We start from the raw sequence: 54,514 nt of genomic DNA on the forward strand, positions 1-54,514 counted from the left end.
AGTCGATGTCCCCGCGCGCATCGGCTTGGGCCTGCATCGCCTGCAGCATCGCCGTGCATGTGCCGTCCAGCGCCCAGCGCCGGAACCGGGTGTACGGGCTCTGCCAGGACCCGTATCGGGGCGGGACATCACGCCAGGCCACCCCGGTACGGATCTTCCACACGATCCCGTTCAGCACCCGCCGGTCATCCTCGCGCGGACGTCCTAACCGCGCTGCGGGGAGATGCGGCCGCAGCCGCTCCCACTCTTCATCACTGAGCTCATGACGCCGGATCACCTCACGATGATCCACCATCTAGATCACCTTTGAAGACAGGCCCTAGGCCTCCTAGCCACCGCCGGCCCCCAGACCTCCTACGAACTCCAACGCAACGTCGAACTCTCCGTCGAGTTCTTCTGGCAGGTCCCCCGCTCACAGCTCTACGCCGAACCCCAGCGCCTGGCCACCCTCGGCCTGGTCACCGCAACGCAGGAGGAAACCGGCCGCCGCCGCCGCACCTTCGCGATCACCGACGAAGGCCGCACCGCCCTGGTCCACTGGCTGGGCCAACCACCCGAACCATCCCAACCACGCGACCCCGCCATGCTCAAGCTCTTCTTCATGGACGCCGCCCCCGAGCTGATCGAACCCCTAGCCCGCCGCCGCACCGCCGAACTCGCCGCCACCGCCCGCTTCCTCGACCACCCCGGCCTGGGCGGCGACCAGCCCAGCCACCGCCGCGTCCTCACCTGGGGCCGAGCCACCGTCCGCGCCAACCTCGCCTTCTGGCAATCCGTCCTGGACGACCTCTCCGCCCCCAACGACCCCTTGCCCTAGCAACGCCCGCGACGACCAGGCCACCGACGCCCACGACGTCCAAGAGCCCCGACGCCCGCCACGACCGGGAGTTGCGCGCCCCTGACGACCTCTCCTCCCACAACACCCGGGACGACCGCGCTCCCGACGCCCCTTTCGCCCGCACGCCCCCGACAACCTGGGCCCCGAGACACCCAAAGGCCCCGCCGACCGAGAAGGACACCCATGACCGCCTGGATTCGCCGCCACCCCTTAGTCGCCTTCTTATCCCTGGCCTACCTGGGCTCCTGGATCGGCTGGAGCCCCTGGTGGCTCTCGGCGAGCGGCCTGGCCGCCCTGCCGTACCAACTCCCCCTCCCAGCCATCGCAGCGATCAACCAACTAGGCCTGTTCGCCGGCCCCTTCGCCGCGGCCCTCCTCGTCACCCACCTGACCGCCGGCCCCGCCGGCCGCCGAGCCCTCCTCCGCCGACTGGTCCACTGGCGAGCCCACCCCGGCTGGTACGCCCTAGCCCTCCTCGCCATCCCAGTCGCAACCGCCCTCGGCTACCTCCTGACCACCCCCACTGCCCCCCACCGCAGCCGCCGCCCTCCTACCGATCACCTACGCCACCTACCTCATCGGCGGCCCCATCCAGGAAGAACCCGGCTGGCGCGGCGTCGCCCTCCCGCACCTCCAGCGCCGCCTCCACCCCCTCCCGGCCGCCCTCCTCCTCGGCGTCGTCCACTGCTTCTGGCACGCCCTCCTGTTCCTGATCCGCGAATGGGACACCGCTCGCAGCGACCCCGGCCAACTCCTCGCCTACCTGGTGCTCACCGTCTCCCTGTCCGTGGTGCTGTCGTGGCTCACCAACGGCTCCGGCGGCAGCCTGCTCCTCGCGATCCTCGGCCACAACAGCGTGAACTGGGCCCTCTTCGCAGTAGCCACCCTCACCGGCCACCCCGTCGCAACCACCTGGCCGGCCGCCCTGGGCCTCACCCTGCTAGCCGTGGTAGCCGCCCGTTTCCTTCCAGGTACGGCAAGCGCTACTTCCACAGATAGTCGTAGCGAGACGAAGCAGGCGTGACGAAGACCTCACCGTCCCGCACCTGCCACTCCTCCTGCCCGCCCGCCTCGTGAAACGCGAAGAACAGGCCACACACCCGATCCCCGTCCGCATCCACGGCCGGCAACGCCGCGATCTCCCGCAGCGGACCGAGGACCTCACCGGCATCCCGAACGCCGCGGGCATAACAAACTGCGTCCAGCCACCCACCTTCAGGAAAAGCCCACCCCTTGGTTTCCCCCCGCCGAATGATGCGCTCAGCCGCGGCCCGCTGCCCGTAGAACTCCAGCCACCCGCGCACATAGATCCAGGCACCCATGCCCCCGACCCTTTCAGCCCAGCAACGGCTCCCATGGCCACTTGATACCTTCGCTCGCTAGATCCGCAGACCGGGAGAACGGCAAGAAATGATCAGCTACACGGACGACATGAGCACCCTCGAAGCCAGCCAGTTGCGCGGCTTCTTCGTCGGCTGGCCCGCACCACCCTCGCCGGAGCAGCACCTCGCCGTATTGCGGGGAAGCTACTACGCCGTCGTAGCCATGGAGGGCGACGGCCGCGCCGTCGGCTTCATCAACATGATCAGCGACGGCGTGCTGACGGCCTTCATCCCCTGGCTCGAGGTCCTCCCGGAACACCAGGGCCAGGGCATTGGCCGCGAGCTGGTGAGCCGGGCACTGAAGGCCGCCGAGAGCTTCTATTCGGTCGACCTCCTGTGCGACCCGCAGCTCCAGCCGTACTACGAGAAGCTCGGCATGCGCCCCGTTCCAGGCATGGGCCTGCGTAACTGGTCGGCCCTTCGAGGCTGATCCGGTCCTTCGCCACGTCCAGCCGCCTGCCGTCCTGCTCTATGAGCCGGACGCAGGTCCGTGCCACACCCGGTTCAGGTGCCATATCCCGCTTCCCAGCAAGCGTGGGACTCCAGGCGCAGGATCCCTCGCTCGGCGATCAGAGCTCCACCAAATGAGGAGCTGGTCATGGCGACCAGACAGCAAGAACCGCAGACCGCCCCTTGAGGACTCGCCTTGGCGGAGCGTTTCGGGCCCGACGGCGTCCGGTTGGTGGTCTGGTTCGATTGATGGATCGAGAACGCCATGGGCGTGCGTCTGGGGTGGCTGACCTGCGTTGGGAAGACGTGAGGTCCCTGTTTGATCTCAAGACGACGGCGCCTTGCCGGACGTGGTCATCGAGAGAACGACTGTGGACGACTGGCAGACGCTGATTGACCTCGTTCGGACTCGAGGCTGGCGGCATGCATACTCGCTCAGCGGTAAACCGAAAAGGCTTCCCGCGGCTGCCGAAATGGTGGCGGCTGCGGCCGAGGGCAAAGCGTCGGAACTGAGAGTTTGGCCCGTTCCCGACGTGCTGGCAATCTTCAGGGTTTATCGAGCAGTCTCCATCGATTTCGACGTTGATCTGCGGGAGTTGCAGGGTCAGGAGCGTCTGGACATCCTGGTGGCGTTCCTCAAGGCAATCGGGCGCGCCCTTGGGAAGTCGGTGTTGATGACGCCGGAGGGCTGCGGGAGGCCTGATCTGGGTTTCGACGTCGCGGCGGATCGAGCGGTGCGTATGAGCGATCCAAGGGGCTAGATGGTCAGCGAGGACGACGCAAGGATGACGATGGCCTTCTTCCACGGCGGCCCTGACCCAAGCGTCCAACGATCCGAGCAAGTGCGAAGGACGGGAGTATGCACACCCCAAGCAGTGAGCGGGTGGGCCGTGGAAACAACCCGCGCCGCCAGCGCCGGGGATGAATGGATCTTGGCTCGTAGAGGCGTCGGCCTGCGACGGAGGCCGGTCGTGAGTGACGGCGGTTGACCTCTCATAACTCCGGCTGATGGCGCGACGATCTCAATGTGGAGCAAGGCTTCATTCTGTCGGTGGTCTGCTCTACGGTGTGCCGTTACGACGTTCTCCGTTGTGATCGGAGTGGTGAGCATGGGGTTGACGACTCCCTCGGAACCGTTCGACGTAGCGGCTTTCTTTCCTGAGCTGGCAGGGCAACGCAGGACTGCAGTTCGTCTGCATCCGCGTCGAGGAAAGCCTGCTATCACGGACAGCTCGATCGGAGGGCCGTTGTTGTGGCCTGCGGCTGAACCGTGGCCTGTCTGCCCCGTCCCCCAGACTCATGACCCTTCAGAAGGATGGGACCCGCTTCCGCTCGTTTCCGTCATGCAGCTCTTCGCTCGAGATGTTCCCGAGCTGCCCTTCCCGGGTGACGCCGACGCCCTTCAAGTTCTGTGGTGCCCGCTCGATCATGAGCCGTACTTCCAGCCGCACCCGATCGTGCGCTGGCGGAGGGCGGAAACGGTCGGTAATCCTCTCGTCGATGCCCCCGCGCCGGATTCAGACAGCGACGCCTCCTACCTCCCTACGGCTTGCGTGCTATCGCCGGAGCGTGTGCAGGAGTACCCCGCGGGCTGGGAACTCCCCGCTGACCTCGCAAAGCGGATCTGGGCCTGGGAGGACGAATCTCCCAACTCTGACGGCTGGAGCTACTTCTCGCACCTCTCGAGCGCTCCAGGCAGCAAGGTCGGGGGTTGGGTGTCCTGGATCCAAGATCCTGCGCACGTCGAATGCGGTGAAGGTCATGAGATGGCGCATCTGCTGACGATTGCTACTCAGGAGTTCGACATCGAAAGCGGGAAGCGCTGGGCTCCCCTCGAAGAGCGTGCTCTGCTCGCTCCACGCGCTCCGCTGGAGCTACAGGAGCCCACGGGTCTCATGATCCAGGACGCTGGATCGCTCTACCTGTTCGTCTGCCTGGAATGCCCGGAGCGCCCCGTGGACTCTCTCAGCCAAGGGTCATAAACGTGGCCCGGCGACGCGCATACTGCCGTCTGTCCGCGCCTGTCTGATCTGTGGTCAGCCACCCCTGAAGGGAAGCGGGCCACAGCCCGGGTCCCGCTTGGCTTTGCTCGAGGCGATGGAAGGCGGGGCGACCACGCTTCCACCTAAGCCACCGTGTACTCCCTGCCGGATGCGGTCATCAAACAACGACGGTTCGATGACCGGCCGGCGCTGATGATGTCGTTCCGGCTCAAGGCTGACACCCGGGGTCATGGGGATAAGGTGGAGTGCCCACCGGACGAAAGACCGTGGCGCCGTGGCCCCGTTCCGCTCGCCTTGTCTCGGGACGATGGCGGACGGGGTGATCAGGCTTCCACCTCAGCCGTTGACGGGCCCCTCGGTCAGGCTCGGCGAGCCTCTCGGAGCCGGAGTGCCCCCGCCGGAGGCGTCTCCTCCCACGTCTCTCTGAGCAGTTCGTACTCCACTACTTCCTGCTCTGAGCCGGGAATCTCGGGCTGGTCGATCTGGAACGTGCGCACGTACTGGAGCCCTGCCTTCTCCATCACCCGGCGCGATCCGATGTTGGCTGCCAGGGCCTCCGCGTATACACGACGGGCTTCCAGCTCGGTGAAAGCCTTCGTGATCAGCGCAACCGATCCTTCGGTGGCATAGCCCTTCCCCCAAGCGATCTTGCGCAACCGGTAACCCAGCTCCGGTTCATCCTCGGGCTCACCATGCTTGGCACGCAGGAGAAACCAGCCTAGGAAGTCCCCGGTTGATTTCTCGATCGCGGCGAAGAACCCTTGGTCGCCGGTGTAGCTCAAGATGCGGGGGAGGATCTCGCCGACGATCTTTTCTCGTGATGTCGGAACACCTCCGCTCAGATGGCGCATGACCTCGGGATCACTGTCCAGCTCCACCAGATTGTCAACGTCGTCTGCGGTGATGCGGCGCAGCAGCAACCGCTCGGTCTCAATGTGATTTAGCACTGCGTCACCCTATCCGTATGTCTGACGCCTCTTACCTGCGGATACTGGATGGAAGGGTGCCCCTTGTACGGACCTCACGGGCGAAGATCCGGGAGATGGAGGGGTGGGCCGGTGCGCGAAGCTCCTTACCCTTTCTGGGATCTCGGGACCAATGGTCGGGGACGACCCCAACGCCCTCGTCTTCCCAGCAGCCAAGGGCGGCCCCATGCGGCGAAGTGGATTCAACCGAGCGCCCGTCTGGCCGGAAGCCGTCCGGGCCATCGGCGTCCCGAATCTCCACTTCCATGATCTCCGTCACACCGGCAACATGTTCGCCGCCGCTTCGGGAGTGGGCCTCAAGGACCTGATGGCCAGGATGGGGCACGACAACATCCGCGCCGCGATGATCTACCAGCACGCCGTTCGCGGGGTAGACCAGGCGATCACGGACGCGATCGACCGCCACATCGCCGGCCCCGACCAGGAAGACCCGCCCACGATCCCGATTGCACGGAAGATCACCCGGCCCCAGGAACAACGAAAGCCCAGTCTCAGGATCATCGCCCTGAGCTGGGCTTTCAACATGAGAGCGGGTGACGGGAATCGAACCCGCGCTGTCAGCTTGGGAACCGGCTACTGATCTTGGTGCTCTGAGCTGGGAGACGGGGGTCCTCGTCAGAGCGTGACGAGTGACCGTGAGTGACCCTGAATGACCTCGACTTACCGTCCGTTCTGGCACGCATCTGGCACGACGATCAGCTCTCCGACTTGGGGCTTGAGCCCGCCGCACGCACCCCGCCCGCCTGATCATCCCGTCTGCCGTCGTCCCGCCCGAAGGGGAAGCGGGCCAGGGCCATGGGGTCAAGGTGGAGCGCCCCACCGGACGAACGACCTTGGCCCCATGTCCCTGGTCTGCTCGGCTTTGCCCGGGGCGACGGTGGGCGGGATGATCAGGCTTCCATCTCAGCCACGACGGACCTCACCCCCGACGCGGGACCATCCCGGAGCCGGAGTACCCCCGCCGGAGGCATCCGATTTGAAGACAGATCTGTCGTACCTGGCTGCTACTCTGCGACCCGTGATCGACCCACTTCGGGGGATGATTCCATGACATGGCAAAGGCTTTCGGTTCGGATCGGGAATGCTGCCGTCGATGCACCTCATGAGGGCGTCCCAGCGCACCTTGCATTCCCTCTCACACACTGGCTCCAGGGAGAGTTCGGCTATCGGGGCAGGGGCGGCATGCGGACTGCGCTCATGCTGGACGTCGCCATGGCCGCCCGGGTGTCGCTTCGGGCGGGGAATGGTGGCCATCTCGACGGCGTAAAGATCCAATCGCAGATTCTCGCTGCCTGCTCAGGCGACCAAGAGGTCTTCCTGGACGTAGTAGACGCCACGCTTCGTCTCTCCCCCTCCAATGGTTCTGCGCAAGATCTCCGCGATGCCTTGGAGTTGGCGGGTTCGGCATGGACCGTGGCCGATCACAACCGTGCATTGCAACGGCGGGTCAACGAGACCGCTCGGCTTGCTGCCCAGGCCGCAATGTCTCCTAACGATCTTGCTAGCGAGGAGCTCCGGGAAGCGTGGGCCGCCGCCTATGACCGTTCCCCCAACCCTTCTGACGCCTGGGATCACTCAATCAAGGCCGTGGAGGCAGTTCTCATTCCACTCGTAGTGCCAAATCAGAATCAACCACAATTCGGACACGCGCTTGGCCAGCTCAAGGGGCAAGGCGGCGCTTGGCGTTTCGAGATCCCTGGCCCCCAGCAGGGCCATGAGGTTGAGCCGCTGGTAGAGATTCTGAAGCTCCTGTGGCCCAACCCTGATCGTCACGCGAACGGTCAAGGACGACCCCCGCTCCTTGAAGAGGCTCAGGCCGTGGTGCACCTTGCAGTAACGGTCGTGCAGTGGATTCGAGCGGGTGCGCTAAGGAAGCGCTAACGCCGATTGCGGCCCGCCACTCGGGCCGCGAGGCGGCGCGCAGCGCCGCCCTTGATCCCTATGAGCTCAATTCGGCAATGCAACGCCTAGTCTGCGCGCGCCTTCATGACCGCCTTGACGAACTCGACACGGCCTCGAATCTGGACGGCGAAAGCCTCTGCCGTCGCGGTGGCGAGCGGCTCGTTGTACACGATGCCCTCGTCGGTGACCTTGGTAGTCACGAACCAACCGGCCTGATAGATGTTCTCGCCAATGAAACGCTTGACCATTTCCTGGTAGCGCTCATTGTAGGACATCCCTTTAAATTCCGGATCGGTAGGGAATAGGGCCTTCGTTGAACGGTTCTTCTGCTCCGTCTCGGCGGTCTCTTGCAGGACGAACACATAGCCCAACCACGGAGGAACCTCACCGTAGGGCTGGTTCTTGGTCTGCGCTGCGTGCGTGTCGGCCGCCGTCCCAAGCGCTTCCTCGAACCGGTTGTTGATGTTCTTTCCGACACTGCCCACTTGTGATTTGAACTCGATAGCTGCCACTAGGATGTCTCCCAGGACGACCGCCAGATCCCATTGCTTGCGAACTCTGAAGTATCCCGGCAAATACGGCTGACCCGTTTTGATGCATTCGGCTGGAATGTCTGCGTTGAGGAATTCCTGCACAACGATCCGCTCGATACCGCCCATGTGACCGTTGGCCCGTGCTGCTCCGCCTGACTTGCCCTCGTCCTCAAGCATCGCTCGCTGCGCTTCGCGTGTAGACCAGAACGATTCGATAGCTCGGCGAACTTCGTCCTTGTGCACCTCTGGTGCTCCCCTCGACCCTTCACATCAGGCCCCGAATCTGATCAAGGGTACGTCATGATCTCTGCCCGCGTGGGATGCAAAGTCCGAGCATGCGGGCCGTCCCCTACTCCCACTCCCCGTAAGGTGGCGCTTGTGGAAACGCTCGCCCTCGACTTCAACCTTGTCCCTCGCGGCTCGCTGGACGAGATCCCCGACGAGGCCGTGGAGCATGGTGAGGTCTTCACTCGCCGGTGGATCGTCGAGATGATCCTTGACCTCCTCGACTACCGTTCCGACCATGACCTGACCGCGGTCCAGCTCATGGAGCCTGCTTGTGGTGGCGGGGCGTTCCTGGAGGTCATCGCGCAGCGAGTGAGCGAGTCGTGCAGGAAGCACGACCGTAACATCGTCGAGGCCCTGCACTCCGTGTCAGCCTTCGACCTCCTCCCTCGTAACGTCATGGCCGCTCGGTCTCGTGTGGAGCGCGTTTTGACGGACACTGGCTGGACACCAGACGAAGCCGCCAAGGTGGCTGAAGCGTGGATTCGCCGCGGCGACTATCTCCTTGAGCAAGGACCTCGACCCGCCATAGATGTGGTGGTGGGCAACCCGCCCTACATTCGGTTGGAGGACGTACCCGACAACCGGACGAACCTGTATCGCTCCCTCTGGCCGACCATGGTCGGGAGGGCTGACATCTACATCGGGTTCTTCGAGGCGGGCCTCCGGTCTCTTCGGCCCGGCGGTCGACTCGGCTTCATCTGTGCCGACCGTTGGATGCGCAACCAGTACGGTCGGGAGCTCCGCAAGCTGGTCAGCGACGGCTACGCCCTCGATGCCTGCGTGACGATGCATGACGTGGACGCCTTCGAGGAACAAGTTGCCGCCTACCCCGCCGTAACCATTCTTCGGCGGGGCGAACAAGGTCCGGCTGTGGTCGCTGACACCAAGCGAGAGTTCGACGAGAGCGCCGCCCGGGAACTGGTTGGTTGGGCGTGCGGCGATGCCGAGGGCGCCAAGAGCTCCGCATCGTATGAGGCGGCGCGGATGCCTCATTGGTTCTCAGGTGACGATCTATGGCCAACTGGATCTCCTGCTCGGCTTGCCGCTCTGGAAGACCTGACGGAGCGTTTCACCGTCCTTGGAGACAAGCAATCAGGCGTTCGGGTGGGCATCGGGATCGCCACCGGGGCCGACAAGGTGTTCATCACCAATGAATCGGATCTGGTCGAGAGCGAGCGGCTCCTTCCGCTCGCAATGGTCCGAGACACAACGAGCGGCACCCTGACCTGGTCGGGAAACTTCCTAGTCAATCCCTGGGACGAGGCGGGACGGCTGGTAGATCTCGACCAGTATCCACGTCTGGCCTCTTGGTTCCGGCAGAACGAGGCGGCGCTGAGTGGCCGATACGTCGCCAAGAAGGCGCCTGACAAGTGGTACAAGACGATCGACAAGGTGGAGCATGGGCTGACGGCGCGGCCCAAACTGCTGTTCCCCGACATGAAGCTCAGCAGTCACCCCGTCCTGGACGAAGGCGGTTTCTACCCGCATCACAACTTGTACTTCATCACGTCTGACGTCTGGGATCTGGAGGTCCTCGGCGGCCTGCTCCTATCCAAGGTGGCCGAAGGATTCGTTGATGCCTACGCGGTGAAGATGCGAGGGAAGACATTGCGCTTCCAGGCCCAGTATCTCCGCCGCATCCCCGTACCACGGCCCGACGAAATCAGCGACGAACTCAAGGATGCTCTCGCGACAGCGTTCCGAGCGCGAGACGTTGAGGCCGCCACAGCGGCGGCGCTCAAGGTGTACGGCCTGCGCGAGTGGCCGAAGTGATGGAGCCCTGCTTAGAGGTCAGGGTGACCGCGTCGTCCCTGGACGAGGCCGAGCGAATCATTTCCGAGGTGATCGCGCGGCGGCTGGCTGCGGCCGTGCAGATCATCTCGCCCATGACGTCGGTCTACTGGTGGAGAAATGAAGTTCATCGGGCGGAAGAGTGGCTTCTTCTCATGAAGACGACGAGTCAGCACTTCGAGGCTCTAGCGGCGTGTGTCCGGGCGCTGCACTCGTACGAGGTGCCGGAGATCATCGGGGTGCCCATCACCGCGGGAACACCTGATTACCTGGAGTGGATCAGGCAGGAGACGTCCCCAGAGTCCGGCGAGTAGCGATCAGGTCGCCGAGTAGTTCGCGGGCGGCCTGGTCCTGCTGACTCGCAAGGGCCTTCTCGATGGTGCCCAGATGCTGGAGGCCCCAAGTCGATTCGGTGCGCTGGGCCGCTTCGAGGGCGCGACGCGCGTAGGAGACGCCTCCGGCACTGTCCCCTATCTGGAACTGCGCCTGTGCCACGTCGGCGTAGATGACGGCAGCCCGCTTGTGGTCGGTGCTCTGGCTGATGGAGTCGAGTGCGGCCTGTCCCGCCTCCGTGACGTGGCGTTCGTCGCCGAACCGTACGTAGGTCGAGAGTTGGAAGGCGGCCATACGACCCGAGTCAAGGAACCGGGTCCACACGCGCTCTCGGTGGGGCTTGGCCCGGTGGAATGCTTCCTCGGCCTGCCGTAGCTGCTCGACGGCCTGGCGGTCGCCGAGTGAGGCGAGTTCCTCGGCTTCGCGGGCAAGGAGCCATGCGCGGGTGGCGTCGTCTCCTTCGGCGGGGAGGAACGCTTGTGCCTGCCGTACAACCTGAATCGCCTCGACGCCCTCGACGGCGTACGACTTGTAGGCGTAGGTGCATGCCTGGATCACCGGATGACCGGCCTCACGGGCGGCCAGGGCGCTCACGCGGTCGAACGATGCCGACTGCGCCGGCTGCTTGAGGTCCCAGGCGATCCACGAGGCCAGGACGGATGCCTCTCCAGCGGTCGCGGCCAGACGGCGGCGAAAGCGCTCGGGCGGGGCGGACTGGAGAAGGTTGCTCAGCTCGTGGAGTGGCTGGTCAGGCCCTGGTAGATGGCGCGGGCGGGGAGGACGAATTCGAGGCGGTGGAATCCGATGGTGCGGGCTTCGAGGTGTTCAACGGTGTCCTCGTCGAGTGCCTGAGGACCGGACAGGGCGCGAGTAAGGCGCTCCCAGGGGTCGGCGATGGAGGCCGCGGCTTCGGCGGTCATGCCTGCGGCGAGCAACAGCATCGTTCGGCGGTCCACGTGTGCATCCAGCCTTCCCACTACCCAGGCCAGCGTGAGGACGTCGACGTCCTCGGGGCTGGGAACAAGTTGTCTGACTTGTTCCACGCTAGGTTCGGGGATCGCGGGGGTTCCATCCCGAGCCGGGATGGGTGTGCGTGGGAGTGGGACGCCTGTGATGACGCGCGGGGCCAAGCCGAGTGTCATGCGGGCGGGGTCGGGCATGCCTAGGCCCTCGGCGACGCGCTCGATGACCTCGAATGAGGTGACCTGGACGGCGCCGTTCATGATTTCGCTGACTTTGCCCTGGCTGAGACCGACCGCTACGCCCCATGCGGGTCTGGCTGATGCCTGCGAACTGCCGGACAAGCCGGAAGACGTGGCCGATATCGCGTTTTGTCAGGGCTGAGACCATCTCGGAGCGACGCCAGAGGGTTTCCGGTACTACGACCGGTTCTGTGGACATCTGCCGCATCACCTTGCGCCCTGAGACTGCCGGTTACTCCACGCTCACGCCTCGGAGTTATCCCGTCAAGGGATATTGCTGATCCGGTAGGGGGATTCCGTCTCGGGATGGGATACGTATGGCCAGGTGAGGACGCTTGTCCTCATGAGCGCCAACGACGAGATTGCCAACGAAGAGTGCCGGGCCTGCCGGGGGAAGGGCTGGCGCTGGATCCGGAAGAGCCGCGCCGATGCACAGCGACGTATTGACGGCGCGGTCATCGACCTGGTGCAGCTCGACTGCTTCGAGTGCGCCGGGGTTGGCATGGTGAGTGCGGCATGACGGCTCTGGCGGCGGGCTGCTTGAGTCCGCATGTTGGCGACGCCGTACCTGATCACATGGTGCTCGTCTGGCGGAAGCCGTACCACGCAGAGGAACGGGTGCGCGTGGTGGCGTGGACGTGCGATTGCCGGTCGCCGGTCTATGAGCTGTGCCACGCGGCGGGACAGATCTTCGTCCGGCGCACCGGTGGCGATGGGGTTCACGAGACTTACCGGTGGTCGTTCCGGGAGGCAGATGCCGTATGGAGGGCGCTTCTCGACGGTCAGGCCCGGTAGGCGGGCGCGGCGGCGTGGTCGACTCCGGGAAGTGTCCCGCGCCGTCGCGTCTCGGGGGTGACAAGCAAGTCTCTCCCGAAGGGGGTTACACAGGCATCATGCGCTGATAGCCTGCTTGGCTAGACAGGCATGTTGAATGTGGGGATCTGATGTCATTTGAATACACGCCCCCGAAGTACGCGCAACTGATCGCGGAACTAGAGCGGCGCATCGACTCCGGGGAGTATCCGCCCGGCTCTCCGCTGCCCAGTGAACACCAGCTCATGGCCGAATTCGGCATGGCACGGCCCACCGTCGTCAAGGCCCTCGGCGTCCTGCGCGATCAAGGCTGGATCGTCACCCACCAAGGCAAGGGCCGCTTCGTCCGGGGCCGTCCGGCCATCCCCACCGGCCAGCAGGTCAGAACGGGGCGCGAACTGCTCGACCGGCGTGAGGTTCAGGTCTCGAGTCGCCTGCTCCACGCGGGCGAGATCGAGGCGCCCAACCGGATCGCGGCCTATCTCGGGCTCGCTCCCAAGTCGCCGGTCGTGCTGCGGCGCTACCTGGTGGAGCACGACAACGAGCCGACCGAGATCTCTTCGACGTGGCTGCCGGTCCAAGTGGCAGAGGGTACGGCTCTCGTCGATGCCGACGAGCTGCGGCAAGGCGTGCGGCGCTATGTGGAGGCTGCGGCCGGCGCGGCCCTCGACCACATCATTGAGCACATCACCGCTCGCAACCCCACCAAGGAAGAGTCTGGCTTGCTCGGCGTCAAGGGCTCCGCCGCGCTGCTCACTGTCTACGCCGTGGCCTGTGATGCGACCGGAAAACCTTGGGTCGTCGTCGAGTCGGTACTTCCCGGCGATCGTCACGAACTGGAAGACGCCTACCCCATTCGATAAGGACAGTAGTCGCTATCAACGGGGTGGAACGGGGAGGACGGTCGGGTCAGGGTGACCATCCCAGACCACCTCGATTTCGTCCGGCACGGAGTGGGCCAAGGAGCCCACCATGTAGAAGCTCACCGATGCCCCAGGGCGGATAGCCGCGTTTTCCGGCCGGTGCATAACAACCTTATCGATGCCATCACCTTGCACAGCGACGCCCGTCGCAATGGCGGAGCCCCTGTTTCGGAGCACGAAACGGTCCTTGTGGCGCGCAAGATCCCACTCAACATGCCCTTGCTGTCGCGACGCTCCGTTCTCGGTCCGGAGCGTGTTTGCGAGTTCAGCAAGCGCTGTCGCCTTCTCGGTCGCGTTTGCAGCCTTCAGTGTGGCCTCGGCCGACACCTTCTGCCATTTCAAACCTCGCAGCGACACGACTAGCGCGGCCAGCGAGAACGCGAACGACAGCCCGATAGCCGCCCAGGCGGGAACATCGCCCCAATCAATGGTCACAGTCGGAAGATAGCGACCCCCTACGACAAGAGATGGCGCAACGCTGCTGACAGCGCAGATCGCATCTCCGACAGACCGTCACCCGCTCGCCCAATCCGAGGCGAAAAGGGGGCTGGGGCTCCAACTTCTCCACCTCTAACTACTTAGAGCACTTGACTGACCAAGTATGCGTGCTGCTTAATGAAGCTACTTGGCCAGTCAAGCTGGCTGGCCGCTCAAGAGAAGGGAGTCAGTAGACATGGCAATCCAGGGACCCATTCCGGTGACGTTCAACCAGGTCTTCCCGCACGGCTGCTACGCCGTCGGGGAGGTCGAGCCAGTCAAGGACTTCGAGGCTTCGAGCAACGGGCGGTTCGTCCAGGCAAGGGACAAGCACACGGGCGAACTCGTCTGGCAGATCCCCGTCATGGACGCCGACCCCTCGCTCAAGGCGGCGCAGAAGACCGTGGCGGTCAAGGTCCTCAGCCCTGTGCAGCCGGTGCCCCCGGCCCCCGTGGCTGGCCTGCCCATCACGCCCGTCGAGTTCGACGGCCTGACCATCACCCCGTACGTCAACGGGTCCGGACGCCTCGCCTACTCGATCAAGGCAACCCAGATGCATGCCCCGCGCACCAGCGCCAAGCCGAGCACCAAGGAGGTCGCAGCATGAGCACCGGATACAGCTACACAACGATCAGCGTCCGCCCCGGCGACGAACCCCGCATCGGAGTCTCGATCTACCCGGACGCCCGGGCGCGGGTCGAGTACTACACGGCCAACCCGGAGATGCACCCGTTCCTGTCGATCGAGTACGGCGCGGCGCACGTCTCCATCGGCGCCACCAAGACCGCCAAGGTCACCGACGAGCACGTCAAGTTCGCCCGCCAGCTCCTCGACGCCGCGACGGCTTTCCTCGCCGATTGCGAGCGACTGAGGGCTGCGGCCTGACACGTAAGCGGGGCCGCTCGGAACTGGTCCTTCCGGCGGCCCCCATCTCCCCTGACGCGAATCACGAGAGGTTTCCAGCCTAATGTTCAAGAAGATGCCCGGCGACGAGCCGCACCGCATCGTCTCCACCACTCCCGACACGGCAGTGGTCTTCAAACCGGCGGTCATCGAGACCCCCGCGATCCTCACCTTCCTCTTCTACGGCCTGCGCGGGCTGATCGCGCTGGTTCGCACCCTCTACCGACACCCGATCGCCTGCGCCGTCCCCGTCACCCTCGGCCTCACCTGGACCCGGTACGGCTGGCCGTACGCCGCAAGCCTGCTCGGCTTCATCGTCCTGGCCCTGGCTTCCTGGGCGTTCCTGCACCGCCCGAGCTTCAACCGATGGGCAGGCCTCCGGCTGCTGGCCTGGTGGCGGCTCATGTCCACCTATCGGCGTCACTGGCAATCCGTCATGGACGTCTCCGGACTGGCCAAGCGGGTCCACGGGCGCGGCTACCTGCCTCGGCTCGTCAAGGTCACCTGTGACGGCTGGGCCGACCGGGTCACGGTCAAGATGCTCAAGGGCCAGGCGGTCAAGGACTGGACCGACCGCACCGACAACCTCGCCCACGGCTTCGGGGTGACGAGCTGCCGCATCTCCATGATCAAGGGCGGTCGTCTGCTGCTCGTCTTCCCACGAACCGATCCCCTGGCCTCCCCGATCCCGGCGCTACCCATCCCCGGCATCCCGACCGTGGGGCCGGTCGAGATCGGCAAGCAGGAAGACGGCTCCCCGCTCAAGCTCAAGGTCCACGGGACCCATGTGCTCATCGCGGGCGCGACTGGGGCCGGCAAGGGCTCGTTCCTGTGGAGCACGATCCGCGGCTTGCTCCCGGCGATGATGGCGGGCCTGGTTGAGGTCTGGGCGCTCGATCCCAAGCTGATGGAGCTGTCGTTCGGCAGGGAGCTGTTCCAAGGCCGGTACGCCGCTGGCCCTGCCGACTGTGCCGAGCTGCTCGATGAGGCAGTGAGCGTCATGCAGAAGCGCGCGGCCCGCTTCTCCGGCCACCGGCGCAACCACGTCGCGACCGTGGAAGACCCGTTCGTCTTGGTCCTCGTCGACGAGGTGGCGTTCCTGACCGCCTACCAACAAGACAAGCAACTCCGGCAACGCATCTCCGCCGCTCTGGCGACCCTTGCCACTCAGGGCCGTTCGGTCGGGGTCGGCGTCATGGCCGCCCTTCAGGACCCCCGCAAGGAGGTCATGAACATCCGCAACCTGTTCCCCGACAAGATCGCCCTCCGACTCGACGAGTCCGAGCAAGTGGCCATGGTCCTCGGTGATGGCGCCCGTGATCGCGGCGCCCACGCGGACTACATCTCGCCCGTTCCGGAGCTGGGCGCGGGTGTGGCCTATATGCGGCTCGAAACCTCGCCGGACCCGATCCGCGTCCGTGCGGCCTACGTCTCCGACTCCGACATCCGCGACATGGTTGAACTCTTCGGGAGGGCCGCATGAGCCTCGCCCACTTCCTCGACGGCCTGCGCTGCTCTGACTGCCAGACCCTCAATGTCCTCTGGCTCGACCCGGTTCGCGCGCTGGTCGAGTGCACAGAATGCGGCTCCGCCGCGCTCGCCGTCCCCGACGAAAGGAGGTCCAACGAATGACCGACCGTAAGACTCCACGCGCCGTCCGCATGGCTCAGCCCCTCGCCCGAGAGGTCATGGAAGAGGTCGCCAAGCTTCACGGGGTGTGCATCCGCCCGGTGCCGCTCAAGCGCCTCGACACCGTGACTGGACAGAGCGAGATCATCGATGTGCCGTGCGGCTCGACGCTGGAGAGCAAGTGTCCGCCCTGCGCCAAGCGCAACAAGCAGCTCCGCATGGCCCAGTGCCGGGAAGGCTGGCACCTCGACGCCGAACCGATCATCACGCCAGACGAGGCCACCGACGAACAGCGCTGGCTGATCGAGTTCCGCGCCGACACGCAGGCCCAGCGCGACGAGGCGGAAAGCCGCGGTGACGACACCACCGACCTGGACGCCGTCCTGACCGGACTCGACCACGAGATCAACGAGGCCGGGATGCGCGGCCACGTCCTCGGCCGGAGGGCACCCAAGCGGGTCCGCTCCACCAAGCGCCGTCAGGACGCCCCGGACCTGCCCAAGCGCAAGATGACCAGCACCACCCTCGGCCGCACCTTCGCAGCCTCGGACGGCAAGGTCTACCGGCCCTCGCTGTTCGTCACGCTCACGCTGCCGTCCTACGGCAAGGTGCGCGACGGCTCCCCGGTCGACCCCGAGACGTACGACTACGCCCGCGCGGCCCGCGACGCCCTGCACTTCTCCAAGCTCGTCGACCGCTTCGTGCAGAACCTTCGCCGCGTGGCGGGCTATGACGTGCAGTACTTCGCCACCGTGGAGCCACAGAAGCGGCTCGCCCCGCACCTGCACATGGCCATCCGCGGAACGCTCCCACGCGCGGAGATCAAGCAGATAGCCGCCGCCACCTACCACCAGGTGTGGTGGCCCCAGGCAGATCAGGTGATCTACGAGGGTGACCACCTGCCCGTCTGGGCGGAAGACGGCTACCTCGACCCCGACACGGGCGAATATCTCCTCACCTGGGGCGAGGCCCTCGACGAGATCGACGCCGACGAGGAGGCCGAACCGCTGCACGTGGTGCGCTTCGGCGATCAGGTCGACGTCAAGGGCGTCCTGTCGGGCACCAAGGACGCCGACCAGTGCATCCGCTACCTGTCCAAGTACCTGACCAAGAGCATCGGCGACACCGCCGAAGGCCACGGCCAGCACGCGGCCCGCTTCGTCGACGCGCTCCGCTACGAACCCTGCTCGCCCACCTGCCCGAACTGGCTCCGCTACGGCATCCAGCCCAAGGGCGCCAAGGCTGGCATGATCCCTGGCTGCTGCCGCTCCAAGGCCCATAAGCCCGAACACCTCGGCTACGCCGGACGCCGCGTCCTGGTCTCCCGCAAGTGGAGCAACAAGACCCTCGCCGAACACAAGCAAGACCGCCGCACCTGGGTCATGGAAGCCCTCGGCCTGGCCGACGAGACACCCGACCCGCACCGCTACATCTGGCGACCCGTCCCCACCAACGACGCCAACATCCCACCGCTGGCCGTACGCCTCCTGAGATCCATCAAAGAGCGCCAACGCTGGCGAGCACACCTCGACCAACTTCTTTCGGCAACTGAGGCACCGCCAGAGGGGAGAGCGGCATGAGTAGAACCGAGAGAAGGCCGGCCACGCCCCTCCCCGACGTCGTCAAGGATCGCCTGCTCACCGTCAAACAGGCGGCTATCAGGCTTAACACCTCGACAAGGTTCCCCCGGCGGCTCATCGCAGAGCGCCGGATCACGTTCGTCCGCGTGGGGCGAAACGTGCGCATCCCTGAGTCGGCCCTCGAAGAGTTCATCCGGGCCGGTGTCGTCGAACCGATCACCACTCGCAAGAGGAGGGCTGCCTGATGGGCGGCAACAACAAGGGCAACCGCCGTCGTTTCGGGGCGGTGCGCAAGCTTCCGTCCGGACGCTTCCAGGCCCGCTACACCGGCCCCGATGACCAGGAACACACCGCGCCCAACACCTTCGCCACCAAGACCGACGCTGAGATCTGGCTCTCCAAGAAGGAAGCGGAGATCATCAACCAGGAATGGACCGACCCGGACGCGGGGAAGATCCCCTTCCGCGACTACGCGGCAACCTGGATGACCGAGAGAACCCTCCGTCCCAAGACGGTTCAGCTCTACGAGGGCCTTCTCCGACTCCACATCAACCCAACCCTCGGCGACAAGCTGCTCGTCGACATCACCGCGCGCCTCATCCGGCAGTGGCACACCCAGCTCACGAACGATGGACCGGGCTCCTCGACCGTCGCCAAGGCGTACCGGCTGCTGCGTGGAGTCCTCAACACCGCCGTTGAGGACGAGCTGATCAAGAAGAACCCGTGCAAGATCAAGAATGCCGGGGTCGAACGCCCCGAGGAACGGCCCGTGCTGACTGTGCCGCAGGTCTTCGAGCTGGCGTCAGCCGTACCACCTCGGTTCCGCGCCCTGGTCCTCCTCGCGACTTTCGGCAGTCTGAGGTGGGGCGAACTGGCGGCCCTGCGACAGCACAACCTCGATCTCGACGCGCGGACAGTCCGGATCGAGGAATCGGTCTCCGAGATGAAGTCCGGCGAGCTGATCACCGGACGCCCCAAGACCGATGCCGGGGTACGCGTCGTCACTCTGCCAGAGGTCATCATCAGCGACCTGACGTGGCACCTCCAGCGCTTCAGCGAGCAAGAGCCTGACGGCCTCGTCTTCATTGGCGAGCACGGCGCTCAGCTCCGCCGTAGCGCCTTCACCAAGATCTGGGCCAAGGCGATCAAGAAGGCCAAGCTTCCGGCAATTCACGTGCATGACCTTCGCCACACCGGCAACACCCTGGCCGCCATGACCGGAGCGTCGCTCAAGGAGCTCATGGCGCGGATGGGCCACACGAGCACCAAGGCCGCGATGATCTATCTACACGCCGCCAAGGACCGCGACCGAGCGATCGCGGATGCCCTCGGCGAGATCGTCAAGGAAGGCCTCAAGCCCAAGGACGACGGCGACAACGGCCCTCCGGAAGCCCTCGCGCCGGTCGGTTGAAGCGCCAAGATCAACTGTTCTGGCACGAATCTGGCACGACAGCGAAATCAAGCCCCAGCAAGATCAAAGCCCAGGCCCGGGAAGCCTATCCCGACCTGGGCTTCTACATGTGGAGCGGGTGACGGGAATCGAACCCGCGCTGTCAGCTTGGGAAGCTGATGTTCTGCCATTGAACTACACCCGCATGGCCGGAGCCGCGCCCCCACTCTAGCGGATTCCAGCGCCACGCCAAGCCAACAACTCCCACACGGTAAGTTGCTCACCGTGTTGCTATCCGATCGTGACATCCTCGCCGAGATCGATGCCGGACGTCTGGTGGTCGATCCGTTCGACAAGACGATGGTGCAGCCGTCCAGTGTGGACGTGCGCCTGGACAGGTTCTTCCGCGTCTTCGAGAACCACCGCTACCCGCACATCGATCCGGCGACGGAGCAGCCGGATCTGACCCGGCTGGTCGAGCCGGAGGGGGATGAGCCGTTCATCCTGCATCCGGGGGAGTTCGTGCTGGCGAGCACCTACGAGGTGGTGACGCTGCCGGACGATCTGGCGTCGCGGCTGGAGGGCAAGTCGAGCCTCGGCCGGCTGGGGCTGCTGACGCACAGCACGGCGGGGTTCATCGACCCGGGGTTCTCGGGGCACGTGACGCTGGAGTTGTCGAACGTGGCGACGCTGCCGATCAAGCTGTGGCCGGGGATGAAGATCGGGCAGCTCTGCTTGTTCAGGCTGAGCTCGCCGGCGGAGCATCCTTACGGATCGTCACTGTACGGCTCGCGGTACCAGGGCCAGCGGGGACCCACCCCGAGCCGGTCGTATCTGAACTTCCACCGGACCGTTATCTGAATTCTTGCCGTCCAGAAGATGAACAACAGGTGAACAACAGGCAAAGCGGCTGACGGGAGTGGGTGCCTTGGACGGGCCGAAACCCCTAAAGGCTCGGCTAAAGAGCGTGTTCAGAAACCACACAGAGGGTAGCCAGGGGTAGAAGAGTGGGTGAAGTTCGCGTTTGCGCGGGCTACCCGTACCCTTCTCTGCGGACCATCCCCGCACATCTGGAGATCGACGTGCGCCTGCGTCTCACGCCCCGTGAGGACAGCTACTACGACCTGTTCGCCGACTCGGCGAACAACCTGGTCACCGCATCGAGGTTGCTGGTGGAGATCATCAGCGACGGCTCGGACAGGGAAGCCCTGGCCGAGAAGATGCGCGCCTGCGAACACGCCGGTGATGAGCGCACTCACGCGATCATGAACCGGCTGAACGAGAGCTTCATCACGCCGTTCGACCGCGAGGACATCTACCGCCTCGCGAGCAACCTCGACGACGTCATGGACTTCATGGAAGAGGCCTCCGACCTCATCGTCCTGTACCAGATCGAGCACCTGCCGAAGGACGTCGTCCGCCAGGTCGAGGTGCTGGAGCGGGCAGCCGAGCTGACCGCCGAGGCCATGCCCCGGCTGCGCTCGATGAAGAACCTGAACGAGTACTGGATCGAGGTCAACCGCCTGGAGAACCAGGGCGACCAGGTCTACCGGCGGTTGCTGGCCAAGCTCTTCAGCGGTGAGTACGACGCGCTCACCGTCATGAAGATGAAGGAGGTCATCGACCGGCTGGAGGAGGCCGCCGACGCCTTCGAGCACGTGGCCAACACGATCGAGTCGATCGCGGTCAAGGAAAGCTAAGTGTCTCTCACGCTCGCCCTCGTCATCGGCGTGGTCATCGTGGCGTTGGTGTTCGACTACACCAACGGCTTCCACGATGCGGCCAACGCCATCGCGACCTCGGTCTCGACCCGGGCGCTGACTCCCAGGGCCGCGTTGTTCATGGCGGCGGCGATGAACTTCATCGGCGCCCACCTCGGCACGCAGGTCGCCCAGACCGTGGGCAAGGGCATCATCACCACGCCCTCGGGCAACCACGGACTGGTCATCGTGGCTGCCGGACTGATCGGCGCGATCACCTGGAACCTGATCACCTGGTACTTCGGCCTGCCGTCCTCCTCCAGCCACGCGCTGATCGGCGGCCTGGTGGGTTCGGCGCTGGCCTCGGCCCTGGTGCCGGCTCCGCCCGGTCAGGAGAGCACGGTGCTGTGGGTCGGCATCCTGGAGAAGGTCGTCATCCCGATGATCCTCTCCCCGCTGGTCGGCTTCACCCTCGCCGCGCTGATCATGATCGGCATCTACTGGGTGTTCCGCAACGCGCAGCCGGGCAAGGCCAACCGCGGTTTCCGCTACGCCCAGACGGTGAGCGCCGCCGCCATGGCGCTCGGGCACGGTCTCCAGGACGCCCAGAAGACGATGGGCGTGATCTTCCTCGCCCTCTTCGTCGGCGGGTACGTCGGGGAGAACGACGCCATCCCGCAGTGGGTCATCCTGGCCGCGGCCGGGGCGATCTCGCTGGGCACCTACGCCGGCGGCTGGCGCATCATGCGCACGCTGGGCCGCCGGATCATCGCCCTCGACCCGCCGCAGGGCTTCGCCGCCGAGTCGGCGGCGGCCACCGTCCTGTACGGCGCGGCCATCGGCTTCGGCGCTCCGATCTCCACCACGCACACGATCACGAGCGCGATCATGGGTGTGGGTGCGACGAAGCGCCTGTCGGCGGTGCGCTGGGGGGTGGCGGGCAACATCGTGACCGGCTGGGTCCTGACGATCCCGGCCGCCGCGTTCGTCGCCGCGCTGGTGTTCTTCCCGCTCTACTGGATGGTCGAATAGCAGCCGGTCGGCTGGGTGGTCGGGTAGCAGCCGGTCAGCGGGGCGTGGAGTACATGACGTCCACGTCCCACCGGCTGAACCCGAGCCCGGTGTAGAGCCGGATCGCCGAAGGGTTGGCCTCGTCCACGTAGAGCATCGCCTGGGCGAGGCCTCTCGACCGAAGGTGGCACAAGCCGGCCACGGTCAGGGCCTTGCCCAGCCCGGTGCCCTGCTGGGACGGGTCCACCCCCACCACGTACACCTCGCCGATCGGCTCGTGGCCGTGCTCGGTGGAGCCGTGGATCTTCGTCCAGTGGAAGCCGACCAGCCGGTCGCCGCGCAGGGCCAGGAAGAACCCGGCCGGGTCGAACCACGGCTCCTGCTCCCGCCGCGCAAGGTCCTCCAACGTCCAGGCGCCCTGCTCGGGGTGGTGCGCGAAGGCCGCGGCGTTCACCTTCAGCCACGCCTCCTCGTCCTGACCGGGCACGAAGGTGCGCAGCCGTACCCCGTCGGGCAACTCGACCGCGCCGAGCGGCGCGTAAAGGGAGCGGCGCATCTGCCACAACGAGCGGACCCGTTCCAGGCCCATCGAGGTGGCCAGCGCCTGCGCGCCGGGCAGCCCGCCGTGCGCCCACAACCGCAACTGCCCGCCGGTCTCCTCCAGCATGGCCCGCAGCAACCGCCTGCCGTACCCCTGGCCTCGGAAACGGGGCCGGATCACCAGTTCGCCGCTCGGGCCCTCGACCTCGTCGGTCGGGTCCACGTGGGCGTAACCGGCCAAGGCGTCCCCGTCGTAGAGCAAGAGCGAGCGCGCCCGGTCGTCGCCGCCGTAGCGCAGGTGCAACATCACGTGCTCGTTGAGCGGCCGGACCCCGTCGCGCTCGGTCGCCTCGTCCACGACACTCAGGACTGCGGCGATTTCCCGGTCATCAAGTCGTTCCCTGATCTTCACGTCTTCTGCCACAGCTCGCACTCTAGGCGGCGGACTGGCAAACATGGCCATAAGCAGCACCGATGAATCGTTACCTTTGCGACGCTTCATGCTTGTCTGGGGGCCGTAACGTCTCCCGCATGATGCCTCGTACCCTCCTCCGGCTCGCCGTGGCCGGAGCTGTGGCCGCTGGCGGGTTCGCGCTCGCGACGGTCCCCGCGACCGCCGGTCCCGCCGAGAAGGCCAAGCCGACCAGGACCGTCCCGGTCCGGCTGCTCACCATCAACGACCTCCACGGCAACCTGGAGGCCCCCACCGGCTCCAGCGGCCGCATCACCGACGAGAACGGCGTCGTCGTGGAAGGCGCCGGCGGCGTCGCCCGGCTCGCGACCAAGATCGAGGAGCTGCGCACCAGGAACACCGCGGTCGTCGCCGCGGGCGACCTGATCGGCGCCTCCCCGCTGATCTCGGCCGCCTACCACGACGAGCCCACGCTCGAGATCCTCGACCAGATCGGCCTGCGCGCCTCCGCGGCCGGCAACCACGAGTTCGACGAGGGCTACACCGAGCTGCAGCGCGTCATGGACGGCGGCTGCCACCCGGTCGACGGGTGCTCGCCGCGCGGCGAGTGGAAGGGCACGAGCTTCGACTTCCTCGCCGCGAACGTGCTGAAGGAAGCGACCGGCGACTACGCGCTGCCCCCGGTCTACATCAAGACGATCAACGGGGTGAAGGTCGGCTTCATCGGCCTGGTCACCGCGACCACCCCGACCATCGTGACCGCCGAGGGCATCAAGGGCCTGCAGTTCACCGAAGAGGTCGCCGCGGCCAACAAGGCCTCGAGGTGGCTGACCGCGCGCGGCGTGAAGGCCCAGGTCATCCTCATGCACGAGGGCGACCAGGTCACCCAGGGCCAGAGCCCGGACGCCTGCCCCGTCGTCGTCGGCGCCGGCTCGCGCATCGCCAGTGCCGCCGCGCCCGAGATCGACGTGGTCGTCAGCGGCCACTCGCACCAGGCCTACATCTGCAAGACGCCGGACCCGGCCGGCCAGCAGCGCCTGTACACGCAGGGCTCCTCCTTCGGCCGCGTGCTCACCCAGATCGACTTCCAGGTCGACAAGCGCACCCGCGACGTCATCCGCTCGACCGTCACCGCGGACAACCACGTGATCCGCCCGTCGATCACCCCCCACGACAAGATCGACACCGCCGTCTCCTACTGGAAGGAGAAGGTCGGCCCGGTCGCCAACAAGCCGATCGGCAAGATCACCGCGGACCTGTCCAACTCGGTCGACAACACCTCGCCCGCCAAGGCCAACCCGGAGACTCCGCTCGGCAGCGTCATCGCCGACTCGCAGCTCGCCGCGGTGCAGTCCACGGGCGCGCAGATCGCGCTCATGAACCCCGGCGGCATCCGCACGGCCCTGCGCTTCGAGCAGAGCGGCAGCGAGGGCCCCGGTGTGGTCACCTACGGCGAGGCCTTCGCCGTCCAGCCCTTCGGCAACATCGTGCAGGTCAAGACCTACACCGGCGACCAGCTCAAGCGGCTGCTGGAGCAGCAGGTCTGGAGTGTCGCGCCGAACGGCACCGTCACCCACCGCATCCTGCAGGTCTCCTCGTCGCTGACCTACACCTTCGACACCACCAAGCCGGTCGGCCAGCGGGTGTCGAACATCAAGATCAACGGCCAGGACGTCACCCCGACGCAGTCCATCAAGATCGCGGCGAACAACTTCCTGATGGGCGGCGGTGACGGCTTCTCGGTCTTCACCGAGTCCACCGACCTGTTCAGCGGCCCGGTCGACCTGGACGCCTTCTCGGCCTACCTGACCGCCAACTCCCCGGTCGCGCCGCCCGCCGGCGGCCGGATCACCATCATCAAGTAACTCTCGCCGTGAAGCGGCCCGTGCCCCTGTGGCACGGGCCGCTTTCTCATCGGCGGGTGAAGAACATGTGCCAGTTCGTCTCCCAGGTCGCCCCGCCGTCCGCGGAGAAGGCCTGCTGCCAGTGCGCCGAGTCGCCGGTGATCTCCGACCAGACGAACCGGCACACGATCGGCCGGCCGTCCAGCACGTCCTCGCCGACGAACTCGCCGCGGCCGTCCTCGAAGCGCCCGCGCACCGGCGGCTCCAGGCGCCCGGTCCGGTCGGAGGCCCAGTAGATGCTCCACAACCGGGTCTCCGGCTCGAACACCCGCACCGTCATCCCCTCGTACGGCAGGCCGTCCGCTCCGGCCGGCGTGGAGAAGGTGTCCACGTTCCCCAGCCCGCCCAGCGTCTGGTGCAGCTCACCCGTCGCCTCGAACTCCAGCCACTCGGTGCTGTCCTGGAGCCGCTTGGCCAGGTAGCGGTTGCGGATGTGCCAGCGCCCGCGCAGGAAGTCGAAGTCGTGCCGGCCGTCGTTCTCGATGCTCATGACCGGTATCCTCGCCGCCGGTCACTGCCATCTTCTGTCAGTGACCGGCCGCGGCGTCCAGGATCGGGATGAGCTGCTCCTCCTCGTAGTCCAGATGCCGCTCGACCTCCCGGGTCAGCCGGGTCACCTCGGCGAGCACCGTCTCCCGGTCCGCGTCGAGCGCCCGCTCCAGCTCGGCCAGGAGCTCGGCGATCCGCCGGTGCTCCTCGTCCAGGCGGTCCATCACCGGTTCCATGTGCGGTCCCTGCGCGCGCATCGCCGGGAACAGCCCCTCGTCCTCCTTGGTGTGGTGGACGTGCAGGCCCTGGCACATCGTCAGGCAGTTGATCCGGAGCTGCGCGCCCAGCGTCGCCCCGCCCGAGGCCGCCACCTCCGCGCGCACCAGCGCCAGCTCGCGCCGGAACCCGTCGTGGATCGTGCGCAGCGCCTCGCCGAACGAGCGGCCCGGCGGCGGGCCGTCGTAGGACACCGCGGTCAGCGCCACCACTGGGATCGGCCGGCCCGCCTTGGCCTGGTACTCCGCCCAGCCCGGGTCGACCTCGACCGCCCGAGCCCAGGCCTGCTCGTGCTCCTCGCCGGACAACACCGTCGCCGCGGCCTCATAGGTGAACAAGCCGGTCTCGACCGTCGCCGTCGGCTCGGCGAGCAGGTTGTGGTACCAGTCCGGGTTGGTCGGCGACCCGCCCGCCGAGGCGATCACCAGGATGCGCTCGGCGCCGTCCGGCAGGAAGCCCAGGGGAGTGGTGTGCGGTGCGCCCGACTTGGCGCCCTTCGTGGTGAGCAGGATCAGCCGGCCGCCCTCGAACGGGCCGCCCACCTGACCGCGGTTGGCGCGGAACTCGTCAATGATCTGTTGGTTGAACAACACTTCTCCATGTCAGAAAGGGGTTATCTCGCTGGAAAGGGAGAAGTGCGTGGGCGGTCCGCGCGCCCGCCGCCGCATCACGCAGCGGCCGGGAACCCGACTCGTGTATGGCCCAAGGCCGACCCGGCAGTCACGTCTTCCACAGTAGCCGCTGATTCACGATCTAGGCTAATGGGATGAGCGGCGATGAAACGCGGGACGGGGTCTCGCTCACCAACCTCGACGGGCCGCTGTTCGACGGGTCCGAGGCCACCAAGCGCGACCTGCTCGACTACCTCGACGCGGCCTCGTCCCGCCTGCTGCCCGTGCTCGCCGACCGGCCGCTCTCGGTCATCCGGGTCCGGCCGGGGCAGCCGCCCTTCATGCAGAAGAACCTGCCCAAGTACACCCCCGCCTGGGTCGAGCGGGTGCGGCACTGGGCCGAGACCTCCCACCGCGAGGTTTCCTACGCGCTCTGCAACGACCGGCGGACCCTGCTCTGGTTCGGCAACCAGCGGGCCGTTGAGTACCACCCCGCGCTCTTCCAGGGCGATCGGCTCACGCACCTCATCCTCGACCTCGACCCGCCCGAGGGTGGGGGCTTCTCGCTTGCCGTACGGGCTGCTCATCTGGTGCGGCGGGCGCTCGACGAGGCCGGGCTGGCCGGGGCGGTCAAGACCAGTGGGGCCAAGGGCGTGCACGTCTTCGTGCCGATCACCCCGGGGATCCCCGTCGACGACGTCGCTGCCGCCACCCGGGCCCTCGCCGCGCGGGCCGAGCGCTTCGACCCCGAGCTCGCCACCACCGCCTTCATCCGCGAGGACCGTGGCGGCCGGGTCTTCCTCGACTCCACCCGGGCCGGCGGCGCCACCGTCGTCGCCGCCTACAGCCCCCGGATCCGGCCCGGCTCGCCGGTCTCCTTCCCCGTCGCCTGGGACGAGCTCGACCGGGTCAAGCCGCTCGACTTCACCGTCCACACCGTGCGTGACCTGGCCGGCGACCCGTGGCAGGAGCTCATGCCCGCCCCGCAGGACCTGCCCGCCGACCTCGTCGCCGAGGGCCACACCATCCCCGTCGCCCGGGTGCAGGCCATGCACGAGGGCAAGCGCCGTAAGCGGGCGCGCGGCGAATAATCTCGTACGGCAAGCATGGGCAAGGCCCAGCCACCGACCGTGGCCGGGCCCTGTCCAGGGAGACGGCCGGCCGGTGTGCGTGGCCGGCCGCCGTTACGCCGGACCGGTTCAGGCGTCCGGCGCCACCAGCTCGGGCAGCTTGGCGTCGAACAGCCCCGCGAAGGTCAGCGACGGCATGATCTTGCCCTGCGGCCGGGCCGAGTTGGCCACGTCCGCCGCCCAGGTGGCCGAGCGGAGCCGCTGGTTCGGCGTCCCGTGGTGGCCGTTGGAGGTGAACTGGCAGTCGCCCACCTCGAAGAACGAGCGTGAGGCCGCCAGCAGCCGCTTGCTGTTGATCGCCTGCCCGCGGGCGTGCGTCAGGAAGTACGTGCTGAGCGCGTCGGCCATCAGCTCGGTCCGCCGCGTGGCCTCCGGGCCGGTCAGCGGGCTGTCGAACAGGCCCTTCTCGAACTGGACGTGGTGACCGTACTCGTGAGCCAGGATCGCCTTGGCCGCCATGTCGCCGAGCCCGAGCGCGGTCATCGCCTCCAGCACCCCGTCACCCATGACGATCTTGTCCGGGACGCCCTGGAAGAGCGGGTCGGTCTCGCCCTCGGCGGTGAAGGCGAAGGCGTTGAGGGTGAAGATCGGGTTGTCGCCGTTGCGCAACGTCGGCTGGCTCGCGATCAGCGCGATGATGCTCTGCGCGAGCTGCAGCGCCTGGGCGTCGCCCACGCCGAAGAAGATCTTGACCATCCGGGCCACCCGGTTGACGTCCCGCAGCATCGAGCCGTGCATGGCGACGAGCTGGATGTCGTCGTTGCGGATGTCCCAGAAGCGGCGCAGGTCGCGCATGTTGTGCGTGATCGGGATGTCGTACTCGCCCGAGCGGCCGAAGTGCTGCGGCGTCGCGCTGGTCTCGAAGAGCAGGGCGTCGTAGGTCGGGTAGTCGAGCACGCCGAGCATGAACAGCAGCAACAACGCGCTGGGGTCCACCCCGGCGAGCTGCTGGTCGACGTAGGCCACCAGGGCGGTGTCCTCGCACTCGTAGTCGTCGGGGTTGATCGCCTTGTCGCGCAGGCCGGTGGTCTGGGTGCGTCCGGCCTTGGCCGCGGCCGCCTTCGCCGACGCTTCCCAGCCCGCCGGGAGCTTGGCGAGGACCGCGTCGATGAGGGCCTGCGTGCCGGGATCGGCGGACTTGTACCGGCCCGGGTCGGCCACCGTGCCGGTGGAAACGGTGGTCGCCGCGCCGGCGGGGGCCGAGACGGCTAACAGGCTGGTGGCCGCCATCGTCAGGGCTACGACGGCGGCGGCCAGGGGGTGCCGCCTGCCGTACGGGGAGGGAGACTTCATGGACTGGACACTGCCAGCGCACGTGCGGGTTGACCAGAGTTGACTTGTGTCAGTTTCGTGCCACCGGGCGCCGGAAGGCGTTCACCACGATGGAGATCCCGGTGGTGACGATGACCAGGTCGAAGATCATCTGAACGCTCACGACCGCCCGCGCCGCCTGACCCATCGGGATGATGTCCCCGAACCCGACCGTGCAGAGTGTGACCACCGAGAAGTAGAGCGCGTCCAGCCGCGTCTCGATGCCGTCGAACTGGTCGGCCAGCGTGAAGTAGAGCGCGGCGAATCCCGCCGCGACCACCTGGACCAGTGTGAGCAGCATGGCGATCTGCTCGGCCAGCCCGCCCGCGCCCAGCGCCCTTCTGACCTGGAAGCCGACCAGGCTCACCAGTCCCGCCACGCTGGCCCCCAGGACCACCCAGCGCACCGGCCCCGTCGCGCTCTCCCCGCCGCCGGGCAGTGGCGTGAAGAAGTACAGGCCGAGCACGAGCACGGTCGCGGCGAGCGCCCGCCCCCAGATCCGGACCGCGCGCCTCACCGGTGACGCAGATAGGGGTCGGTGACCCCGTCGATGCTCGCCAGCCCCGCCGCGTCGCAGCCGGTCTGCCGCGCGCCCGCCTTGTACGCGCTCTCCAGGAAGCCCAGCACCGTCGCGATCGGATCATCCGCCGCGCGCACGTCGTCGTACTTCAGGACCGCCAGATGGCTGCCGCGCGACGGCATCCACACCGCCCAGTCCGGCCACAGCGGCTCCCGGTCCAGGCCGGCCGGCTCGGGCGCGGTGTAGGAGTAGAACGCCGGCCACGGCCGCTCCTCGTCGCCGAACCAGAAGCCCGCGGAGATCACCTCCTGGCTGTAGGCCTCCCGCGTCACCGGATCCGCCTCCGGCGACACCTCCACCGTCTTGCCGGTGAACCTGGTCACCGCCAGGTCGAAGGTGTGCCAGAAGTGGTGCACCGGGCTGGTCTTGCCGCAGAAGTCCGCCGCGTACCGCTCCAGCACGCTCGCCACCTGCGACAGGATCACCCAGTACCGGTTGACCAGCGCGGCGTCGTAGGCCGCGTGCTTGGTGTCCTCCGCGAACGGCGTGCGATCCGTCAGGTCGAACGGCACCGCCTGGATCTCCACGTCGATCCCGAAGTCGTCGAGGATCTCGAACAGGCTGGCGTGGAAGCTCGCCACCGACTGCCCCACCAGCGCGAACTCCGCACTCCTGCCGTCACCCCTGTCCACCACCAGCCGGTGCCGGACCAGGTCGAAGTCGATGCAGAACTGGTCCGTCGGCCCGCCCATCGGCCGGGTCGTCAGCCCCCGCCCGGTCAGGTGGAAGGGGACGTTCCACCAGTGGTTCCGCCTCGGACTCGCCGCCAGGCGCACCTTGCCCACGATCTGGGTGAAGCGGTGCATGGTGTCCTTGGTCTCCAGCCAGTCTTCGTACGGCATGGCGGGAAAGAGCTGCATGGCGGTCTCCTCGATCGTCCTTCCTGGCCATCGTGCCCAGGTCGCAGGCCTGCCATGCGGTCAGCACATCGACGGAGCCGTAAACTGCGGCACCATGTCGCGCTTATGGCGGCGGCCAAGGGGACGTGCCCGCGTCGCGGGCCGACCGTGGCGGGGGTGCGGCGGTCGTGGGCGGTGATGTGGGTGGACACCGGCGGCATCCAGGCGTGGGAGGCGGGGTACGGCGCGCTCGACCACTCCGGCCGGTTCCTGCGTGCCGGGACGGGGACCGTCCATCTGACCTGGGGCGGCGAGCAGGCGGGGCCGGTCTGCGTGACGGGCGAGGCGCACCGGAGCCGGCCACCGGCGCTCAAGGGGTGGACGCGCTCGGGGGAGCTCTCCTTCCGCAGCCGGACCGGCGTGGTGGAGTTCTTCGGCGACGGCGGGGAGCTGCTGGGCGATGTGACCGTGGGTGGGCCGGGGCGCTACCGGCTGCGCGCCTACGTGCGGAGCGGCGCGCAGCCGGAGGTGCTGATCATGGCGTGGCCGCTGAAGCGCTAGCCGACTCCTGGTAGCCCTTGGCGTGCAGGGCGTACAGGGTCGCGTAGAGGTCCCCGGCGGCCATCAGGTCGGCGTGGCTGCCGACCTCGCGGATCCGGCAGTCGTCCAGCACCACGATCAGGTCCGCGCTGCGGACGGTGGCGAAGCGGTGGGAGACGAAGACGGTGATCGTCCCGTCCCCCGACCGCGCGGCGGTCTCCTGGAAGCTGCGGAAGATCTCGTACTCGGCGGCCGGGTCCAGATTGGCCGCCGGCTCGTCCAGCACGCGGAGCAGCGGGGCCTCCCGCAGACCGGCCCTGGCCATGGCGAGCTTCTGCCACTGCCCGCCGGACAGGTCGGTGCCGCCGGGGAAGGTGGCGCCGAGCTGGGTCTGCAGGCCCTGCGGGAGCAGGCCGGGGATGGCGGCGGCGCCGGCCCGGTCGAGGGCGGCCTCGACCGCGGGCAGGTCGTCGATCCGGGGCAGGTCGCCGAGCCCGACCGACTCGTGCAGCAGGAACTCGGGGCGCAGGTAGTCCTGGAAACACGCGGTCGTACGGCGGCGCCAGGCCTGGAGGTCGTAGTCGGTGATGTCCCGCCCGGCGTAGGTGATCCGGCCCGAGGTGGGCTGGTACATCTGGCACAGCAGCTTGACCAGCGTGGTCTTGCCCGCGCCGTTCTCGCCCACGATGGCGACGGTGCTCCCGGCGGGCAGGCGCAGGGACAGGTCGTCCAGGATGGGCCGCGCGGCGCCGGGATAGCTGAAGGTGAGACGGTCGAGCACGAGGTCGTGCCCGGGCGGCGGCGGCACGGCCGAGCCGTTCCGCGCCTGGACCACGGCCTTGGCGTGGTCGTCGAGCCACAGGTAGTAGCCCACCGTGCGGACCGAGCGCTGCAGGAACGACAGCATGGTGATCATGCCGGAGACGTTCGAGGTGAGCTGCGAGCCGAGCGACAGGGTGAGCACGACGTCGCCCGGGGTGGCCTTGCCGGCGAGGGCGGCGGAGACGACCAGGTAGAGCGCGCCGGCGAAGCCGAGCCCGAACAGGGTCCAGCCGCCGCTCGTCCACAGCGCGCTCCGCCACTCCGCGCGGCGCTTGGGGCCGTCGACCTGCTCCTGGAGGTCGCGGTGGCGTTCGGCGAGCTCGCCCTGCAGGCCGTAGACGCGGATCTCCTTGGCCGACAGGGGCGAGGTGACGAGGGTGAACAGGGCCTTGCGCAGCCGGTTGGGCTCGGTGGTGTGCTCCTCGGCCCGGGCCGTGGCGCGCTCGCCGCGCCGTACCGCGAGGACGGTCGGGAAGGCGAGCAGCACCAGGAAGAGCAGTTCGGGGCGGACGCTCATCAGCAGGGACACGGTCAGGCCGAAGGTGATGAGGGTGCGCGCGTTCTCCACGATGATGCCGAACGCGCCGCCGAGGCCCTGCCGGTGGTTGCGCAGCAGGTCGAGCCGGTCCTGGTAGGCCGGGTTCTCGTGGTGGTCGAGCTGGGGCAGCGAGCCGCAGAGGGTCATGATGCGCTGGTCGAGGACGAGCCCGACGCGCAACTGCAACTGGATGCGCGCCTCGGCGACGAGCGTGCCGGCCAGGAACGCGACGACCAGCGCGCCGGCCAGCAACGCGGCGGCGCTCGTCATGCCGGCCAGGTCGGCGGCGGTCGCCGAGTCCACCATCAGGCGCAGCCCGATCGCGGTCACCGCGGCGATGGCCCCGCTCACCGGCGTCAGCGCCAGCACGAGCAGGGCCTTGCGCGGGTCGGCGCGGAAGGCGGCGCCGATCAGCAGGGCGGTGCTGCGCGCCAGCTTGCGCGGGGTCATGCGGTCGTCGACCAGCTCAGACACGGTGCGCCTCCCGGAACGGTGCGCTCTGCAGGGTGAACATGTGGGCGTACTGGCCGCCGAGCGCCATGAGCTCGTCGTGCGAGCCGTACTCGACCACCCGGCCGCCGTCGAGCACGCAGATCCGGTCGGCCAGCCGTACCGTCGCGAAGCGGTGGGAGACGAGGATCGTGGTGAGGCCGCGGGTGAGGTCGAGGAAGTGCTCGTAGATCTCGGCCTCGGCGCGGACGTCGAGGTTGGCGGTGGGCTCGTCGAGGACGAGCACCTTCGCGCCGTGCTCGACCGCCAGGAGCGCGCGGGCCAGCGCCACCCGCTGCCACTGCCCGCCGGACAGGTCCGTGCCGCCCTCGAACCGGCGGCTCAGCGGCGTGTCCCAGCCCGCGGCCAGCCGGGGGAGCACCTGGTCGAGCCCCGAGATCGCGGCCACCCGCTCCAGCGCGGCATCGGACCGGTCGGCGTCGAGCCGGCCGAAGCCCACGTTGTCGCGCAAAGGCAGCTCGTAGCGCAGGAACTCCTGGAAGACCACCGCGAGCTGCCTGCGCCACGCCTTGGCGTCCAGTTCGTGCAGGTCCGTGCCGTCGACGGTGATCCGGCCGCTGTCCGGCTCGTACAGGCGCGACAGCAGCTTGACGATCGTGCTCTTGCCCGCGCCGTTGACCCCGACGATGGCCAGCGACGTCCCGGCGGGGATGTCGAGATCGAGCCCCTGCAGCACGGGACGGTCGGGGTAGCCGAAACTGACGTTCTCCAGCCGGATGCCCTGCGTGGGCACCCCTTCCCCGGGCTGTACGGCAGGCCGCCGATGCGCGGCCTCGACGCCGAGCCGCCCGACGGCCACCGCGTGGGGGACGGCGGTGCTGGCATGCGTCAACATCCACTGCACGTCACCCAGGAAGCCCAGCAGCGAGAGCCCGGTGATCGCCTGGAGCGCGACCACGATCGACTCGACCCCGAGCCGGCCGCCGGCGACCGCGAAAGCCAGGTAGAGGAAGATTGCGACGTGCGCGGCCCCGACCAGCGCGAGGCTGGCCGTCTTCACCAGGGTGCTGCCCATGCTCCCCGCCGTGCCGGTGCCCTCGTGCCAGGCCCGGGTGAACCGGTCGAGCAGCCAGTCCTGCCAGCCGAAGACGCGGATCTCCTTCGCGGCGGCGTCGCCGATGGCCAGGTCCCTGGCGTAGGCGGCGTGCCGGAGCCGGGGCATCGTCCCGGAGCTCGCGGCGACCGTCTGCTTCAGGTCGCGCAGCCGCCAGCGGGACAGCAGGATCCACACCGCGGCCAGCGGGAACGGCAACCACCACTCGACCGTGGCCAGGGTGATCGCCGCGGCGAGCCCGCCCAGCCGGCTGGAGACCAGCCGCGCCAGCGAGGTCACCGCGTTGCCCGGCGGGTAGCCGGTGTTCAGGCCCTGCGCGAGCTGAATGCGGTCGGAGACGACCGGATCGGTGAGATGCTCGATCCCGATCGGCCGCAGCGTGCCCTCCAGGGTGGTCTGGTTGAGCATCGCGGTGAAACGGCGGGCCAGCGAGTTGCCGAGCGCGGTCTCGACCGGGTCGAGCGCCAGCCGGAGCACGTAGATCGTCCCCAGGGCGGCCAGGTACCAGCCCACCGCGCCCGAGCGCGTTGCCAGCTCCGCCACCAGAGCGCCGCTCGCCAGGATGAAACCCGCGCTGAGCAGCGCGTCCAGCACCACCAGGAACGACAGCGCCGCGGTCAGCCCCGGGGACACCTTGGGCAGCGCGCGGACCACGGCCAGCACGCTGGTGTGGTTCTTGGTCGTGTCGGCGCTCATCGCAGCCCCAGCGTGGCCAGCCATCGGCGGTCGCCCCCCTCCACGGTCAGCAGGGCGGCCAGCACGCCGCCGGCGCCGTTCATCAACGACCAGTCGGTGGCCGCCAGCTCGGCGACCTCCTCGTGCCGGTCGAGCAGGTAGCCGTGCAGGTGGGCGGCCAGCGCCTGGGCCCCGGCGAGCGGGGTGTGCCGGGCGAAGGCGTCGAAGACCAGCAGAACGCCGGCGGCGCCGTGGCAGATGGCCAGGTTCCGCAGGTCTCGCTCGTCGTCGTAGGCGGTGACGAAGGAGGCCGCCGCTTCGAGCGCGAAGGAGGCCAGTTCGGGATCGCCGAGGACCCGGGCGGTCTCCCACACCACCCACGCGTTGCTCGGACAGCCGTAGCACCAGGCCTGGAGCGGGCGGCTCGGGAACTCGACGCCGCTCGCGTGCGGCCAGGCGTAGACGCCGCGGCCGTCAGGGCGGCACTCGGCGATCAGGCGGCCGGCGAGGCGGGCCAGGGTGGTGGCCAGCTCGTCGCTCAGCCCGTCGGCCTCCGCCGCGGCGCACAGGGCGATCATGATGCCGGGGAGGCCGTGCGCCAGGCCGAGGTTGACGTGGCCGATGTTCCACCGGCGCAGGTGGTCGTCCTGCTGCGCGCCGATTCGCAGCCGCGCCAGGTCCGGTGCGGCGCAGAGCCCGAGCAGGTGGCCGGTCAGGGGCGCTCGTACCGAGGCGGGCACCTCCGGATCGGAGGCCAGCGCCACCAGGGTGCCCGACGGGCCCACGATCAGGTCGTAGTCCGCCCAGCCGACCTCGCTGTCGCGCCAGGTCGTGGTGGCCAACTGCGCGACCAGCGCCTCGCGTTGCGCGGCGGCGGGTACGGCCAGCTTGGGCAGGGCGGTCGCGGCGATCCGCAGGTTGAGCAGGCGTTCGGCGGACCCGCCGAAGAGGCCCAGCCCACGCGGGGCGTGCTTCAGCCCGCGCAGCCATGAGGTCAGGGCACGAGTGGCGTCCGGCCCGGACAGCGCCCCGCCGACGATCGCCATGGCCGCGTCGGGTGCGACCTGCGGGAGCTCGCCCAGCAGCCGTCCGAGGCGCGCCAGGCTGGGTGATCGTTCCGTCACGTGGGGCATGGGGGGCCTTTCGCAGAGGATGGCGGCGCAGAGGGGGTGCGCCGCCATCACTTCCTGGGTGGATCAGGGACGGGGCTCAGGGGGTGCCGTCCCTTGGGTGAGGCCGGCTGATCAGATCAGCGAGGTGCGGTGCGGAGGCTGTTGCTTCCGCACCACCACCAGCTCGGGTTCTACCGGCAGTGCGGCGTGGATCTCCAGATCGTCACCGGAGTCCTCGACCTCGGTGTGGTCCTCGGACGTGGTCTGCTCGGCCATCGAGAATCCCCTCATCAGCAGGGACAGGTGTGGGTGCAGTTGTTGGTGTCGTCGCTGCCGACCGGCAGGGCGTGGAGTTCGAGGTCCTCGATGAGCTCGTCGACCTGCTCCTGACCCGGCTCGGACGCGGTGTTCTCGGACACGGTGCGCCTTCCCTGCTCAGCAGTTGCAGGTGTTGGTGACCTGGCAGTCCTCCGTGACGGTGCCGCCCTCGCGGACAGCGTGCACTTCGAGGTCGTCGATGAGCTCCTCGACCTGGTCCTGGCCGGGCTCGGGTGCGGTGTTCTCAGACATGGTGGTTTCCCTTCGGTTTCAGCAGTTGCAGGTGCTGGTGAGGTTGCAGTCCTCGGTGACGGTGCCGCCCTCGCGGATGGCGTGGACCTCGAGGTCGTCGATGAGCTCCTCGACCTTGTCCTGGCCGGGCTCGGGTGCGGTGTTCTCGGACATGGGGTTTTCCTTTCGGTTGTGGGTGTGACGGGGGCTTGGGTGGGCTATCCGCAGTCCCAGGTGAGGGCGGTGCAGTCCCGGGTGAACTCGGACGCGACCGGTGCGGTGGAGTGGGTCTCGAGCTCGTCGATGAGCTCGTCGACCTGCTCCTCGTCGGGCGTGGGGCGGTCTGACATGAGGTCCGCCCTGCTCAGCCCGGCTCGCAGCCCAGGATGGTGACGCACCACTCGACGGACAGCGATCCGCCCTCGCGGACTGCGTGGACTTCCAGGTCGTCGATCAGTTCGTCGACCTGGTCCTCGGGCTCGGGTGCGGGGTTGTCTGACATGACGCGGGTCCTTTCGATTAGCCGAACGGGCAGATCCGGGTGCAGTTGACGGTGGCTTCCTCGATGGCCGGGGAGGAGTGGAGCTCCAGGTCGTCGATGAGGTCGTCGACGTCGTCGGGTTCGGGGGTGATGGGGTCGGGCATGGGGAGCCTCCTCTGCGGTTGGGCTGACACGGCTCGGGCGGCCAGGTCCTGGGGGGAGAGGTCGTACGGCAGGCGGATCATGAGTTCGGCGGCGACCGGGTCGGTGGCGGCGCGGACGGGGAGGGCGTCGGGGGAGGGGATCATCTCGGTGATGATCAGGCGCCGGGGTTCCGAGTCGGCCTTGGCCAGGGCCTTGAGCATCTGGTCGAGGACTCGAGGGGCGCGGACGCTTTCCAGGTCGCAGCCGACGGGCTGCGTGCCGTACTGGTGGTGGGAGAGGAAGACCCAGCGGGGCAGGCCGAGTTCGGTGCGCAGCCGGTCGAGGGCGCGCAGTTCGGACAGCGCGTCGCCGCCGAGGAAGGCGAGGCGGGCGGGGTCGAGGGACCACTGGGCGGGGGAGACGACGAGGGCGCCGGCCACGGTGATCCGGGGTACGAAGGTGCGGCCGGGGTGGGCGGCGAGGGAGAAGCCGAGCCGCCGGGTGTGCGAGGCCCGCGCCATGGAGTCGGCGTTGAGGATCTCGGTGAGCACGGTCCAGGGCGCGGTGGCGGTGCGCGTGACGTGCTGGACGATGCGCACGGGGCGGCCGGCGTGGGAGATGACGACCCGGCCGTCGGCCTGGTGGACGGTGAGTTCGCCCAGGGGGAGGAAGCCGTCGGGGTCCCAGGAGGGCCAGTACTGCCCGCAGTACGGGTCGCCGGTCCACAGCCTGGTGTAGCGGGGACGGCGGACGGCGTTGGCGGCCCGTTCGGACAGCGGCGGGTAGAGCACCTCCACCGAGGGCAGGCCGGTCAGCCGGTCCAGCTCGTCGAGGAAGGCCCGGTAGTGGTCGGCGGCGGGCACGGAGCCGTGCAGCCAGCGCAGGGCGTCGACGAAGCGGGCGTCGAGCACGCCGGCCGGGCCGGACCCGTCGAGCACCCACCCGCCCGAGGCCAGCGGCCTGAGCATGACGTCGGTCGGCCAGGTGAGCGGCGCCTGCGGGGCGCCCAGCTCGTCGAGGAGGCCGGCGCCGATGTCCACGGGCCCGTCGGCCGCGGCGATCAGCGCGAGGAGCCGGCCGTAGGCCGAGTCGGGGCTGGTCGCGGGCGGCCAGCCGCTCTTGCGTCCGTGCGAGGCCAGCGACTCCTGCTCGACCCGGCCGGCGGCCTCGGCCACGAAGACGTCCATGAGCGGCTGCGGCTGCTCGCCGAGGCGGTCGAGGAAGGCGGGCGGCGTCTGCGGATGCTCGGCCTTGATCAGCGCGTGGATCCGCCGGCACTGCTCGAAGGCGTGCTGCAGCGTCGCCAGGTCGGCCGACAGGGGCTCGTTCGCCCGCCGGTACACGTCCACGAAGCCGGTCTCGGGCGGCGTCTCCTGCTCGGTGATCGTCCGCCAGGGACGGCGCTGCCGGTGCGGGGGAGCCGACACGTCGAGGATGCCGCGCCGGGCGAGCTTGCCGAGGAAGGCGGGCGACACCTGGGGCAGTTCGCGGGTCAGGTCGCCGACGGTGCGGGCGCGCGGGCCGAGGGTCTCGACGATCCGGTCGAGGCCGGCGGCCAGGCGGACCTTGCAGGTCATCATGTCGCGCGAGCCCGGCTTGGTGGTGTCGCGGGTCCAGATGGCCAGGCGGCCGTCGTCGAGCCAGTGCAGCGGGGTGAGCGAGATCAGGTGCTCGGGGTCGAGCGGTTCGGCGCCGGCCAGGTCGACCCGGTGGGTGTGCACGTTCTGCGTCCACTCGACGGCGGCCTCGTCGGACACCGAGATCTGCCCGGCGACGCCGTGCGTCTCCACGTCGGCGAGGTGGAGCAGGGCGACGTGCCCGAGCCAGCCGCGCGGGGTGGTCTTGACCGTGCCGCGGGCGATCATGCGCCAGAGGTACTCGCTGCTGCGCCGGAGCCGCTTGGAGGTCCAGGGCTCGCCGGCGGCCAGGCGGCGGCGGATGTCGGCGGCGATGTCGAAGCTCTCGCGGTCGTGGGTGAGGCGGGCGCCGATCAGGTCCCAGGGCAGGGACAGCAGGCGCTCGTGCTCGGCGTCGAGGTGGCGGGCGGCCTGCCGGCCGAGGTCGTGAACCAGGCCGGAGAGGCGTTCGTGCTCGTCGAGGGCGGGCTGCAGCGCGTCGGGGACGATCGGGCGCAGGCCGGTGACGGCGGGGTGTCTGCCCTGGTGGAGGCTTCGCCGTACGGACAGGATCAGGCGGCGCTCGGCGACGGCCAGGGCCGGGACGAGCTCGGCCAGCCGGTCGGCGAGCGCGGCGGCGTGCTCGCGGTAGCGGGTCTCGGCCTGGTCCAGCGTGCGGAGCAGGTCGAAGAGGGCGGGGGCCGAGCCGGCCAGCCACGTGCTGATCGGCAGCCCGGCGATCCGGAGCAGGGCGCTCATCCGGCCGCCCCCGCCCGGCAGGTCAGGCGGCTCATACGCTGCCCTCCACGCCACGGATCAGCAGGGCCTCGGTGAGGAGGGACTGCCGGGCGCCGGGGAGCCGCGCGCGGTTCCAGTGGAAGATGATCACGAAGGCGGCGACCTCGCGCGGTCCGATGAGGGCGTGGCCGCTCTCGAAGTACTCCTCGAACCAGCGAGGTCCTTCCTCGCGCACCGCCGCGTCGTACTCCTCTGCCAGCGCGATCGCCTCGGGCGAGAGCTTGGCGGCCAGCTTCTCCCTGGACGGCCAGGCCGAGCGCAGGGCGGCGGCGAGGGTCTTGACCCGGGGGTCGTCCAGCGCGCCGGGGGCGGCACGGCCGTGGCGGCGCAGCCGGTCCCAGACGTCCAGGTCCTCCCAGCCGACCACCTTCAGCGTGGCCAGCAGCGACTGGATCATGAGCAGCGACATCGCCCACGCCGGGCCGGGCGCGTCCAGGCGGTGGAAGCCGAGCCAGGCCAGCGAGTCGGCGGTGAAGACCCGGTGCACGCTGCGCATCGAGGACTCGCCGCCGAACAGGTAGGTCTCCGGCTCGTAGACGCCGTGACGCCACTGCTCGATCAGGCCCTCCTGCTGCCAGCCGGCCAGCCGCTCGGTCACCAGGTCGCCGAAACCGGGAGCGGCCTGGAAGCGGATGCGGAGCCCGGGGGCCTTGTGCATGAAGAAGAACTCGGTCGCCGACCCCTCGGCGAGCGCGGGGCGCGCGAGGGACTCCAGCTCCGCGTACACGTCGCGGTGGGTCTTGAGTCCGTACTGGAGCCAGTGCTCCGGCGGGGCCTTCGGTTCGATCAGTCGCACATGAGTACTGTCGGCCGGGGTCTTTAGAGCCGGGTCATAGTCCGCTCATAGCAGCGACAGCGGGCGGACGCGGGTGCCGCCGGCGGCCTGGTGCAGGCGGGCGAGCATGGCGACCGCGGCCCGGGTGACCGCCCTCGTCCCGGCTCGGTGCTCGAACCAGCGCCAGTCGCCGGTGACGTTGGCTTCGAGGAAGACCGGCTCGCGCGAGCCGTCCAGCAGGAAGTCGAAGGCCGCGTAGGTCAGCCCCAGGGCCTCCGCCAGGCGGCGGGTGGCGGTGGCGACCGGCGGGGGAACCGGACAGGCCGTCACCTCGACCGTCTCCTCGGCGAGCCAGAGTGCTTCGGGGGAGTCCTTGACGACGCGGAAGGCGTGCAGCTCGCCGCGCAGGTGGTAGACGCGCAGCTCGGTGGAGTGGGGGACGTACTCCTGCAGCACCAGGGGCGCTTGCCGGGGCCAGGCACGCACCTCGTCGCGGGGCGCGATCCGGGCGAAGGCGGCGGCCAGCAGGCCGGGGGCGGCTTCGACGGCGTGGCTGTCGAGGGCCTTGGCGACGACCCGGGCGGAGCGCAGCCGGTCGACGTCGGTGGCGGGGTGGGTGGTGACGAGCGTCCGTGGCACCCGGATGCCGAGGTCGCGGGCGGTGGCGAGCTGGTGGAGCAGGCCGGGACCGGTGCCCAGGACGGGCGCTCCGGCGCAGAGGGCGAGCTGGCCGAGCAGGGCGCGCCAGGCGTCGCTGCGGTAGCGGCGCACCGCGGTGGCCGGGTGCTCGGGGGCGGCGCGGGGTGAGAGGTGCCTGAGCCACACGACGGTCGGCCGCATGCCGTCGCAGCGGAGGCCCTCGTCGTCCACCAGGACCGGCGTGTCCAGCCCCGCGCGCAGGGAGGGGATGCCGAGCCGCCACAGCCCGGCCCGCAGCGCGTCCACCTCCGGGTCCCGCTCCCGCGCCAGGAAGACCGGGCACGGTACGGCAGGCGTATCCGCCCCCACGTTGTCGAAGCGGGGCCGCAGGTCGATCACGCGGGACGGGTCGCCGAGTTGGCACTCCAGCGGCGGCCCGTTCACCGGTCCAGGCTCGCCAGCCAGGCGGCCACCCGGCCCGCCGGCAGCGTGGCCCCACGCCCGAGGTAGTGCTCCTCGGCCCGCCGGGCCAAGTCCCGGGCCTCGGCGGTGCGGCCCTGCTCGTGCCGGGCACGGGCGAGCTCGGCCAGGACGTCGCCGCGCAGGCACGGGTCGTCGGTGCCGTCCAGCAGACCGAGGACGGCCTCGGCCTGCTCCCGGCGGCCGGCGCGGGCGCGCAGGCAGCGGGCGACCAGTTCCGCCCGCAGCTCCAGCCCCTCGTCCGGCAGCTCGCCCAGGGGCCGGCCGGCGTGGAAGTGCTCGCGGGCGGCGTACACGCGGAGCGTCTGGGCGGGCACGGGCAGGTCCATCGACTCCAGGGCGCGCGCGGCCTCGCCGTACAGGGCGGCGGAGCGGGTGTGGTCGCCGGCCAGCGAGCAGACCAGGGCCCGCGCCTGGACGACGGCGGTGCCGGCCAGGCTGAGGTTGAGGTCACGGGCGTGCGACGCGGCCCGGTCGAGCAGCTCGTGCGCCGCCGCGATCTCCCCGCGCAGCGCCCGCAGCCGGGCCTCGGTGAAGCGCACCATGACCAGCAGCGCCCGGTCGCCGGCGAACCGCTCGGCCAGCACCGCGCAGAGCGCGAGCCCCTCCTCCAGCGGCGCGGGCGACCACTGCGCCAGCTCGCAGCGCGCGATCAGCAGCCGCTTCTCCTCGTACAGGTCGCCCAGCGCCCGCGCGTGCTCGGCCGCGGCCCGCATGGCCCGCTCGGCCTTGCCGACCTGCCCGGCGGCCAGCCAGGTAAGCGCCCGCACCTGCTGCATCCGGCACCACCCGAGATGGTCGCCGGGGTCGGGTTCGGGCCCGTCGTACGGCCCGGCCGAGCCGTACCGCAGGGCGAGCAGGTGCCGCTGGATGGCGAGCGTGCGCCGCCCGCGCGGGTCGGCGAAGGCGGCGGCGCCGCGCTCCAGCAGCGCGGCGGCCTCCTCCCGGCGGCCGAGCAGCAGGTAGGCGTCGCACAGCCGCAGCACCAGCACCCGGTGCTCGGGCTCCTCGACCGGCATCAGGACCAGCGCCCGTTCCAGCAGGTTGACCGCGGCCGACAGGTCCTTGCGGGCCAGCGCCTGGGTGCCCGCCTCGGCCAGGTGCGCACCGGCCCGGCGGGCGAGCGGCAGGTTGGCCGGGGCGCCGGGCGAGACCTCCCGGGCCAGCAGGCAGGCGGCCTCCAGGTGGTAGGCCACCTCGTGCCCGTCCGCGAGCTGGTCGGCGATGCGCAGGTGCCACTCGCGCCGCTCGGCCTTGGGGCTCATCGAGTAGACGACGTCCCGGGTGAGGGCCTGCGCGAAGCGGAGGTCACGCCCGGCCGGCTCCACCAGGCGGCGGCGTTGCACCTGGGCCAATGCCTCCGGCACCTCCTCCGGCGCGTCGTGCAGCGCGGCCACCCCGGCGCGGCTGAAGCGGCGGCCGAAGGCGGAGGCGCGGGCCAGCACCCGGCGCTCGCGGCCGGACAGCCGGTCGATCCGCGCGGTCAGCAGCGCCTGCACGGTTGGCGGGATGGCGTCCTCCTCGCCCTCGGCCAGCATGTCCATCATCAGCTCGGCGAACAGCGGGTTGCCGCCGCTGGCCTCGGCGACCCGCTCCAGCGCTTCGGCCGCCGAGTGCGCCACCAGGTCGGGTTCCAGGTGCGCCAGGAGCAGGTCGAGCTCTTCAGGCGAGAGCGGGCCCGGCTCGATCGTCACCGCCGACGCCCAGCCGGGACGGGCTTCGAGCAGCTCGGGCCTGGCCACGCAGATCAGCAGTACCGGCAGCCCGGACACCTCGGCGGCCAGCTCCTCCAGCAGGTCGAGCAGGGTCGGCTCGGCCCAGTGCAGGTCCTCGCAGACCACGATCAGCGGGCCTTCCGTGGCCAGCTCGGTCACCTGGCGGCGCACCACCCACGCGATCTCCTCCACGCCGCGGTCGGAGCCGAGGCAGGCGGCCAGGTCCGCGCCGCCGGGCAGCTCGTGGAAGAGCTCGGCGATCGGCTGGTAGGTGATGCCCTTGCCGTACGACTGGCAGTGGCCGGTCAGCACGCGCGCCGCCCCGGGCGGCAGCGCGGCCAGGAACTCGCGCACCAGCCGGGTCTTGCCCAGCCCGGGCACGCCCAGGACGGTGACGACCCGGCACTCGCGCTCGCGCACCACCCGGTCGAAGGCTCGGCGGAGCGCCGCCAGCTCGGCGGCCCGGCCGACGAAGGGCGCGCGGTCGCGCTCGACCGCCGCCTTGCGCCCGGTGACCAGCCACGCCGGCACCGGCTTGGCCTTGCCCTTCAGGGCGAGCGGCGGCATCGGCCGCAGCTCCATCAGGTCCCGTACGGCACGCGCCACGCTCTTGCCGATGAGGATCTCGCCGGCCCCGGCGGCCGACTGCAGCCGGGCGGCGGTGTTGACCGCGTCCCCGACCACCCGCAGGTCGCCGGTGGGCAACGAGGTGGCGATCACCTCGCCGGAGAAGATCCCCGAGTGCACGTCGAGCCCGCCGCCCAGCCCGCGCACGCCCTCGGTCACCTCCAGCGCGGCCCGTACGGCACGCGCCGCGTCGTCCTCGTGCGCCACCGGCATCCCGAAGACCGCCATGACCGCGTCGCCGATGAACTTCTCGATCACCCCGCCGTGCGCGCCGATGGCCTCCGTGCACACCCGGTAGTAGCGGTCCATGAGGACGCGCAGCGGCTCGGGATCGAGCCACTCGGCCAGGGTGGTCGAGCCGATCAGGTCGATGAAGAGCACCACGACGTTCTTGCGGCTGCTCAGCGCGGGGACCTCGGCCAAGCGGGCGCCGCAGTTGCGGCAGAAACGATCCTGCGCCGTGGTCTCCGCGCGGCAGCCGGGGCACATCAGAGCACCTTGACCTCGTGGCCTTCCACGTCGGCGTCGTCGGCCTCCTCCAGCTTGGCCTTGATCGAGTTGAGCACCTCGACCTCGGACTCCGACAACCCGGCGAACACGGCCCGCTGGCCGTCGGTGAGGAACTCCAGCGGGTGACCGGCCTCCAGCAGCGCGGTCAGGGCATCGAACGACATGGCGATCCTTTCCTACAGCCGGCCGGAACTGGTCAGCACGAACTTGCCGAGCGCCTCGAGCAGCTCGTCCACCGCGGAACTGGGCGCGTCGGCCCGGCTGAGCGCCGACTCCAGCCGGTGCAGCGGGGTGACCTCCCGCCCCCGGACCACGGTCACCAGCGCGAGCGTGATCGCGAGCTGGTTGGCCAGCTCGGTGAGCAGGTCGATGGCGGCCAGCTCGCCGAACCGGTCGAGCGCGGGGTCGAGCACCTGCAGCACACCGATGATGTGCTCGTCGAGCTCCAGCGGCGCGGCCATCAGCGTCTCCGGCACGTAGCCGGTGCGCGCGGCGAACTCGCGGTCGAAGCGGGGGTCCTGGCGCACGTCGCAGACCACGGTCTCGCCGGTCTGGAAGACCCACCCCGCCACGCCGTGCCCGGACGGGATGGCCAGGCCCACCAGGCGGTCCTCGCCCTCGCCCGAGGAGGCCTCGAAGATCAGCTGATCGGTCTGCTCGTCGTGCAGGAAGATCGAGGCCGCGGCGGCTGAGAAGGTCAGCCGGCCCAGCCGTACCGTCGAGCGCATGACTTCGGTGTGCGCGCCGGGCAGCAGCACCCGGCCGAGCGAGGCGGTCAGGGAGTCGGGCATCTCCAGGCCCATGTCGTTCTCCTCAGATCCTGTTGTCGGCGATCGCGGCCAGCACGTACTTGAGCTGGCCGGTGGGCAGGCCCGGGTGGTGACCCAGGATGCGGGCGCACATGCCGGTGACGTGCGGGGTGGCGAAGCTGTTGCCGGACAGCCGGGAGCGGCCGCCGCCCGGCTGCGGGACCTCGACGGCGACCCCGCGGGCGAAGAACTCCACCGGCGGCTCGGGGTTGGCCTCCAGGTACTCGCTGTCCAGGCGGCTGTGCGAGCCCACCGAGATGACGCTCGCGAAGTTCCAGGGGTAGGAGCGCACCGGCCGGTTGTGCGCGGAGGCGACGACGGTGACCCCGGCGAAACTGGCACGGTCCACCAGGTCGTGCAGGGCTTCCTTGTGCTCGGTGCGGCGCGTGGACAGGCTCAGGTTGACCAGGTGGAAGCCCTCCTCCACGGCCCACTCCAGCGCGGTCAGCAGCACCTCGCCGCTGCCGCGCAGGCCGCCGCCGAGCACGCGCACGCTGGTCAGCTCGCAGTCGGGGGCGACCGTGCGGATCACCCCCGCGCAGGCGGTGCCGTGCCCGGCCTGGTCGCCCTCGGCGTCCGGGACGACGCGCAGGCCGCCGGGCCCGTTCGTCACGGTGAGCGCGGTGACCGGGCCGCCGAGCTCGGGGTGGGTGGCGTCCACCCCGCTGTCGATCAGGCAGACCCGGACCCCGGAGCCCTTGGAGGAGCCCCAGGCCCACTCGCGGGTGATCTCGGCGGGCAGGGCGAGCCGCGCGGAGTCCATGGCCGCGCCACGCGAGGCGTGCGCGATCCGGAACCTCTGGGTGAGTGCGTCCTCGACGACTCGCGTACCCGTCATACGCGCATGGTCGGCACTGCCGTTCAGAGTTGTCTCATAGTCCGGTTACAGTGCCGGCCGGCCCGGCCGAGCTTGCGGCGCTCGGCCGGCTTGGGCGGGGGCGCGGCGTGCAGGACGAGCTCCTCCTGCTCGGCTTCGAGCTCGTTCACCAGCTCCGCCACGGTACGGCCGGCACAGGCGTCGGCGGCGGCCAGGCGCAGCGCCGCGGGCAGGTGGTCGCAGAGCTCCGCCAGCCGGTCGACCTCGGCGGCCTCCGCGCGCACCCGGTCCGGGCCGATCAGGCGGCCCAGCAGCTCGCGCGCCTCGGCGGGGGAGAGCGGCGGCAGACGCAGCGGCCTGGCCCCGTCCAGCGCGATCAGCCCGCTCAGGCTCGCGCGGCTGGTGACCAGGGTGAGGCTGCCGCCCGCGCCCGGCAGGAGCGGCCTGACCTGCTCGGAGGCGGCGACGTTGTCGAGCAGCACCAGCAGGCGGCGGCCGGCCGTCTGGGTGCGGTAGAGCGCGGCGGCCTCCTCGATGTCCAGGCCGCGGTCGTCCTCGCCGCCGCCCAGTGCGCGCAACAGCCGCGAGAGGGCGCGGCGGGAGCCGTACTCCTGGAGGTCGAGGTGGAGCTGCCCGTCGGGGAAGCGCTCGCGGGCCAGGTGCGCCCAGTGCACCGCGAGCGCGGTCTTGCCGGCGCCCGCCGGGCCCAGGAGCGCCGCGGTGAGCGGGGTCGTGAGCTCGCGGGTGGCCTCGTCCAGCCAGCGGAGCTGGGCGGCGCGGCCGGTGAAGGCGGAGACCGGCGGCGGGAGCTGGGCGGGCGGGCGCCTGGCGGGTGAAGGCGGTGGCGGGGCGGGCGGGCCGGCCAGCAGGTCCGGGTCGTTGCGCAGGATCGCCAGCTCCAGCCGCTGGAAGTCCGGCCCCGGGTCGAGGCCGATCTCGTCGGCGAGCCGCCGCCGCGCCGCCCGGGCCGCCTCCAGCGCCACGCCCGCCTGGCCGCTGCGGTAGAGCGCGGTCATGAGCTGGCAGGTCAGCCGCTCGCGGAAGGGGTGCGCGCGGGTCAGCTCGGTGAGCTCCTCCAGCAGGTCGAGGTGGCGGCCCAGGCGCAGCTCGGCGGTGAGCCTGTCCTCCAATGCGGTCAGCCGGGCCTCCTCCAGGCCGCCGCCGAGCCGTTCCTGCACCTCGGGAAGGGCCGCTCCGGCCAGCGCGGGCCCGCGCCACAGGCCGAGGGCCGCCTCCAGCAGGGTGACCCGGACGTGGTCGTCGGGCGCGAGCCGGGCCTGCTGGACCAGGTCGCGGAAGCGGTGCACGTCGACCGAGGCCGGGTCGGTGCGCAGCAGGTAGCCCGAGCCCTGGGAGACCAGGTCGACCTCGGGGATCTCCTTGAAGGCCGTGCGAAGCTGGGACACGGCCACCCGGACCGCGTGCTCGGCGGTGCGCGGCGGCGACTCCGGCCAGATCAGTTCGACCAGGCGGCGCACTGGAACCGGCCGGTTGGCCTCCAGCGCCAAAATGGCCAGGGTCAGGCGCTGTTTGCGCGGCCCCAGCCCGATGCGGCGCCCGTCGTGGTAAGCCTCGACGGTACCGAGTATTCGGAACTCCATCACCACCCCACTGTGGGACCGGCCTTCGGGGGAGACATCGGCGCTTCCACCCCATAAATCCCGATATTTCGGGGTTCATGAGGGCGGATGCCCCCAGAAAGTCCCCGCCGCCAGGTCGCACAGCGCGGCCCGATCGGCCTGGCCGGTCTTCAGCAGCAGGCTGGCCACGTGTTTCTCCACGGTGCGCGGCGAGATGAACAGCCGCTTGGCGATGTCCACATTCCCCCGCCGCCCGGCCAGCAGCACGAAGACCTCGTACTCCCGCACCGTCACGCCCAGCCGCCGCAGCTCCTCGGGGATGCGCTCGTGCCCGCTGCGCCGGTGCGCCGCCGCCACGCCGGCCTGGCGCAGCAACGTCCGGCAGGCCCCGGCCACCGCCGGGATCCCCGCCTCGTGGAAGTACTCCTCGGCGGTCCGCAACCAGGTGGGCGCGTCACCCCAGCCGTCGGCCACCGCGGCCTCGGCCACCAGCCGCAGTCCCAGGTTCGCCGCCATCCGGTACGGCTGCGCCGCCTCCCTGGCCGCCTCGACCAGCGTGTGCGCCTCGTCCCCGCGCCCCGACCTGCCCATCGCCACCGCCGCGGCCAGCAGCAGGAAGTGCCGGTTCCAGCGCAACGTCCCCGCCGGGGTCGCGGCGATCTCCGCGCACTCCTCGGGACCCGCCCGGTCGGCGAGCGCGTCCAGCAGCACGCCCAGCCCGAACCGACCGGTCAGCGAGTAGACGCTCGGGTGCGCGTCCTCCCACGCCCGGGCCCGGCCCAGCGACTCGACCGCGGCCTCCCGATCCTCCTCCAGCAGCGCGCAGACCGCCTGGCACAGGCCGTGGGAGAGCGCCACGTACTCGCCGTCCTCGCCGCCCCAGCGGCGGAAGGCGCCCAGCGCCTTGTCCATCTCCTTGCGCCGGCCCTGGTGCGCGGCCGAGGTGGCCTGGGTGAGCAGCACGTACTGGGTGTAGTCGGCGTGGCTCAGCCGGATGCTCGTCTCGGCCCACGAGGCGGCCAGCGACTCGGCCTGCTCGTAGTCGCCGCGCAGGACCAGCAACATCGCCAGCGTCGCCTGGGCGGTGTGCATCGAGGTCACCGCGCCGGCCGCGGCGGCTTGCCGTACCGCCTGTTCCAGAGCGGTGGTGTCGCCGTGCCGGAGGCTGCCGTTGATCGCCAGCCGGACCAGCGCGCGGATCCGCCACAGGCCCAGCCCGTGCTCCTCGGCGATGGCCTGCACCTTGGCCAGGCACTGGTCGGCCTCGGCCAGGCCGCGCGGGCGCACGAGGTAGGCCAGCAGCTCCCAGGCCTGGCAGGCCACCCCGGGCAGGGGCAGCCGCTCGGCGGTCTCCGCCGCCCGCCGGGCCAGCCGCTCCGGCGCGTGGTCGGACACCCGGGTCATGAGCTGGGCCTCGACCACGTCCAGGGCCGTGGAGTGCGCCTCCTCCCAGTGCGCCTCCAGGACCTCCCGGGCCGTGGAGACGTGTGCCATGCCCTCCGAGAAGCGGCCGGCCTCGGCGGCGATCCAGGCCATGGTGACGCGCAGGCCGATCCGATCGGCGGGCGGCACGGCCGGGCCGTCCAGCTCCGACAGCTCCCCGGCCAGGGCCGCGGCGCGCTCCGCCTGCCCGCCCTCGGACAGCGCGTACAGCAGTGAGGCCAGCACCTTGGCGCGCACCTGCGGCTGGTCGTCGCGCAGCCGCTCGTAGGCGTTCTCCAGCAGGCTGATCGCCGAGCCGGCCGCGCCGCTGTCCAGCAGCCGCTGCCCCGCGTCGGCCAGCAGCCGCCCGGCCTCCGCCTCCTCCCCGGCGACCAGGTGCAGCCCGGCCGCGACCTGGCACCACTCGCCCGGCAACCCGGGCTGCAGCCGGGTGACCGCGGTGACCGCCCGCCGGGCGATCATCGTGCGCTCGGTGGGGATCAGGCTGCTGAGCAGCGCCTCGGCGGTGAGCGCGTGCCGGAAGGCGTACCAGCCGGTCTCGGTCTCGTCCGGCTTGATGAGCTGCGCGGCCACGCCCGCCCGCAGGAAGGCCAGCATGTCCCGGTCCGACAGCCCCACGATCGCCTGCAACGGCGCGACCGGGAAGCGCCGGCCGAAGATCGCGGCGGCGCGCAGGATCTCCTGGCCGGCCGGGCCGATCTGCTCGGCCCGCACCGCGATGCTCTCGATCAGCGTCACCGGCACCTGCGTGGCCGGATCGCTGGTCAGGTGCCAGCGCCCGTCGGCCAGCTCCAGCGCGCCGGTCCCGGCCATGGCGCTGAGCAGCTCCTCGACCACGAACGGGTTGCCGTCGGCGGTGCGCTCCAGGTGGCGTAACAGCCGGGGCGGCACCTCGTCCGGCGCGCAGTCGAGGCAGGCGGCGGCCAGCGCGCCCAGGTCCGCCCCGGTCAGCGGGTCGAGCCCGAGCACGGTGGCGGTCCGCCGCCGGGCGCAGTCGTCGGCCACCCGCCGCGCCTGGCTGCTGTGCCCGCGCAGGTTGGCCAGGAGCATGATCGGCAGCTCTTCGAGGTTGTCGGCGAGGTACTCCACCACCGCGAGCGTCTCGGTGTCGGCGTCGTGCAGATCCTCCAGGACCAGCACGACGCCCCGGTCGCGGCCGATCGCGATCAGCAGCCGCAGCACGGCCTCCGACAGCACGATGAGCGACTCGAGGTGCTCGGCGCCCGGCGTGGTGCGCCACTCGGGCAGGAGCGTGGTCAAGGCCGGCAGGTAGGCGTCGAGGGCGGGGTCGTTGGGCGGCCCGTTCGTCCTGGCGAAGGAGAACAGCGCCTCGCGCAGCGGCTTGTACGACACGTCCCGGCTGGAGCCGCTGCCGCGCCCGCGCAGGACCACCATCCCGTCGTCGAGCGCCTGGTAGGTGCAGTCGGCGACCAGCCTCGACTTGCCGATGCCGGCGTCACCGGTGAGGAAGACGGCTCCGCCGCGCCCTTGCCGCGCGGCGGTCAGGAGCGCGCCGAGAAGCGCACTCTCCCGATCCCGGCCGATCAGCAAGGGCGAGCGAAACCGCATGGCGCCAGGTTAGGCATCGGGGGCGGAAGGGATCATCACCCGCGCGGCTGGTTTAGACCGGGCACGTCTGTGCACGTGGTTAGGGCCGGACCGAAATCGTCGCAGGCTGGGAGGTTGACCAGGGAACCGGTAGGGGAGTCGAGGGCGGGGCGGGCACCGGGAATCATTCCGGTCAGGATCCAGGGACGGCTGAAGGCGGTGACACCGGAGACTCTGATCACGATCTTGCCTGAGGGGTGCTCGTCCACGCTGTCAATCCAGGAGTGTTCGGTCATGCTTTCTCCCTTGTCGTGAGCGGGTGGCGAGGGGGCTTAACGAAGGAGCAGGACGGCGGGAACCCGCTCCGGGTCCGTCAGGCGTAACAGGCCGTGGCCGATGCCGGCCAGGCCGGTCAGGAGCCCTGGGGTGGGCACCTGGTTCGGCGTCCCGCAGCGGGGGCCGAACTGTTCCAGCGAGGCCAGCAGGTGCCCCGCGTACCGGTTCATCGCACTTGCGGCCTCCTTGTCTCCGCGGGCGGTCAGGGTGGTCAGCAGCTCGATCCGGCCCAGCTCGCCGTGACACAGGTCGTGGGTCGCCAGGGGGAGGGTGTCACCGATGCCCTTCCGTACTTGTTTCCAGCCGTACCGCCCGTCATCCACGCGGGCGAGCAACCTGCCGGGCGTGCCCCGGCACCAGGACAACCCGAGCGTGCGACCTTGGTGGTCTACAGGGTTGTCGCGGCCTCTATGGCTCTCGTGGGTATTACGGCTCTTCTGGTGCTTTCGGTTCGCGCGGCGGAGAGCCCAATCCACGCCGCACCCCCCGAAGGCGAACCCCGGGGCCAGCTCCACCTCCCGAACCCGGGCCGCCAGCACCTCCGCACACCGATCGGCCGCCGCCCTCGCCCGTTCCAGCCCGGTGATCTCCGCGACGGCGCACAACGCGGCCAGCCCCCCGGCCAGCCCGTCGTACACGTCCACCGGCGGTGTCCCCTCGCCGATCGCGAAGTCCAGCAGCTCCAGCGCCCGCTCCAGGCACGCCTCCAGCCCCGCGCCCGGCAACAGCACCGACAACCGGGCCACCGCGTACACGATGCCCCCCAGCCCGCCGAACCCGCCCGGACCCACCGCGACCGCCAGCTCCGGCGTCAGCCCCTCCAGCAGCGGCGGCAACCCGGCCACCGCCCGCAGCGCCACCTCGCGATACTCCTCCACCCCCGTCACGAGACCCGCCTGCGCCAGGAAGAGCGCCACCCCCGAATACCCCGTCGCCAATCCACCGCCCAGCGGCATCACCGACCAGTGCCCCGGCGCGATCGGCTCCAGACCCAGCCAGTTCACCCGCTCCCCGTCGCTGTGCACGTCCGCGCAGAGCTGATCGGCCAGCCCCCGCGCCGCCGCCAGCAGCGTCTCCGGAAGCGGCGGCGTCGGAGCCAGCCGTACCGCCCCCGGTGTCGGTACCGGATGCTGGTCGCCGGTGTCCCGGGCGGCGAGCGACGCCCGGATGATCCACTCCTGGTCCGCCAGATCCGCCGGACCCATCGTGGCGACCTTCCTGGTCACCGCGTCCAGGCCCGACTCCTTCAGCGACACCCCCAGCGGCGTCCCGTCGTCACCCACCAGCTCCAGCGAGTCGCCCCGGGTGGAGAACATCGGCACGTCCCCGGCCCACAACGCCCCCACCTCGTACGGCACCGCCGCCAGCAGCAGGGGATCGCCGCCCGACACCCCGGCCAGCAGGTGGAACACCGCGTCCCGGACCCTCGCCTGGCGCATCACGTCCGGATGCGTCGACTCGCTCAGCAGCTCGGCGTACAGGCGGCTCTGCCGTACCACCACCCGGACCTCGTCCCCGGCGAACCGCCGCAGCAGCCCGGCCAGCAGCTCCTCCCGACTGGCCGCTATCGCGTGGTAGGCGGCCTGGAAGCCTTGGATCAGGCTCCGCACGTGCTCGGCCGGATCCACCTCCACACCCGCCAGCATCGGCCGGTTCGCCGCGCCCGTGAACCGGGTCGCGCTGCGGACCAGCCGCATCGTGTCCGTGCCCGCGTCCTCCCACGTCGCCGCCGAGAACGGCGCCACCCCCATCTTGTCGCCGCCCAGCCCCGACACGTCCAGGACGCCCTGATCGCCCATCACGAACTGCGGCAGCAGCGCCGTCCGCTGCACCGACTCGCGCAGCACCCGCAACGCCGGATCCGTCGTGTCCGGCCCCGCCAGGCCCGTCGGATGCAGCACCGTCTCCACGTCCACCACCAGCGGCTGATCCCCGCACGCCACCAGGTTCTCGTAGTGGATGTCCGTCCCGTTCACCACGTCCAGCAGCGTCAGCAGGGCGCCTTGGCGGCGGTAGAACCGGCTCACCTGCTCCGCCGTCGTGCACGGCGCCGCCTCGGCGAACTCCACCCACCCGTACCCGTCCCGCGCCAGCACCCTGACCGTCCCCAGCTCCAGCCCGGGCACCCTTTCATTCAGCCAGCGCACGAGCTCGTTGAAGTGCAGATGCGCCGTAACCGGCCTTGGCCGGTACACCACCTTTCCCCCACCGGCGAACTCCAGCACACACACGGCCCGCCCTTGGCGATGCCGATCCCCAGCCGCCACAAACCCGACCAGCTCGCCTAGCCCAGCGTCCGCCGGCTCGCTGCCTTGGTGGGCGCCCCTTTTGGCTGGCTCGCTCCCTTGCTGGGCGCCCTTTTTGGCCGGCCCGCTCCCTTGCTGGACGCCCTTCCCCGCGGGCTCGCTGTCTTGGTGGACGCCGTTTCCCTGCGGCTCGCCGATCAGCCAGGCCAGCTCCTCCCGATCGGCCTCGAACCGCCCGAGCAGTTCCACCCCCGCCTCAACCGCCTGCTCACAAGCCTGCCCAAGCACCCGAGCCAGCACCGGATACCTCCGCAGCAGCGCCGGCAACCCTTCCCTGCTCCGCGCCACAAACTCCCGAAACCGCTCCTCCGGCGTACCCCCCGCCAGCTCCCCCTTCACCCGCATCACGTTCAGCTCAAGCACCAGCACCCGAGCCGCCAGCCCCGCCAACCTCCCCGCCAGCCCGGCCACGAACCGCTCCCGCACCGCCTCGGCGTCGACCCCGCCCCCCATCGCCGCCCGCAGATCCTCCCCGGCCTGCACCGCCAGCGGCCACACCACCCCCGCGAAGTCCTCGTCGGTCGCCTCCCCAGCCCCGACCCGCTCCACCCTGGCCGCCCAAGACGGCACCCCGCCGCACTCCTCCCCAGGGATCAGCGCCGCTTCCCACCAACGGTCGGTCATGGGGCCAGTATTGAAGGACCCCCCACCCCCGACATGGGGGACATGCCCCCATAAAGTCACAACCCCCGACGCTCCCAAAACCAACCGCCCGCTCCAACGGCCCCTGAGCGATCAATTGGCGGACATTCCCCGCCATCGCGGACACGTACGCGGAATCACAGCCCCTGACTCATTGGAAGCGGGGTTATGGTCCTTGTGACCGTCGTCGACGCATACAAGGGCATGCGGAGGTGGGTGCCATGCCGTTGGAGATCGGACTGTGGCGAGTCGACGGCCAACCAGCGAAGCTAGGCACGTCGATGATGCCCCTGGAATCCCGGTTAGAGGAGCTCCTCGAGACCGACCCGAGCATGCTAGGGCTCGCCGTGCTCCTGATCGGCCGGCAAGTCTCCACCGCGCACGGCAAGTTCATCGACCTCCTCGGCATCGACGCCGAAGGGACCCTTCACGTCCTGGAGCTGAAACGGGATCGAACCTCTAGAGACGTCGTTGCGCAGGTACTGGACTACGGCTCGTGGGTACGAAACCTCGCCAACGAAGAGGTCCGCGCCATCTATGACGACTACGCGAGACGACAAGGGCGCGCAGAAGGGTTCGACCGAGCTTTCGCGGAATGGTTCGGCGCGACTCCTCCCGAGTCACTCAATACGAGCCACACTTTGACCGTGGTCGCCAGCGAACTGGACGCGGCCACCGAGCGGATCGTCACCTATCTGGCGACGGAACACCAGGTTCCAGTGAATGTGCTGTTCTTCCGCTACTTCGAGGACGAGGGCAGGTCCTATCTGGCTCGGACCTGGCTGATGGACGAAGCCAAGGCCGCGAATCCGGCCGCCGGCTCCCCGGGCCGCAGTAAGAAGGAGGCCTGGAACGGCCAGGATTGGTACGTCGCCTTCGGCGAGGAACCAGCAGGACGCTCCTGGGAGGATGCCCGCCGCTACGGCTTCGTTTCCGCCGGCGGCGGAGACTTCTACTCCAGGACGCTGCGCACCCTCCCGATCGGGGCCCGGGTGTTCGTGCACATCCCGCAGTCGGGATACGTCGGAGTCGGAACTGTCACCGCCGAAGCGCGCCCTTACCCCGAGGTCTTCCTGACCACAGGAGGCGTAACCCGCCGGATGGCGGAACTGGACCTCGCGGGCACCTACGTCCACGCGGACGCTCCCCAGGACGGGCAAGACCGTCGCGAATGGGTTGTGCAGGTGGAGTGGCTAGCAACGGTGCCACGCGCTCAGGCGCT

General features: G+C 69.6%; 59 protein-coding genes, 1 tRNA gene and 1 pseudogene (1 of these 61 cut by a window edge). 27 read left to right on the forward strand and 34 right to left on the reverse strand.

Going from position 1 to position 54,514, the window contains the following annotated elements; translation table 11 throughout:
* A partial coding sequence (locus AB0I67_RS00005) for a transposase (protein ID WP_357915006.1) occupies positions 1 to 295 on the reverse strand: 295 nt, incomplete at its 3' end.
* A gap of 84 nt (positions 296 to 379) precedes the next feature.
* Between AB0I67_RS00005 and AB0I67_RS00010 the strand changes: the two are divergent.
* The 3 genes and pseudogenes from AB0I67_RS00010 to AB0I67_RS00020 all read left to right on the forward strand — a co-directional run.
* Positions 380 to 472: pseudogene (locus tag AB0I67_RS00010) on the forward strand (hypothetical protein); the annotation flags it as partial.
* 111 nt (positions 473 to 583) lie between these two features.
* A complete protein-coding gene (locus AB0I67_RS00015) occupies positions 584 to 817 on the forward strand; it encodes a hypothetical protein (RefSeq protein ID WP_357915008.1) in 234 nt (77 codons plus the stop codon).
* Between the two features lie 610 nt (positions 818 to 1,427).
* Positions 1,428 to 1,862, forward strand: a complete 435-nt coding sequence (locus AB0I67_RS00020) for a CPBP family glutamic-type intramembrane protease (protein ID WP_357918308.1) — start codon at positions 1,428 to 1,430, stop codon at positions 1,860 to 1,862.
* Here the strand turns inward: AB0I67_RS00020 and AB0I67_RS00025 are convergent.
* A complete protein-coding gene (locus tag AB0I67_RS00025) occupies positions 1,822 to 2,160 on the reverse strand; it encodes a hypothetical protein (RefSeq protein WP_357915011.1) in 339 nt (112 codons plus the stop codon). The genes AB0I67_RS00020 and AB0I67_RS00025 overlap by 41 nt on opposite strands.
* An 88-nt stretch (positions 2,161 to 2,248) precedes the next feature.
* Between AB0I67_RS00025 and AB0I67_RS00030 the strand changes: the two genes are divergently transcribed.
* From AB0I67_RS00030 to AB0I67_RS00040, 3 genes are all read left to right on the forward strand, one after another.
* On the forward strand, positions 2,249 to 2,650 hold the full coding sequence (locus tag AB0I67_RS00030; RefSeq protein WP_357915014.1) for a GNAT family N-acetyltransferase: 402 nt from the start codon (positions 2,249 to 2,251) through the stop codon (positions 2,648 to 2,650).
* A gap of 361 nt (positions 2,651 to 3,011) precedes the next feature.
* Positions 3,012 to 3,431 (forward strand): hypothetical protein, encoded by a 420-nt coding sequence (locus AB0I67_RS00035; protein WP_357915017.1) that lies wholly within the window; start codon positions 3,012 to 3,014, stop codon positions 3,429 to 3,431.
* A gap of 582 nt (positions 3,432 to 4,013) precedes the next feature.
* On the forward strand, positions 4,014 to 4,652 hold the full coding sequence (locus AB0I67_RS00040; protein ID WP_357915020.1) for a DUF1963 domain-containing protein: 639 nt from the start codon (positions 4,014 to 4,016) through the stop codon (positions 4,650 to 4,652).
* Between the two features lie 380 nt (positions 4,653 to 5,032).
* On the opposite strand, the gene AB0I67_RS00045 is transcribed toward AB0I67_RS00040, so the two are convergent.
* Positions 5,033 to 5,620 carry a GNAT family N-acetyltransferase gene (locus tag AB0I67_RS00045; RefSeq protein ID WP_357915023.1) on the reverse strand — a complete coding sequence of 196 codons (588 nt, stop codon included), beginning with the start codon at positions 5,618 to 5,620 and terminating at the stop codon, positions 5,033 to 5,035.
* A gap of 151 nt (positions 5,621 to 5,771) precedes the next feature.
* On the opposite strand from AB0I67_RS00045, the gene AB0I67_RS00050 reads away from it, so the two are divergent.
* Together AB0I67_RS00050 and AB0I67_RS00055 are read left to right on the forward strand one after the other, a co-directional pair.
* Positions 5,772 to 6,239, forward strand: coding sequence for a tyrosine-type recombinase/integrase (locus AB0I67_RS00050; protein ID WP_357915026.1), 468 nt, complete (start codon positions 5,772 to 5,774; stop codon positions 6,237 to 6,239).
* 617 nt (positions 6,240 to 6,856) lie between these two features.
* Entirely contained in the window at positions 6,857 to 7,540 is a 684-nt protein-coding gene (locus AB0I67_RS00055) for a hypothetical protein (protein ID WP_357915029.1), read from the forward strand.
* 86 nt (positions 7,541 to 7,626) lie between these two features.
* On the opposite strand, the gene AB0I67_RS00060 is transcribed toward AB0I67_RS00055, so the two are convergent.
* Positions 7,627 to 8,337, reverse strand: coding sequence for a PaeR7I family type II restriction endonuclease (locus AB0I67_RS00060; RefSeq protein WP_357915032.1), 711 nt, complete (start codon positions 8,335 to 8,337; stop codon positions 7,627 to 7,629).
* Positions 8,338 to 8,472: 135 nt separating this feature from the next.
* Between AB0I67_RS00060 and AB0I67_RS00065 the strand changes: the two genes are divergently transcribed.
* Complete coding sequence (locus AB0I67_RS00065) at positions 8,473 to 10,155, forward strand: Eco57I restriction-modification methylase domain-containing protein (protein ID WP_357915035.1); 1,683 nt, start codon at positions 8,473 to 8,475, stop codon at positions 10,153 to 10,155.
* Positions 10,143 to 10,487 (forward strand): divalent-cation tolerance protein CutA, encoded by a 345-nt coding sequence (gene cutA / locus AB0I67_RS00070; protein ID WP_357915038.1) that lies wholly within the window; start codon positions 10,143 to 10,145, stop codon positions 10,485 to 10,487. Before AB0I67_RS00065 ends, cutA begins: the two co-directional genes overlap by 13 nt.
* Here the strand turns inward: cutA and AB0I67_RS00075 are convergent.
* Positions 10,453 to 11,100, reverse strand: a complete 648-nt coding sequence (locus tag AB0I67_RS00075) for a hypothetical protein (RefSeq protein WP_357915040.1) — start codon at positions 11,098 to 11,100, stop codon at positions 10,453 to 10,455. The genes cutA and AB0I67_RS00075 overlap by 35 nt on opposite strands.
* A 134-nt stretch (positions 11,101 to 11,234) precedes the next feature.
* Positions 11,235 to 11,462, reverse strand: coding sequence for a hypothetical protein (locus AB0I67_RS00080; protein WP_357915043.1), 228 nt, complete (start codon positions 11,460 to 11,462; stop codon positions 11,235 to 11,237).
* Between the two features lie 229 nt (positions 11,463 to 11,691).
* Here AB0I67_RS00080 and AB0I67_RS00085 point away from each other — a divergent pair, with 229 nt between their 5' ends.
* From AB0I67_RS00085 to AB0I67_RS00095, 3 genes are all read left to right on the forward strand, one after another.
* Positions 11,692 to 11,850, forward strand: coding sequence for a hypothetical protein (locus AB0I67_RS00085; protein WP_357915046.1), 159 nt, complete (start codon positions 11,692 to 11,694; stop codon positions 11,848 to 11,850).
* A gap of 201 nt (positions 11,851 to 12,051) precedes the next feature.
* Positions 12,052 to 12,228: a hypothetical protein gene (locus AB0I67_RS00090; RefSeq protein ID WP_357915049.1), complete on the forward strand. Its 177-nt coding sequence runs from the start codon at positions 12,052 to 12,054 to the stop codon at positions 12,226 to 12,228.
* Between the two features lie 424 nt (positions 12,229 to 12,652).
* Positions 12,653 to 13,384 carry a GntR family transcriptional regulator gene (locus AB0I67_RS00095; protein WP_357915052.1) on the forward strand — a complete coding sequence of 244 codons (732 nt, stop codon included), beginning with the start codon at positions 12,653 to 12,655 and terminating at the stop codon, positions 13,382 to 13,384.
* Positions 13,385 to 13,399: 15 nt separating this feature from the next.
* Here AB0I67_RS00095 and AB0I67_RS00100 read toward each other — a convergent pair whose 3' ends face one another.
* Entirely contained in the window at positions 13,400 to 13,879 is a 480-nt protein-coding gene (locus AB0I67_RS00100) for a hypothetical protein (protein WP_357915055.1), read from the reverse strand.
* 238 nt (positions 13,880 to 14,117) lie between these two features.
* Here AB0I67_RS00100 and AB0I67_RS00105 point away from each other — a divergent pair, with 238 nt between their 5' ends.
* The 7 genes from AB0I67_RS00105 (at position 14,118) to AB0I67_RS00135 (ending at position 19,444) form a co-directional block, all read left to right on the forward strand.
* Positions 14,118 to 14,528, forward strand: coding sequence for a plasmid replication, integration and excision activator (locus AB0I67_RS00105; RefSeq protein ID WP_357915058.1), 411 nt, complete (start codon positions 14,118 to 14,120; stop codon positions 14,526 to 14,528).
* On the forward strand, positions 14,525 to 14,806 hold the full coding sequence (locus AB0I67_RS00110; RefSeq protein WP_357915061.1) for a hypothetical protein: 282 nt from the start codon (positions 14,525 to 14,527) through the stop codon (positions 14,804 to 14,806). The genes AB0I67_RS00105 and AB0I67_RS00110 overlap by 4 nt, the downstream gene beginning before the upstream one ends.
* A gap of 82 nt (positions 14,807 to 14,888) precedes the next feature.
* Positions 14,889 to 16,307 (forward strand): FtsK/SpoIIIE domain-containing protein, encoded by a 1,419-nt coding sequence (locus AB0I67_RS00115; protein WP_357915063.1) that lies wholly within the window; start codon positions 14,889 to 14,891, stop codon positions 16,305 to 16,307.
* On the forward strand, positions 16,304 to 16,456 hold the full coding sequence (locus AB0I67_RS00120; protein WP_357915066.1) for a hypothetical protein: 153 nt from the start codon (positions 16,304 to 16,306) through the stop codon (positions 16,454 to 16,456). Before AB0I67_RS00115 ends, AB0I67_RS00120 begins: the two co-directional genes overlap by 4 nt.
* Positions 16,453 to 18,033: a replication initiator gene (locus AB0I67_RS00125; protein WP_357915069.1), complete on the forward strand. Its 1,581-nt coding sequence runs from the start codon at positions 16,453 to 16,455 to the stop codon at positions 18,031 to 18,033. The genes AB0I67_RS00120 and AB0I67_RS00125 overlap by 4 nt, the downstream gene beginning before the upstream one ends.
* Entirely contained in the window at positions 18,030 to 18,278 is a 249-nt protein-coding gene (locus AB0I67_RS00130) for an excisionase family DNA-binding protein (RefSeq protein WP_357915072.1), read from the forward strand. Before AB0I67_RS00125 ends, AB0I67_RS00130 begins: the two co-directional genes overlap by 4 nt.
* A complete protein-coding gene (locus AB0I67_RS00135; RefSeq protein ID WP_357915075.1) occupies positions 18,278 to 19,444 on the forward strand; it encodes a tyrosine-type recombinase/integrase in 1,167 nt (388 codons plus the stop codon). Before AB0I67_RS00130 ends, AB0I67_RS00135 begins: the two co-directional genes overlap by 1 nt.
* 110 nt (positions 19,445 to 19,554) lie before the next feature.
* Here AB0I67_RS00135 and AB0I67_RS00140 read toward each other — a convergent pair.
* A tRNA-Gly gene (locus AB0I67_RS00140) sits at positions 19,555 to 19,628 on the reverse strand.
* 80 nt (positions 19,629 to 19,708) lie between these two features.
* Here AB0I67_RS00140 and dcd point away from each other — a divergent pair.
* The 3 genes from dcd to AB0I67_RS00155 all read left to right on the forward strand — a co-directional run bounded on the left by dcd (position 19,709) and on the right by AB0I67_RS00155 (position 22,155).
* Positions 19,709 to 20,284, forward strand: coding sequence for a dCTP deaminase (gene dcd, locus AB0I67_RS00145; protein WP_357915078.1), 576 nt, complete (start codon positions 19,709 to 19,711; stop codon positions 20,282 to 20,284).
* A gap of 221 nt (positions 20,285 to 20,505) precedes the next feature.
* Complete coding sequence (locus AB0I67_RS00150; protein WP_357915081.1) at positions 20,506 to 21,123, forward strand: DUF47 family protein; 618 nt, start codon at positions 20,506 to 20,508, stop codon at positions 21,121 to 21,123.
* On the forward strand, positions 21,124 to 22,155 hold the full coding sequence (locus AB0I67_RS00155) for an inorganic phosphate transporter (RefSeq protein ID WP_357915084.1): 1,032 nt from the start codon (positions 21,124 to 21,126) through the stop codon (positions 22,153 to 22,155).
* A 34-nt stretch (positions 22,156 to 22,189) separates the two neighbouring features.
* On the opposite strand, the gene mshD is transcribed toward AB0I67_RS00155, so the two are convergent.
* The gene (gene mshD / locus AB0I67_RS00160) at positions 22,190 to 23,098 is read right to left on the reverse strand and encodes a mycothiol synthase (protein ID WP_357915087.1); all 909 of its coding nucleotides are present in this window, start codon (positions 23,096 to 23,098) and stop codon (positions 22,190 to 22,192) included.
* Between the two features lie 107 nt (positions 23,099 to 23,205).
* Between mshD and AB0I67_RS00165 the strand changes: the two genes are divergently transcribed.
* Positions 23,206 to 24,951, forward strand: coding sequence for a bifunctional metallophosphatase/5'-nucleotidase (locus AB0I67_RS00165; RefSeq protein ID WP_357915090.1), 1,746 nt, complete (start codon positions 23,206 to 23,208; stop codon positions 24,949 to 24,951).
* A 46-nt stretch (positions 24,952 to 24,997) separates the two neighbouring features.
* On the opposite strand, the gene AB0I67_RS00170 is transcribed toward AB0I67_RS00165, so the two are convergent.
* Positions 24,998 to 25,480: a hypothetical protein gene (locus tag AB0I67_RS00170; protein WP_357915093.1), complete on the reverse strand. Its 483-nt coding sequence runs from the start codon at positions 25,478 to 25,480 to the stop codon at positions 24,998 to 25,000.
* Positions 25,481 to 25,517: 37 nt separating this feature from the next.
* A complete protein-coding gene (locus AB0I67_RS00175; RefSeq protein ID WP_357915096.1) occupies positions 25,518 to 26,348 on the reverse strand; it encodes a nitroreductase/quinone reductase family protein in 831 nt (276 codons plus the stop codon).
* Positions 26,349 to 26,521: 173 nt separating this feature from the next.
* On the opposite strand from AB0I67_RS00175, the gene AB0I67_RS00180 reads away from it, so the two are divergent.
* Positions 26,522 to 27,457, forward strand: a complete 936-nt coding sequence (locus tag AB0I67_RS00180) for an ATP-dependent DNA ligase (protein ID WP_357915099.1) — start codon at positions 26,522 to 26,524, stop codon at positions 27,455 to 27,457.
* Positions 27,458 to 27,565: 108 nt separating this feature from the next.
* Here AB0I67_RS00180 and AB0I67_RS00185 read toward each other — a convergent pair whose 3' ends face one another.
* From AB0I67_RS00185 to AB0I67_RS00195, 3 genes are read right to left on the reverse strand one after another with little or no spacing between them, the layout of a single operon-like run.
* Positions 27,566 to 28,789 carry a hypothetical protein gene (locus AB0I67_RS00185; RefSeq protein ID WP_357915102.1) on the reverse strand — a complete coding sequence of 408 codons (1,224 nt, stop codon included), beginning with the start codon at positions 28,787 to 28,789 and terminating at the stop codon, positions 27,566 to 27,568.
* Between the two features lie 49 nt (positions 28,790 to 28,838).
* Positions 28,839 to 29,324 (reverse strand): ion channel, encoded by a 486-nt coding sequence (locus AB0I67_RS00190; RefSeq protein WP_357915105.1) that lies wholly within the window; start codon positions 29,322 to 29,324, stop codon positions 28,839 to 28,841.
* Positions 29,321 to 30,247: a DUF5996 family protein gene (locus AB0I67_RS00195; protein ID WP_357915108.1), complete on the reverse strand. Its 927-nt coding sequence runs from the start codon at positions 30,245 to 30,247 to the stop codon at positions 29,321 to 29,323. Before AB0I67_RS00195 ends, AB0I67_RS00190 begins: the two co-directional genes overlap by 4 nt.
* A 156-nt stretch (positions 30,248 to 30,403) precedes the next feature.
* Between AB0I67_RS00195 and AB0I67_RS00200 the strand changes: the two genes are divergently transcribed.
* Positions 30,404 to 30,787 (forward strand): hypothetical protein, encoded by a 384-nt coding sequence (locus AB0I67_RS00200; protein WP_357915111.1) that lies wholly within the window; start codon positions 30,404 to 30,406, stop codon positions 30,785 to 30,787.
* Here the strand turns inward: AB0I67_RS00200 and AB0I67_RS00205 are convergent.
* From AB0I67_RS00205 to AB0I67_RS00300, 20 genes are all read right to left on the reverse strand, one after another.
* Positions 30,762 to 32,600 (reverse strand): ABC transporter ATP-binding protein, encoded by a 1,839-nt coding sequence (locus AB0I67_RS00205; protein ID WP_357915114.1) that lies wholly within the window; start codon positions 32,598 to 32,600, stop codon positions 30,762 to 30,764. The genes AB0I67_RS00200 and AB0I67_RS00205 overlap by 26 nt on opposite strands.
* Entirely contained in the window at positions 32,593 to 34,386 is a 1,794-nt protein-coding gene (locus tag AB0I67_RS00210; RefSeq protein WP_357915117.1) for an ABC transporter ATP-binding protein, read from the reverse strand. The genes AB0I67_RS00205 and AB0I67_RS00210 overlap by 8 nt, the downstream gene beginning before the upstream one ends.
* Complete coding sequence (locus AB0I67_RS00215) at positions 34,383 to 35,489, reverse strand: lanthionine synthetase LanC family protein (RefSeq protein WP_357915120.1); 1,107 nt, start codon at positions 35,487 to 35,489, stop codon at positions 34,383 to 34,385. Before AB0I67_RS00215 ends, AB0I67_RS00210 begins: the two co-directional genes overlap by 4 nt.
* A gap of 120 nt (positions 35,490 to 35,609) precedes the next feature.
* Positions 35,610 to 35,753, reverse strand: a complete 144-nt coding sequence (locus AB0I67_RS00220; RefSeq protein WP_357915123.1) for a hypothetical protein — start codon at positions 35,751 to 35,753, stop codon at positions 35,610 to 35,612.
* A gap of 14 nt (positions 35,754 to 35,767) precedes the next feature.
* On the reverse strand, positions 35,768 to 35,896 hold the full coding sequence (locus AB0I67_RS00225; protein WP_357915126.1) for a hypothetical protein: 129 nt from the start codon (positions 35,894 to 35,896) through the stop codon (positions 35,768 to 35,770).
* Positions 35,897 to 35,912: 16 nt separating this feature from the next.
* A complete protein-coding gene (locus tag AB0I67_RS00230) occupies positions 35,913 to 36,047 on the reverse strand; it encodes a hypothetical protein (protein ID WP_357915129.1) in 135 nt (44 codons plus the stop codon).
* Positions 36,048 to 36,065: 18 nt separating this feature from the next.
* The gene (locus AB0I67_RS00235) at positions 36,066 to 36,200 is read right to left on the reverse strand and encodes a hypothetical protein (RefSeq protein ID WP_357915132.1); all 135 of its coding nucleotides are present in this window, start codon (positions 36,198 to 36,200) and stop codon (positions 36,066 to 36,068) included.
* Between the two features lie 44 nt (positions 36,201 to 36,244).
* Complete coding sequence (locus tag AB0I67_RS00240) at positions 36,245 to 36,376, reverse strand: hypothetical protein (protein WP_357915135.1); 132 nt, start codon at positions 36,374 to 36,376, stop codon at positions 36,245 to 36,247.
* Between the two features lie 14 nt (positions 36,377 to 36,390).
* Positions 36,391 to 36,528, reverse strand: a complete 138-nt coding sequence (locus AB0I67_RS00245; RefSeq protein WP_357915138.1) for a hypothetical protein — start codon at positions 36,526 to 36,528, stop codon at positions 36,391 to 36,393.
* A gap of 17 nt (positions 36,529 to 36,545) precedes the next feature.
* Positions 36,546 to 39,026 (reverse strand): lantibiotic dehydratase, encoded by a 2,481-nt coding sequence (locus AB0I67_RS00250; protein ID WP_357915141.1) that lies wholly within the window; start codon positions 39,024 to 39,026, stop codon positions 36,546 to 36,548.
* Between the two features lie 31 nt (positions 39,027 to 39,057).
* Positions 39,058 to 39,861, reverse strand: coding sequence for a thiopeptide-type bacteriocin biosynthesis protein (locus AB0I67_RS00255; RefSeq protein WP_357915144.1), 804 nt, complete (start codon positions 39,859 to 39,861; stop codon positions 39,058 to 39,060).
* A 45-nt stretch (positions 39,862 to 39,906) separates the two neighbouring features.
* A complete protein-coding gene (locus AB0I67_RS00260; protein ID WP_357915147.1) occupies positions 39,907 to 40,923 on the reverse strand; it encodes a hypothetical protein in 1,017 nt (338 codons plus the stop codon).
* Positions 40,920 to 43,790 (reverse strand): AAA family ATPase, encoded by a 2,871-nt coding sequence (locus AB0I67_RS00265; protein WP_357915150.1) that lies wholly within the window; start codon positions 43,788 to 43,790, stop codon positions 40,920 to 40,922. Before AB0I67_RS00265 ends, AB0I67_RS00260 begins: the two co-directional genes overlap by 4 nt.
* Positions 43,790 to 43,975 carry an aroma-sacti cluster domain-containing protein gene (locus tag AB0I67_RS00270; RefSeq protein ID WP_357915153.1) on the reverse strand — a complete coding sequence of 62 codons (186 nt, stop codon included), beginning with the start codon at positions 43,973 to 43,975 and terminating at the stop codon, positions 43,790 to 43,792. The genes AB0I67_RS00265 and AB0I67_RS00270 overlap by 1 nt, the downstream gene beginning before the upstream one ends.
* A 12-nt stretch (positions 43,976 to 43,987) precedes the next feature.
* Entirely contained in the window at positions 43,988 to 44,614 is a 627-nt protein-coding gene (locus AB0I67_RS00275) for a GAF domain-containing protein (protein WP_357915155.1), read from the reverse strand.
* Between the two features lie 10 nt (positions 44,615 to 44,624).
* Positions 44,625 to 45,458: a S8 family serine peptidase gene (locus AB0I67_RS00280; RefSeq protein ID WP_357915158.1), complete on the reverse strand. Its 834-nt coding sequence runs from the start codon at positions 45,456 to 45,458 to the stop codon at positions 44,625 to 44,627.
* A gap of 23 nt (positions 45,459 to 45,481) precedes the next feature.
* Complete coding sequence (locus tag AB0I67_RS00285) at positions 45,482 to 47,038, reverse strand: AfsR/SARP family transcriptional regulator (protein ID WP_357915161.1); 1,557 nt, start codon at positions 47,036 to 47,038, stop codon at positions 45,482 to 45,484.
* A 75-nt stretch (positions 47,039 to 47,113) separates the two neighbouring features.
* Positions 47,114 to 50,029 (reverse strand): AAA family ATPase, encoded by a 2,916-nt coding sequence (locus AB0I67_RS00290; protein WP_357915164.1) that lies wholly within the window; start codon positions 50,027 to 50,029, stop codon positions 47,114 to 47,116.
* A 35-nt stretch (positions 50,030 to 50,064) separates the two neighbouring features.
* Entirely contained in the window at positions 50,065 to 50,304 is a 240-nt protein-coding gene (locus AB0I67_RS00295) for a hypothetical protein (RefSeq protein WP_357915167.1), read from the reverse strand.
* A 36-nt stretch (positions 50,305 to 50,340) separates the two neighbouring features.
* Positions 50,341 to 53,274, reverse strand: coding sequence for a type 2 lanthipeptide synthetase LanM family protein (locus AB0I67_RS00300; RefSeq protein WP_357915170.1), 2,934 nt, complete (start codon positions 53,272 to 53,274; stop codon positions 50,341 to 50,343).
* 239 nt (positions 53,275 to 53,513) lie between these two features.
* Here AB0I67_RS00300 and AB0I67_RS00305 point away from each other — a divergent pair, with 239 nt between their 5' ends.
* Positions 53,514 to 54,514: the 5' portion of an endonuclease NucS domain-containing protein gene (locus AB0I67_RS00305; RefSeq protein WP_357915173.1), read on the forward strand. Its footprint extends 100 nt past the window's final position; only the first 1,001 of its 1,101 coding nucleotides appear in the window; its start codon is at positions 53,514 to 53,516; its stop codon lies beyond the right edge, outside the window.

The sequence above is a fragment of the Nonomuraea sp. NPDC050310 genome (assembly GCF_040655795.1).
Taxonomy (GTDB): Bacteria; Actinomycetota; Actinomycetes; order Streptosporangiales; family Streptosporangiaceae; genus Nonomuraea.

Bases quoted from the DNA above. Each gene is read 5' to 3' on its own strand.
- AB0I67_RS00040 (WP_357915020.1), top strand. From the start codon at position 4,014: ATGCAGCTCTTCGCTCGAGATGTTCCCGAGCTGCCCTTCCCGGGTGAC.
- AB0I67_RS00055 (WP_357915029.1), top strand. From the start codon at position 6,857: ATGCTGGACGTCGCCATGGCCGCCCGGGTGTCGCTTCGGGCGGGGAAT.
- AB0I67_RS00115 (WP_357915063.1), top strand. From the start codon at position 14,889: ATGTTCAAGAAGATGCCCGGCGACGAGCCGCACCGCATCGTCTCCACC.
- AB0I67_RS00210 (WP_357915117.1), bottom strand. From the start codon at position 34,386: ATGAGCGCCGACACGACCAAGAACCACACCAGCGTGCTGGCCGTGGTC.
- AB0I67_RS00280 (WP_357915158.1), bottom strand. From the start codon at position 45,458: ATGACGGGTACGCGAGTCGTCGAGGACGCACTCACCCAGAGGTTCCGG.
- AB0I67_RS00185 (WP_357915102.1), bottom strand. From the start codon at position 28,789: ATGAAGTCTCCCTCCCCGTACGGCAGGCGGCACCCCCTGGCCGCCGCC.
- AB0I67_RS00300 (WP_357915170.1), bottom strand. From the start codon at position 53,274: ATGACCGACCGTTGGTGGGAAGCGGCGCTGATCCCTGGGGAGGAGTGC.
- AB0I67_RS00030 (WP_357915014.1), top strand. From the start codon at position 2,249: ATGATCAGCTACACGGACGACATGAGCACCCTCGAAGCCAGCCAGTTG.
- AB0I67_RS00025 (WP_357915011.1), bottom strand. From the start codon at position 2,160: ATGGGTGCCTGGATCTATGTGCGCGGGTGGCTGGAGTTCTACGGGCAG.
- AB0I67_RS00135 (WP_357915075.1), top strand. From the start codon at position 18,278: ATGGGCGGCAACAACAAGGGCAACCGCCGTCGTTTCGGGGCGGTGCGC.
- AB0I67_RS00180 (WP_357915099.1), top strand. From the start codon at position 26,522: ATGAGCGGCGATGAAACGCGGGACGGGGTCTCGCTCACCAACCTCGAC.
- AB0I67_RS00220 (WP_357915123.1), bottom strand. From the start codon at position 35,753: ATGGCCGAGCAGACCACGTCCGAGGACCACACCGAGGTCGAGGACTCC.
- AB0I67_RS00130 (WP_357915072.1), top strand. From the start codon at position 18,030: ATGAGTAGAACCGAGAGAAGGCCGGCCACGCCCCTCCCCGACGTCGTC.
- AB0I67_RS00125 (WP_357915069.1), top strand. From the start codon at position 16,453: ATGACCGACCGTAAGACTCCACGCGCCGTCCGCATGGCTCAGCCCCTC.
- AB0I67_RS00195 (WP_357915108.1), bottom strand. From the start codon at position 30,247: ATGCAGCTCTTTCCCGCCATGCCGTACGAAGACTGGCTGGAGACCAAG.
- AB0I67_RS00230 (WP_357915129.1), bottom strand. From the start codon at position 36,047: ATGTCTGAGAACACCGCACCCGAGCCCGGCCAGGACCAGGTCGAGGAG.
- AB0I67_RS00050 (WP_357915026.1), top strand. From the start codon at position 5,772: ATGGTCGGGGACGACCCCAACGCCCTCGTCTTCCCAGCAGCCAAGGGC.
- AB0I67_RS00170 (WP_357915093.1), bottom strand. From the start codon at position 25,480: ATGAGCATCGAGAACGACGGCCGGCACGACTTCGACTTCCTGCGCGGG.
- AB0I67_RS00110 (WP_357915061.1), top strand. From the start codon at position 14,525: ATGAGCACCGGATACAGCTACACAACGATCAGCGTCCGCCCCGGCGAC.
- AB0I67_RS00270 (WP_357915153.1), bottom strand. From the start codon at position 43,975: ATGTCGTTCGATGCCCTGACCGCGCTGCTGGAGGCCGGTCACCCGCTG.
- AB0I67_RS00240 (WP_357915135.1), bottom strand. From the start codon at position 36,376: ATGTCAGACCGCCCCACGCCCGACGAGGAGCAGGTCGACGAGCTCATC.
- AB0I67_RS00120 (WP_357915066.1), top strand. From the start codon at position 16,304: ATGAGCCTCGCCCACTTCCTCGACGGCCTGCGCTGCTCTGACTGCCAG.
- AB0I67_RS00095 (WP_357915052.1), top strand. From the start codon at position 12,653: ATGTCATTTGAATACACGCCCCCGAAGTACGCGCAACTGATCGCGGAA.
- AB0I67_RS00235 (WP_357915132.1), bottom strand. From the start codon at position 36,200: ATGTCCGAGAACACCGCACCCGAGCCCGGCCAGGACAAGGTCGAGGAG.
- AB0I67_RS00015 (WP_357915008.1), top strand. From the start codon at position 584: ATGCTCAAGCTCTTCTTCATGGACGCCGCCCCCGAGCTGATCGAACCC.
- AB0I67_RS00105 (WP_357915058.1), top strand. From the start codon at position 14,118: ATGGCAATCCAGGGACCCATTCCGGTGACGTTCAACCAGGTCTTCCCG.
- AB0I67_RS00275 (WP_357915155.1), bottom strand. From the start codon at position 44,614: ATGGGCCTGGAGATGCCCGACTCCCTGACCGCCTCGCTCGGCCGGGTG.
- AB0I67_RS00090 (WP_357915049.1), top strand. From the start codon at position 12,052: ATGAGCGCCAACGACGAGATTGCCAACGAAGAGTGCCGGGCCTGCCGG.
- AB0I67_RS00290 (WP_357915164.1), bottom strand. From the start codon at position 50,029: ATGCGGTTTCGCTCGCCCTTGCTGATCGGCCGGGATCGGGAGAGTGCG.
- AB0I67_RS00265 (WP_357915150.1), bottom strand. From the start codon at position 43,790: ATGTGCCCCGGCTGCCGCGCGGAGACCACGGCGCAGGATCGTTTCTGC.
- AB0I67_RS00250 (WP_357915141.1), bottom strand. From the start codon at position 39,026: ATGAGCGCCCTGCTCCGGATCGCCGGGCTGCCGATCAGCACGTGGCTG.
- AB0I67_RS00245 (WP_357915138.1), bottom strand. From the start codon at position 36,528: ATGTCAGACAACCCCGCACCCGAGCCCGAGGACCAGGTCGACGAACTG.
- AB0I67_RS00285 (WP_357915161.1), bottom strand. From the start codon at position 47,038: ATGGAGTTCCGAATACTCGGTACCGTCGAGGCTTACCACGACGGGCGC.
- AB0I67_RS00165 (WP_357915090.1), top strand. From the start codon at position 23,206: ATGATGCCTCGTACCCTCCTCCGGCTCGCCGTGGCCGGAGCTGTGGCC.
- AB0I67_RS00295 (WP_357915167.1), bottom strand. From the start codon at position 50,304: ATGACCGAACACTCCTGGATTGACAGCGTGGACGAGCACCCCTCAGGC.
- AB0I67_RS00085 (WP_357915046.1), top strand. From the start codon at position 11,692: ATGACCTCGAATGAGGTGACCTGGACGGCGCCGTTCATGATTTCGCTG.